Origin of the sequence: Erwinia sp. PPS120 (genome assembly GCF_047918655.1) — a bacterium.
Classification (GTDB): domain Bacteria; phylum Pseudomonadota; class Gammaproteobacteria; order Enterobacterales; family Enterobacteriaceae; genus Erwinia; species Erwinia tasmaniensis_A.
This window is the reverse complement of sequence record NZ_JBLREF010000005.1, coordinates 1-48,693: the sequence shown is the minus strand read 5'-3', so window position 1 is coordinate 48,693 and position 48,693 is coordinate 1. Positions and strand designations below refer to the sequence as shown.

The following is a 48,693-nucleotide window of genomic DNA, read 5'->3' as shown; positions in this document are numbered from 1 at the left end:
GGTCAATCCCTTTACTTAGCTGGATAGTCCCGTCAGAGAAACAGCAGAACTCGCAAATACAGAAAGACTTTCTTGATGCTCTTGCTGACGCTGTTAATCCTGGAGCCAGGGTCATCATCGTCACTGATGCAGGCTTCCAGAATGCCTGGTTCCGGCATATCAAATCACTGGGCTGGGATTTTATAGGTCGTATCAGAGGCAATATCCAGATGCGGCTGGACGGCAAGGGGGAATACTGGTTCAGGCGTCAGGAGTTACAGGCCAGCAGCAGACCGGAATATCTGGGGCCAGGAACACTTGCCCGCTCAGAATATGCCCGGTGTGATGGTCATTTTTATCTGCATAAAAAAGAGCCGAAAGGCAGGAAACATCGACACTCGCGGTGCCGCATAAAGCGCAAATCTCAGGTGAAGGACGGGCGTTCATCAGCAAAAGACCCATGGCTTATCTTTAGCAGTACTGATGATTTTAAACCACGTGAAATCATGAAATTGTACAGTCGCAGAATGCAGATAGAGCAGAACTTCAGGGATGAAAAAAGTGAGCGCTTCGGGTTCGGTCTGCGTGCCAGTTACAGCCGTTCGGCTGGAAGAATGCTGGTACTGAGTCTGCTGGCGACGCTGAGTACAATCGTACTGTGGCTTATTGGCTATCACGCTGAAAATAAAGGGTTACATCTTAGATACCAGGCCAACAGCATTAAAACGCGGCGGGTGATCTCGTATCTGACGTTAGCGGAGAATGTCTTACGGCACTCCCCGCTAATTTTAAAACGAACGGTGCTCAGCACCGTTCTTAATCACCTCGCCAGAACCTACCAGAATATGGTGTTGGTTTATTAGCGCTGATTTATGGGGATCCCTCAGCGCTCTCGCGGGCATTATTCATTCAGGTTTCACAGGCCATGTGATATCTGGTGCTTTACTGGTATCCACTCGGCTGAGTAGTACCCTGTATTTTTTCCACGCGACAAGGCGCGCCGCCTCCTCATCAGTTGCCATCCCCACATCGACAGCATCCTGCAAGGGCGCTATAACTTGTCCCGCTTCAGCCATAAGTCCTGCCAGTTTCGAGACTGCCAAAAATACTGGACTCTCTACCTCAACAACCTGAGCAGTAAAAACGCCATCTTTGTAGTCATCATTCTGAGCGGGTTTATTTCCCAGCGCAGTAATGTCGACCCATTTTAATGAAGGGTGGTAAAGCTTCTCAGGTGCAATATCGAGAGAAACAACCTCGGCAACCTTATTATTTTCAATTCGTGCATACGTTTTCATTAACTGTATTCCTCAATATAAATTACACCATGACTTCCGAAGCTGCCGATATAAGGGTCGGTTCGTGTATTACCCCCGCCGCCTGCGCCGTATATTGTCTTACGCCAGCTGGTAGATCCTTCCCCGCTTCGACTGCCTCCCCCCCAGTAACTCGCTCCGCCATCACCAGAACCACCCGAGTAAGGGTTGGCGGCTCCTACTATTCCAGGCGCATCGCTACCATCGCCTCCCTGAATATTTAAATCCCCCCCCACGGCCAGGCCACCTCCACCTCCCGCATCGCCACCCTGATTATCTGCTCCATTCGCAGCCGTCAGTAAACCATTGAACGTACTGCTGGTCGCGCCCAGGGTATCGTCAGCCCCTCGTCCAACAATGCCTGCATAGGTTTTTGAGTCATCCACATCAAGCCATGCAATAGCAGTGGCACCTGCCCCGCCCCCGGCTCCTCGTGAACGATAGTTTTCGCCCCAACCAAGAAAGCCATAGCCGTGCCCCCCTCCACCGGTAAGAATAATCTTTATCTTTCTGGTACCGGATGACGGCTGATAAGTAATATTACCCGGTGCGGTGAAAATCCGACGGCCCATAAAACGACCTGAAAATTTATCGCTTAAACCAAGGTTTGCAAGAGCCGCAGCCACCGCCGCTGGGCCTGCGTTTTTGATCTCCAAAAAGCTATTTGCGGTTTGGAGAAACCCTTCGGCGTTATTGGCTTTTAGCGCCGCCAGCAGATTGGTGACGAGGGTTGCGACGGTGCCATCATCCAGCACGTCCTTACCGCTTTTATCGGCAATAAACTGTGCCAGAACGGCGGCCATCGTGGTGCTCTGCCGCAGCGCTTTATTGATCTGCGCCGAAGAGGCTTTTCCGGACTGGAACCCGGTAGCCAGCGATTGCAGCTGCTCGTAGTCGCTCTGGCTGACGACGTTGGCGCCGGAAGCCGTTGCAAAAGGTTTAAAGTTATTTGTAGCCATTAAAGATTTACTCCCCATGCGCCTTCATCAAATCCGGCGATATAGTGGTTGTCGAGGTCAAAACCGAAAAACTGATTGCCTGCGGACGGTGTCAGGATTTCACCGGCGTAAACCCCTGCCGCCTTAACCGTCAGGTAGCCCTGGCGGATGGCAGCCAGTAGTTCAAGTGATACCTCAGAGATTGTCGTGTCAGGAAAAACCCCGATAGAAACGGTCATATCCTGATTGTCGACGATTTGCATTGATAAACCGGTACCCACCAAAGCCGCATCCAGAATGGACGGCAGCGAATCGTTGGTACCGTCCCAGCTGTTGATGGCGATTTTTGCTTTCAGAATGGAGCGGTACACGTCATCACTCAGCCGGGTAAAGCCGGCATCCGGATCGTACGGGCCCTGCCATACGCCCTGGTCATAGCCCACCACCTCGGTATCCCAGGAGAAATAGATCCCCGCAATAGGTTTGGCCACGATTCGGGTACGGCCAATCCATTCCCCCAGAATATCCAGCTGGCTGCCGATCGCGTCATCAATGTCAAAAGCGGTAATTAAACGTTGTGTGGTGCCCAGCGTATCAATGAAGGGCTGGGTTGAGAGATCGATATGCCCGGTAAACAGGGGCTTATCACGATGATAATTAGTAATCAGATCGGTATATTGACTCATACCGTTACCTCAATCGTAATATTCTCCCTGCTGACCGAGGCGGATTCGTTATAAGCAACCGCAATGTTAGCGACCGCCACGCTGGCAGCCGATCTGCCAATCTGAAGCTGGGTGATGTCGTAATAGCCGTGCGCCCCACCGCTGGTGTCTGCCAGGTTTGCAGGTGAATAGAGGCGGCTCAGCAACACATCCTCACCGATCGCAAGGCCGTTGATGTAAGCGGCAATCGCGGTTTTCATATCCTCACCGATTTGCGTGGTATAGCCGGTGAAAGCTCTGATAACGATGGCCACGTGCACCGGGACGTCAGAGGGGCGGGAAAAGCTGATGCTGTGGGGGTTGCCATACTTATCGCTAACCACCAGCGTTGACGAGCCCCAGGTCGCCGTTCCCTGCCCTTTCTTCCCGCGTAGCACCTGCGCAATAGCGGTCACATCGCCGCCGTCAACAATCGCGGCAATGGCATGTGCCGGAATACCGTGAGCGTCAACCGTCCCGGTGTCGTTTTCATAGAGCCGGTGGTTGGTCACCCCCGGTACGCTGGCGATAGCGGCATCCAGTGCATCAAAAGGTGTGAGCGAGGCCAGCGCTACGCTCTGCGTCTGCCGAAGGCGCAGCTCGCTGTCCGTTTCCGCCGCCGTACCGGGCGTCGCCGCCGGAATATTGGTTACGGATGTCCAGCCCCGGGTCGGCGTATTGATGCCGTTGACCGTTCCCGGCAGCGCTACCACGGCGCCCGCACTGGCGCAGGTCGCCGTTACGGTTGTCATTGACGCGGTGCCTATGGTGACGCTGTCGGGCAGGTTCCAGATAACGCCGTTGCTGTCCCTGACCGAGCCATTACTGATGGTGGTGCCGGGAATACCGGTCAGGGTGACATCCACCACGGAAGAGGTGGCCCCCTGGCGGGTGATGCCATTGATTTTTACGTTTCGACTCAGTGCATCGCCCATCGCGGTAGAGGGCGAGAAAGCGTTGTAGCAGTGGATAACCGCATTATTGGTATCATGAATAGCCAGCGCGACTATCGCCAGCATCTGCCCATCCTTGCTGTCCGGCTCAAGGTACGCATCGCTGCCGTAAATCTGCTGAAAATAACCGGTCAGGGTGCTGAGGATCGCCTGATAGCCGGGCGCAGCGATCCCCTGGGCCGTTATCGTTGCCGATAACCCCAGCGTTGAAAGATTAAGTGCCATTATTCCTCGCTTGTGACTGTCGTGGTGCCGTACCGGGTGCTGACCGTCGCCGTAACGACCGCCCGCCGCGTTGTGGCGGTAAAGCTCATTTCAAATGAGAGGATTTCCAGCACCCCCTCGGTTTCCAGGATGCGCTGGCGCAGCGCCAGCTCGACCGCAACGTCGTTTGGCCTGTTGGAGAGCAGATTCATCCACGGCGTTCCCTCGGTGGTATCAAGGAACCACTGCCCGTACCACAGCATCAGCCGGGTTTTGATCGCCTGGGCGACGGCCTCCGGGCTGTCCGTCAGAAAAGTGTTGTCCCCTTTGCCGAAGGTGTAGTCACCGTCCTTGTCTTCACGCCGATATTTCATTGCGGCACCTTAGTGACGCTGTTGCCACCCTGAATACCGCCGTGAACGTGTGTCGCCTGGCTAATGCCCTGCGCAATCTGATCTCCGGTGGAGGTGATCCCGCCGTCGACGCTGACGTTGCCTTTGGTGGTGACCTCACCATTAACGCTGACGTTGCCGTTAATCGTTAACAGCGACGTGTTAATGGTCACCGCCCCGCTCTGCGCCAGGGCGATAAAGGCGCTGCCTTCGTCGGTGCGAATTTGCAGGGAATCGGTACTGATATCAGCGATTTTTTGCGCCTGCGACTGCGGGCCGACCAGCGCGAACGCGTCGGAAAGATCGTGCTGGCGCGGGTCGACCGGCTCCTGAACGCCGCCGCTTTGCCACCAGAAGTCGATGCAGCGGTCGCTGAAGAGAAGCAGGCACTCATCGCCCGCCTTGACCGGAAAGGTAATGGTACAGCCGCCGCCGCGTGGAAAAATGACCGGTACATCCACCAGCATGGGCAGCTCTACCGATTTGCTGCCGCCTTTGCCGTCGCGCACCGTCCCTTTAATCGCGGGCTGCACCTCGCAGGTCACCGCAACAGGGTCGAATGAGTGAATGATGCCGGGCAGAGAGACGCGCAGTGCGGAGGATACCGAGCTGGATAAGGCTTTATACGCCTGATATTCCCCGCCAATCACTGACTGAATTGGAACTGGCATAAAAACTCCATTAAAAAACCCGCACGCGGCGGGCTGATATAAAAACGGGCGCCGCAGAGGCTGGCGCGAGTGTTAGGTTGCTTTTTGCGGGGTGAGGTTAATCAGCGTCTGGTTTTCCCGGGCAATACACAGCAGGGTCATATACCAGTTGGTACCGCGGGTGTCGCCGTCATAAGTAATGGATTTGACGATATAAACCCCTTCTGATGAGAGATCGCCCGCATGGCTTTTACTGTCCGCCCCCTTCCGGGTGTCATTTGCTCCGGCTGCCGCCGTGCCCTGTGACGAAGATGCGGCATCATCCTGAGTTAACATGCTTCGCTTAATCTCAACGGTACCGTGAAGACGGATATTGGGGTTGATCAGACATTTCACCGTTATCCCGTTATCAATGTTTACCGAAGGCACGCCAATCAGGCCGGACTGATAGTTAAGTACCACCGAGGACGAAAGGTAGCTCTCCTCCGGTACCATTTGCAGCTTTCCATCAACAAACTGCCAGCTTGAGCGGCACTGCGCAGCCACGTTATCCATCGTCTGCGCGGCCGTCTGATAAAACACCCGTCCGCGCGGGAAGCGCGTGTCAGGCAGGGTGCCGGTTGCGCCTGACGTTACGCCTGCCGGGTCGAAGTTGCGCAGGGTAAGGGAATAAACATCCCCAGGCCGATAACCTGCCGCCAGCGTACTTTTCAGGGTGGTGGTTAAGGCCGCCCGGTGTCCGTCGACGGCATGCACGATCATCGCGTAATCGGGTGTCGATTCCTGCTGAGTGGTGGCATAGCGGATCTCGCCGCTAAAGATCTCACCATAGTTCAGTCCCCGACTCTGGCCCGTCTCCTCCTGCGAAACTGGCACAGCAACGCCTACCTCGCTGCTTTGAACCGCCGGCGCGATCCCCTGATAACCCGCCACCACTTTAATTCGGGTAAACTCTCCTTTCAGAATTTTATTGCGGGTCCCCTCCGCCAGATTGTAAAGGGCGATGGTCGCCTCACTACCGGGTTTACTGACGTCGGTGGTGATGGTAAAGGTGATTTTCAAATCGCCTAAGACGTAATTTTGCTGGTCCTTATCCGTCAGGACCAGCTCAAGATAGCGGTTCCAGTTGACGCTCATAGTGACTCCGTCAGGACGCAAAGATGACTCTTAGTACCGAGATCAAACTGCCCGGGCGATCCCGCCGTGGGATCGTCACAGAAAACCGCCAGCCCGAAATCCAGGTTGAGATAGCCGTGCTGCTCCAGCAGGTTAACATCAGCCACCAGCGGCAGACCGGTGATAATATCGCTGCCGTTAATATCCTGAAGATCCAGAATCCAGCAGGGATCGCGCCACAGCAGGCCGATGCGATAACTGATATTGTTGATGGAGATATCGAATCGCTGATTATCCGCAGATAACGGAATTTCATTGATATTCACGCTGCCCCCCTTATAGCCGACGTGCCGCTCCATGGCCGGGTGACTTTCTTACCGCTGTTATGCACCTCGGCGGTGGCCACGCCCTGCTGCATATTGTCTTTCCCTGCGCTGTAGCTCAGCTGCGTTTCGCTGACCAGCACTTCAGTCAGCTTTAAAGTGGCAATCAATGCATTTTCATTGTCCCTGCTGCCCGACACGGTTATCGAGGTGATCAGCATATTGCGATATAAGCGCTTGCCGGTCACCACGTCCAGCAGCTCCCGATTTTGCTGCGCGTCGCGTAATTTTTGATACACCTCTTTCGGGCTCTGCCCCAGACTCAGGCCGGACGCGAGCGAACGGGTATCCCATAAGTCCAGCAGCGAGCCGCCGCCCGCGCACCCAATCGTCATATCCAGCTGGGCGGGATTTTGCCAGGCATGGTCGTAGATTTTTGCTCCCCGCTCAACCGGGTGGCTGGCGGTCGTTAACGTATCGGTATGGGTTTCAGCGGTGACCACATCCGGGATCAGCACGCCAATCTGCCGACGCTGTAGGGTAAAAAGTGTTGAGAAAAGATCCATTATGTTGGCCTCGCAGAAGCTTGCTCAACGAAATAAGCGTTAACATCGTGCTGATGCTGCTTAATCTGCCAGGCGGTGGCAACGGGATCGGCCGAACCGCTGACGTTGATATGCGTCTCCTGCTGGAGATTCACCACCTTATCCTGGCTAACGCTGTTCACCTCACTGACTGAGGCCTGTCGTCCGTCCGTGGCCTGAATACTGGCCGCATGCAGCGTCAGTAACTGAGCATTCAGGGCCTTCGCCGGCCCGGATAAGGCACTTTGCACTCCGCTCTTTGGGCTCTTTTCGTCAGTTCCATCCGGTGAAAAGAGCCCGGTAAAGGAATGCTTCATATCCTCAATGTCCTTATCAGAGAAAAAATGCACCTTATGCAGAAAAGATACAAATGGCCCTTCGGCCAGCTCTTTGCCCATCTCCGTAAAGAAGCGGTTAAGAAAGGCCTTTACCTTTTCCACGGCCGCGATCATATCGGGCGACCAGTTCCCCGTCAGGAAGTCCGACAGGGTTTGCAGCCCCTCTTTCCAGTCAAGCGTGCCCTGATTCAGCTTATTGAACTTATCTACCAGCCAGCCGATTGCCGTTTTCGCGGCGGCAATACCGGGCGCCCACGTATCCCAGTCAATAAGGGACTTGCCCCCCTCCTGCCAGGTTTTGTAGTCATCGTATAACGCGAGGATCGCCACGCCCAGCCCGGCGATGATGCCGATCGGTGAGAGCAGAAATGCGCTGTTTAACAGCATCCAGGCAACCGTCACTTCACCCAAAATGGTTATCAGCTGCTTTGTGCCGTTATCCAGTCCGTCCCACCAGCCCGTCAGATCGTTTGCGCCCTGAACCAGCCGCACGACAACGCGCTCCCCCACTTCCGCCACGCTGAGCAGGATATCCACCACCTTACCCAGCGTGCGCTCAATATCAGGCGCATTCTCCAGCAGCCTGCCGCTTAAGCGGTCAAAGGAGTCTGCCAGGCCGTCCATCAGCCGACTGCCGCTTTTAGCCTGAACCAGGTCGCCGACCTGACTGATGCGCCGCTGGGCCGTCATCATATGATGACCGCTGGCGGTCACCTGGCTCATATTGACGCCGAGAGTGTCCACGATGCGGGCATATTCCGCGCTAAACTCCCCCAGCCCCTGGCGCATGGCCGTAGCGATCTGCGGATTGATATTCAGCCTGCTGGCAAAGTCCGCCGCCTGCGCCTGTGGAAGGGCCGCCAGCTTACTGCTGGCGCCGTTAAAAATCTGGCCTGCCGAACTGAGCTGGCCCTTATCATCCCGCGTGGTAACGCCGAGCCGGTTAAGCAGCGCCTCCGACTCGGGCGAACTTTTCACCCGATCGGCAAGCGCCGTAACGGCCTTAAGCAAGGCATCGCCCCCCACGCCGGTTTGCGCACCGGCGTAGTCAAGCCCCTGGGTATCGGCGGCGCTCATACCGGCCTGTTGCGCACGCCAGCCCAGTTGCTCAAAACGCCCGGAAACCTGAATGACATAGTTTACGGCCGTGGCGATATGTCCGGTGGTGCGGGCCACCACGTCGCTAATCGTCCCCAATGCCGCGCCGAAATGCGGTAATATCGCTGTCGCATGGTCCATAAAGGACACGACCTGATTTAACGCCTTGCTCTCCTCAAGCTTGTTAAGCCCGGCCAGTAGTTGATCAAGTGCCTTCGTCGCGAAGGCCCCCGCCCCGCTGCTTTCTTTCCGCTGATATTCTTCCAGCACAGCCGGTAAGCCCGCTACGCCTTCATCACTCATTAGCCTGTTTCCATCGAATAATGCGGTTTTCGTTATCCGCCTTCAGATCCAGCCAGTCGTTCATGCGGGCAATGTCCGCCAGGTCGACCGTGCCATCCTTGAGGGCGGCGTAGCTGATATACCCGGCTTCCACCGGGCGCATCAGAAAATCTTCATCGTCTGGAAGGGTTTCCAGCGTTAAGCCACTGACGACGGCGCAGTCTCGCTGGCGGGGCGTTCTGGCAAAAAACTTCCCAGCGACTCCTCCACCACGCGCGCAACCAGTTTCAGCATCGTCATAAGATCCAGGTCGTCGAACATCAGCGTGCCCTGGGTAAACACCGGCACCCATCCCTTACCCTGCTGGCGGGAAACGACCGCCAGGCAGGGATGCAGAATGGCGTTAACGTCGTCGTCGCTCATATCAGAGAGCGCATTAGCGATCTTAGGCAGCGCCGTTTCCAGCGCCTGGCTAAGATTACCCCTGGCCGCAACGCTTTTGATGCCGTCAATATCCGAGGCTATCCCGGCCAGAACCGGGAGTAATTTACGGGAGACTTTCAGCTGTTCAAATACGCCCAGCCGGGCTGTACGGTACGGAATATCTTTAATATCGAATTCCATAAATCAATACACTCCCATCACCTGATCAATCTTGATGCAGTCAAATACCCAGCTCAGCGTGCCGCCCTCTTTAGTAAATTTCATATCGGGAAGTTTGTTGAACGCCACGCCGCGCGCGGTAATCACGTCGCCTGAGGCGTTATTGCGGATGACAATAACGTTGTTCCCCCAGGTGGCCGAGGACTCACTCTGCGCATTGTAGGCAAGAGACAGTTTTTTATTGACCGGTGACGTCTGGAGCAGATTGATGGTGATGGTGCCGCTTTTACCGGGCAGCAGGGAGTTCATCCCTTCGCCATCAATCCCCAGGGTCATGGTATTTTTATTACCCGCCATGGCGACGGTAATACCCTCGTCTGAGTGGGCAGAACCGCTGCCCACGTCGAAGACTACGCCCGGACCGACAAAAGACGCTGTTACATCCATAAAAGAATATGCTGCCATTGTGATATCTCCTTAGCGAACTACATTAATTTGAACGTCGGCGTAGTGCACAGCACCCGCCAGTTTGCATGCCACCTGAATCAGCGGCGCTTTACGGGCTTCCCGATCGGCCTGCGCCTGGGATGCCAGAGGCTGGGCATAAACGTAATACCCTTTGGTCAGCGTATCGCCCGAGCTGAGCTGGCCGATGTCGCCACCGCTCCAGACACCCGGCGCGACCAGACCGTTAGTTGCCGCCTGTGCCATGGAGGCTTCGACGTTAGTCATCAGTCGGGTGATCCCCGCTTCGGTCTGTGGGATCTTGCTGGTCGAGGTGTAAAGCAGGTTGAAAAGGTTGGTTTGCACCGAGTTCTGCAACCAGTCCAGCCCGTGGCGCTCATCGAAAAAGTCGCCGTTCGCCATGACGCCCTGCTGCAAAATGGCGGTGTCATTGGCATAGAGAACGTAGACGTTGGCATGTTTCGCCGTCAGCGCCGCCGCCTGATTGCTGGTCAGTTTTTCGTAGCCCACGCCCGGCTCGGTTTTGAACTTAAGGGTCAGCGTGGTGTTGCTGCCGCTAAAGTTGACGGTGAATGCCCGGGCAAACGCCGAGATAGCGGCATACTGGCTGCTGGTGGAGTACTGAACGAAGGTGCGGCCATAGCCCGCCACTTTCAGCTTCGCCGCCAGATCGCTCTGTGAGGTCGCATCAAGCGTTTCTGCATTATCAGTGGTAATGGCAAAGACCCGGCTCTGGCTGGATGACTCAATGGCGGCGGCAACGGCCAGCAGGTCGCTATCGGTTACCGCATCATCGCCGGAGGCGGCAATCGCCAGACCGTACCATTCGGTATATTGCAGCAGTGCGTTCACCGCCTGAGGCAGGGTTTCAGCCTCGCCCGCTTCACCGGTCGCCAGCGTTTTCGCCCAGCGGCCAATATAGAGCTGCTGAGGTTTCGGTGACTGAGCGAAATAGACTGAGGCTGCCTGATACTCTGCAGAAACCATACCAAAGTCCGTGCCGATATCTTCCGCAGAGGAATAGAGGCGCAGGCGTTCGGAAACGGGGATAACCGTTGAACTGCCCAGAATCAGCATTGAGCCAAAGTTGCGGCCCGTTGCCGCGCCAGGGGACATAATAACGTCAACGTTTACAATGCTGGATAAAGGTAATCCTTGTGACATACTTTATTCTCCAATCAGATTAAAAGGTGTTTCCACCAGTGATTTAATGCCGTATAAACGGACAGTTTTACGATTCAGACGCACCCGTAGCTGATTAATCCGCCGCGAGATATTGTCCGTAGTTTCAAAAGACGACGTTATATCGCCACCGTTCTCTGCGCAGATATCAAAGCGATTAAGCTCATCGATATTTTGCGATATTGTTAAGCCATCCCGTAATCGGGTGGCATAACGCTGCCCTTCAGGACCATAAAAGGTGATATCGCACTCAATAAGCTCATAGCGCCATAATTCAGCACTCCCCTCCTGTTGATTTTGTATTACCGGCGCACCCGTGGAAGAAAGAGTGCTAACCGCGATGGCGCAGCCATTTTCTTCAGCCGTAAATGCAGAGGATGTCTTTACTGGCCCGGCAGCGATAACACTGGCCGCTGGCAAGCCGGTAATACCGCTTACCCATTGCTGCAGCTGTGCAACCAATGCATCATCGTAAACAGCCTCACTATTCAGGGGTGTCAGCCACCCTGATTCAGTCGTTGAGTTATTACTCAATTTACCTCCATCATGAGTTATCAGTTCTTAATTGGGCGCGGAAAGGCTCGCCATTTTAGTTAAAAAAGGGTCGCTTTTACGCGTCAGTTAACGCCATCGCGCTACCTGAAGGTAGCGACAGGCGAAGCAGTATTACGCGCAGCTATTTAATGTTCATTCAGGCACTGCGAACGGATATAGGCCTGGAGCCCGCTTATTTGCGCTCTGGCGATTTCGATTCTTCGCCGGAGAGTGAAATAATCCCGTTCAGCGGTGTTATCAGGTCTGGCGCGGGTTGCATCATCCACGCCGGAGGTGGAATGAGTGCGGTTGCAGGTGGCGGCGAACTGCAACCTGCCGCCAGCAGAGAGAGAATGCTCAAGCTGACTGACATTTTCCAGAGCCTGCTGCAGCCTGTTAGAATACTCCTTATCGATCTGACTAACTTTCTTTTCACGCTGCTGCATATCCTTAATAAGCGTTTGCTTTTCATCTACACGATTAAGCGCATGATGATATTCGCTACGATAAAATATTGCGGTTTTTGCCAGAATAAAGAAAACCAGTATTACAGCCATCATTATTCCTGACTTAACGCCCAGCCAGTTCATTTCCATCTTCCAGTAAACATACAGAGCGCTCGGTTTCACGACGATTGATCAATCCTCGCCATTTTTCCCCGCCAGCATAAACCCAGCGCCGCATTTGATCGCAGGCGGTTTGATAGTGACCTGCATTAAGTTCTCTGAGCAGCGTCGATTGCCGGAAGGCCGTGATACCTACATTAAAGGTAAAGCTATAAAGTGCTGCGCGCTGGTATTCGTTAAGCGGCACCTTTACCAGACCGTCCACCGCCTGCTCAACGGGCTTAAGATCGTCCCTGAGCAGGCTATCGCACTGCTGGTCTGTATAAATTTTACCTGGAACGATGCCACTGCCAGTGTGACCATCGCATACCGTCCAGATCCCGGCGACATCGCGGTAGGGGCGATATACCCGCCCTTCAAGACCCTCCTCGCCCTGCAAAAGATGCGTGGCGATAATAAAGGCCCCGCTGCCAGCCGCGGCGATAAGCCTTTTTTTCAGTTTAGGTGATAACGCCATAAATTTACTCGTCGATCTCCGTTAAGACATGACTGCATCTTTGCAGCGCTTTTATTTGAGCTATCGTCATTTTTCGCCGGTAATACCAGTTAATCACGAAGGTAAAAAGGGCTACTAATATCCCTGCCAGCACGCCGATTGCGCTCCATTCATCCGGGCTGAAGCAATTAAGAAATCCATTCGCCATTGTCCCTATCGCTGCACCATAGGCGGCGCCAGACGTTAAATTGTTCATCGTATTGTCGCTCATCCTCATCGGCGGAATTATTCGCCATGATGAATTATTGAGGCAATCTGACCCTGTGTATTCCTTTCCTTTGGAGGGATATTGACACCTGACTTAACGAGTCAGATTGCTGAGTAGTGTTATCAAACCAGTTACCCTCCTGTTATTAAAAACAATATTGATAAAAGGAGTCGTTATCCAAGAGTGAAGAGACATGCCTTACAACAATGTTTCTCGCACCGGGAAACACGCCAGTGGTAGCTATTCTTATTCAATCTGTATGCTTTCACACTACAGTGTAGAATTCGTTACGAAAAGCTTTACTGGGCTTTTTTTTACTTTAATTAAACTCACATCACAAACATTATTTATACAGAGCACATACTATCCCGCACGAAACTCACTTAACAAACCAGCTAATCAGCACCGGCTTATTTATTTCATGATGCTATAGTAGAGGGTTAATTTCGTTACGAAAAGCCTTTATTTTTCTCAACCAAAAAAAATACGCCATTGATTACATAACAAATAAAATAAAATTTTGTTTTACCCATAAAAAAACCTGCCATGAAGGCAGGCTTTTTACAGCGATAGCATCTTCACTTGCATGCTAATACAGTACCTCGTTAATTTCGTTACGAAAAGCACTTAGTATGACTTTTTCAAAAATTAATAAATCACCGCCCGTAAAACACGCCCACAACCCGCGGGATAAAAGAACAGGATTTCATTACAAACTAAACCCCTTAAGGGCTAAAGGAAATAACTGTGACTCATCCAGTAAATTGCTCAGATTTAATCAGTTGATTTCAATTTTTATCAGATTATCAGGGATAATTCGTTACGAAAAGACTTATTATGGAAAATTTTAAACCCATGCGTCCATTTCAAGTTTCGCATCCGTCATAATAATGCAGGCATCAATAAACGTCTCAGCTATCATTAGCTGGTTACGGATTTTCCCTTCAGAACATTTCAGCTTACGGGCGATACCCGATTTCGACACATTATACATATAGTGCAGAACAACCAGATCAACCTCTTCATCGCGTCCCACCCTTTTTAATGTGGCAATGGCGGAGTCAATAATCATCCCGTCATTATCACAGCAGGACAGACGGGACTTACTCTCTGTCGGTAACAGGCTTTTAAAACCTGCCGCTACAGGTGACCAGTCCAGCTGTGTGCCCTCTGCCGCAGCCCATCCACCCCATCTTTCCAGTACCTTTTGTATATCTCGCATATAACCCCCCTCTTACGTAATCCTGTCCCGGGTGATATTTCCCCTGCCTTCTGCCCTCCATCTTCCTGACATCTGTTCTGTTACGACGCGTTGCCCCTAAGGGTCCGAACGTACGCCCGAACTGACCGCAGGCTCGCCAGACATGCTTTAATCCGGCTTATCGATGGTGACAATGCTGGCAATCTATACTAAAATGCATTATTCATCAACCCACAAACGATTAGAAAAGCAATTTTAATGCAAAAATGCATTACCCAGCAGGAAAATTTAACGAGAGATAACACGATGATTTTTGATCTCGATATTCTTAACCGAAATATCAAACACTTAATGGATGAAAGCGGGATTATAAGCGTAACTGAGCTGTCAAAAAGAGTAAATTTACAGCAGTCAACGCTGCATCGGTTGCTGACCGGTGAGGTCAAGGATCCCAAGTATACGACGCTGAAATACCTGGCAGATTACTTTCAGGTATCCCCCGTTGATCTTATCGAACGTGACCTGAGATCGGTACAAAGCAGTAACCTGATTCAGATTGAAGGCGACCTTCACTCATTTGCGCTGCAAAAAGTGCCGGTACTGGGGAATACTCAGCTGGGACATGGCGGCTACTGGAGCGATATGCAGTATCCGGTCGGGAACGGAGATGGTTTTCTGCGCTGGCCCTCCAGCGATCATGACGTTTACGCGCTTAAGTGCGTGGGTGATTCAATGATGCCGCGTATTAAGGAGGGTGAGTTTGTTATCGTCGAACCTAACCAGAATTTTCATCCTGGTGACGAGGTGCTGGTAGTGACGAATAATGGCGAAGTGATGGTCAAAACGTTTCTGTTCAAACGAGATGGTTTTTTCCACCTTTTACCGGTGAATGAAGATCATGCCCCCATTCGTATTGCCGTGCAGGATGTGACAAAAATGCAGTACGTGGCGGGTATTGCAAAATCATCGCTCTGGTATCCCTGATTACCTGACCTTAGTCAGGGTCGGGTCAGTCAGCACTCGCCTGCCGAGCCGGCAATATGGTAAATTATTGCCGTCAGTCAAACGATTGCCCGTGAAACGGGTTATGGAAATGAACGTTATATGGCTTTGCTAATTACCCGGCACTGTATTAACTGCGACATGTGCGAGCCTGAATGCCCTAATCAGGCCATCTCCATGGGCGATGCGATTTACCAGATTGATGCCGAACGCTGTACCGAGTGCGTAGGGCATTACGATACCCCAACCTGCCAGCAGGTCTGCCCGATCGACAACACCGTTGTAACCGACCCGGACCGTATTGAAAGCCGCGACCGGCTGTGGGAAAAATTTGTGGTTCTGCATCACGCCAGCTGACCGGGGAGGTTGTGCAGACAGGATCCTGCCTGCTTAATTCTCAATAATTACCGTGGCGCAGGCGTAATGACGCTCGTCAGCCAGCGTGACATGAACATGAACCACGCCCAGCCTCTTCGCCACGTCAGCCGCCTGCTGAAAAAAGCGCAGGCCCGGCTTTCCCAGCGCATCGTTGTAAACTTCAAACTGATTAAACGCCAGGCCGCCGCGAATGCCGGTGCCAAAGGCTTTGGCTGCCGCCTCTTTCACCGCGAAGCGTTTAGCAAGAAACCGCACCGGCTGCTGATGAGCCAGATACTGTTGCCATTCATTTTCACTCAGCACCCGCTTCGCCAGCCGGTCGCCGGAACGGGAAATGACCCCTTCAATACGGGCAATTTCAACAATATCGCTGCCAAGGCCAAGGATCGCCATTACCGACGTGCTTCCCGCAGCAGGTTTTTCATCTCTTTAACCGCCTCCGCCAGCCCGCTCATCACCGCCCGACCAATGATGGCGTGACCGATATTAAGCTCGTGCATCTGTGGCAGCGCGGCTATCGGCTGTACGTTGTGGTAGGTCAGCCCGTGCCCGGCGTTCACTTTCAGCCCTTTGCCGTCAGCATAGACCGCCGCATCTTTGATGCGCTTGAATTCCGCATCACGCAGCCGTCCCTCACTGGCTTCAGCATAGGCACCGGTATGAATCTCAATAAAAGGTGCCCCGGTGGCCATGGCGGCATCAATTTGCTGATGATCGGGATCGATAAACAGCGATACCAGGATCCCCGTTTCTTTCAGGCGCGAGACGGCAACGGTGATTTTTTCCAGCTGTCCGGCTACGTCCAGACCGCCTTCGGTGGTCACTTCTTCACGCTTTTCTGGCACCAGGCAGCAGAAGTGCGGCTTGATTTCACAGGCGATATCGATCATCTCGTCGGTAACGGCCATCTCAAGATTCATGCGCGTCTGAATAGTCTGCCGCAGGATCCGCACATCGCGGTCGGTAATATGGCGACGATCTTCCCGCAGGTGTACGGTGATGCCATCCGCCCCCGCCTGTTCAGAAACAAAGGCCGCCTGCACCGGATCCGGGTAGTGAGTACCGCGCGCATTACGCACGGTCGCAACGTGATCGATATTAACGCCTAACAACAATTCAGCCATAGCGGACCTCAATTTTTCACATTATTAGCAGAGTACATTGTTCATTGCGCCTGCCGGTAGAAGCACGGGCTTATTCAGCATCGGGAAGCGGATCGGCGCGCTTTTTGGGAACAAACTGGCGGAAAAGCTCCTGACTTTTTAGCGGCTTTCCCCCAAGATAAGGCTTTAGCGCAATGCGCGTAAAGCGCTTGGCGGCGCGCAGCGTATCCGCATCGGGAAAGGTTCGCTCGTAAAGCGCCCGCAGCTGTCGCCCGGTAAAGGTATTATTGTTTATCACCAGGCTGGCAATAAAGCCTTTCTCTTCACGGTAGCTGTAGGTCATACCTTCGGCCACCTCTTCGCCGCTCCCCGCGCAGTGCAGAAAATCGACGCCGTAGCCCAGGTGGCCCAGCATCGCCAGTTCGAAACGGCGTAGCGCAGGTTCAGGCGAACCGCTGGCTGCTGCCAGCGCCTGCAGGCAGTAGAGATAGTCGAAAAATAGCTCGGTGAAGGCGGTTTCCTGCTCCAGCACGCGGGAGAGCAGTTCGTTAACGTAGAGGCCGCAGTAAAGGGTAATGCCAGACAGGGGTAAAGCCAGAGAGATAGGTTCAGCCCCACGCAGCGTTTTTACTTCTCCGCGTCCCCCCCACCGCACCAGCAGTGGTGTGAAGGGTTGCAGCGCGCCTTTCAGGCTGGAGCGCTTTCCGCGCGCGCCTTTGGCAACAACGCGGATGCGTCCGTAATTTTCAGAAAAGAGGTCGAGCATCAGGCTGGTTTCGCTCCAAGGGCGTCCATGCAGAACAAACGCGCGCTGCCAGCCTTCCATCAGGATCAGAGATCGTCAGTGTAGCCCAGGCTACGCAGAGCACGCTCGTCATCCGCCCAGCCCGACTTCACTTTAACCCACAGTTCAAGGTGAACCTTCACCTCAAACATCTCCTCCATGTCCTTACGGGCTTCAATACCAATGGTTTTAATTTTGGCGCCTTTATTGCCTATAACCATTTTCTTCTGGCCTTCACGCTCAACCAGAATCAGACCGTGGATATCGTAACCGCCCCGCTCGTTGGTCACGAACTGCTCAATTTCAACCGTCACCGAATAGGGCAGCTCCGCGCCCAGGAAGCGCATCAGTTTTTCACGGATTATTTCGGAGGCCATAAAGCGCTGCGAACGGTCGGTGATGTAGTCTTCCGGGAAGTGGTGGATAGCTTCCGGCAGGCGCTTGCGCACGATGCTGGCAATGGTATCGACGTTTTTGCCGCTTTCAGCAGAGATCGGCACTACGTCCATAAAAGTCATCTGCTGGCTGAGAAACTGCATGTGCGGCAGCAGGATGCTTTTGTCGGTAATGTTGTCAACTTTGTTGATAGCAAGCAGAACCGGCACTTTGCCATCTTTCAGCTTGTTGACCACCATTTCATCATCGGCCGTCCAGCGCGTACCTTCCACGACAAAGATAACCAGTTCGACGTCGCCGATTGAGCTGCTTGCCGCACGGTTCATCAGGCGGTTGATCGCCCGCTTCTCTTCCATATGCAGGCCGGGTGTGTCCACATAGATGGCCTGATAACCATCTTCAGTGTGGATCCCCATAATGCGATGACGCGTAGTTTGCGGCTTGCGTGAGGTGATAGAAATCTTCTGCCCCAGAAGCTGGTTCAGTAAAGTGGATTTCCCGACGTTTGGGCGGCCTACGATAGCAATAAAGCCGCAATGGGTGGTTTGTTCGCTCATTCAAGTCCTAGCTTAATCAGGGCCTGTTCGGCCGCTGCCTGCTCAGCTTTGCGACGGCTGGATCCGGTTCCCACAACCGGTTCCGCCATGCCGCTTACCTGGCAGTGAATAGTAAATTCCTGGTCATGCGCTTCGCCACGCACCTGCACCACCAGATAGGAGGGCAGCGGCAGATGGCGACCCTGCAGATACTCCTGCAGACGCGTTTTGGGATCTTTCTGTTTGTCACCCGGGCTGATCTCATCCAGACGGCTGGCATACCAGCTGAGGATCAGTTTCTCAACGGACTGGATATCGCTGTCCAGAAAAACACCGCCGATTAGTGCCTCTACGGTATCGGCCAGAATTGATTCACGGCGGTAGCCACCGCTTTTCAATTCGCCGGGACCAAGACGGAGGCATTCACCGAGATCAAACTCACGGGCCATTTCAGCCAGCGTGTTGCCGCGCACCAGCGTGGCGCGCATGCGGCTCATGTCCCCTTCATCAACGCGTGGAAAACGCTGATAGAGCGCATTAGCAATCACATAGCTGAGGATTGAGTCGCCCAGAAACTCCAGTCTTTCGTTATGTTTACTGCTGGCGCTACGGTGTGTAAGTGCCTGCTGTAACAGTTCCTGATGGGTAAAAGTGTAGCCCAACTTACGCTGGAGCCTGTTAATTACGATGGGATTCATGTGTTACCAGTATCTGAATGCGTCAATTATTCTGCACACGGAACAGGGCTGGACGCGCCAACACGGGACTGTTTCGTGTGCAGGGTGAATGCCAACAGGCACTCACCCGCCCAAGTAATGCTACCCGAGGGTCAGCATCAGTGAATACCGCCAATGCGGCTCAGGCGAACGCCAGTTGGCCATTCACCTTCCTGCTTCTTAAAGCTCATCCAGATGGTGGTCGCTTTACCAACCAGATTACGCTCGGGAACAAAGCCCCAGTAGCGGCTGTCTGCGCTGTTGTCGCGGTTGTCGCCCATCATGAAATACATACCCTGCGGTACCACCCACGTCGACTGCGGCTGACCCGGCTGCTGATAGTACGAGCTTGCCTGACCTGGCGCCTGGGTGACCAGCAAAATCGCGTGCGTGACGTCGCCCAGCGTTTCATTGCGGGTAGCCAGACGCAGTCCGCCGCGCATGGATTCGCCCTGCGGCACCTGATAGAAACCATTGCCCACTTCGTTGCCGTCAAAACCGCTGAAGGTCTGAATAAAATCGCTCGGCTTCACGTTGGAGTAGGTTACCGGCAGCGCTTTTTCACAGGACTGGCCTGCACAGGCCGGATTAATGCTCACCGTTTTGCTCTGCGGATCGTAACTGACCCGATCCCCAGGTAGCCCCACTACGCGTTTGATATAGTCCAGGCTCGGATCCTTAGGGTATTTAAACACCGCGATATCGCCACGTTTCGGATGCCCGGTCGGGATCAGCGTAGTTTGCGTAATCGGGTCTTTGATACCGTAGGCGAATTTTTCAACCAGGATAAAGTCCCCGATCAAAAGCGTTGGCATCATCGAACCTGAAGGGATCTGGAAGGGTTCGTAGATAAATGAACGCACCACGAACACCAGCAGCAGCACCGGGAATACCGATGCAGTGGTTTCCACCCAGCCGGGCTGCTTCGCCGCTTTAATCTGCTCCGGCGTGCCCGTTGCAGCGTCTGACTGTGCCAGCTTTGCCCTGCGGGCCGGTGCCCACTTAAACTTATCAATACACCAGACAATGCCGGTGAGTAAGGTTGCAATCGCCAGAATCAGGGCGAACATATTTGCCATTCCACTTCCCTCAAAGCCCGCAGGCTCTATTTGCTGTCTTTACCGACATGGAGAATGGCAAGGAACGCTTCCTGAGGCAGTTCAACGTTACCGACCTGCTTCATGCGTTTCTTACCGTCTTTCTGTTTCTGCAGCAGCTTTTTCTTACGGCTCACATCCCCGCCGTAGCATTTAGCCAGGACGTTTTTACGCAGCTGCTTCACGGTAGAGCGGGCAATGATGTGGTTACCAATCGCCGCCTGAATTGCAATATCAAACTGCTGACGCGGAATAAGCTCCTTCATTTTCTCCACCAGGTCACGTCCACGATAGGGTGCATTATCACGGTGGGTGATCAGCGCCAGCGCATCGACGCGTTCGCTGTTAATCAGCACGTCTACGCGTACCATGTCAGAGGCCTGGAAACGCTTGAAGTTATAATCCAGTGAGGCGTAACCGCGTGACGTCGACTTGAGACGATCGAAGAAGTCGAGTACCACTTCCGCCATGGGGATGTCATAGGTCAGCGCGACCTGGTTACCGTGATAGACCATATTGGTCTGTACGCCGCGTTTCTCAATACACAGGGTAATCACGTTGCCCAGGTATTCCTGTGGCATCAGCATATGACATTCCGCAATAGGCTCGCGCAGCTCTTCAATATTATTCAGCGGCGGCAGCTTGGATGGGCTGTCTACATAAACCGTCTCACCCGACGTGGTGATCACTTCGTACACGACGGTCGGTGCGGTGGTAATCAGATCGAGATCGTATTCACGCTCCAGACGCTCCTGAATAATCTCCATATGCAGCAGGCCAAGGAAACCACAGCGGAATCCGAAACCCAGTGCCGTCGAACTTTCTGGCTCGTAGAACAACGAGGCGTCATTGAGGCTCAGCTTGCCCAGCGCATCGCGGAAGGCTTCGTAGTCGTCTGAGCTAATGGGAAACAGCCCGGCGTAGACCTGCGGCTTCACTTTCTTAAAGCCCGGTAGCGACTTATCGGCGGGATTACGTGCCAGCGTCAGCGTATCGCCCACCGGAGCGCCCAGGATGTCCTTAATGGCGCAGACCAGCCAGCCTACTTCACCACACTTCAGCACGTCGCGATCGACGCGTTTTGGCGTGAAAATACCCAGGCGGTCAGCGTTGTAGCTCTGCCCGGTACTCATTACTTTAACTTTCTCGCCCTTGCGCAGGGTGCCGTTTTTAACGCGGATCAGCGATACCACGCCCAGATAGTTATCGAACCATGAGTCGATAATCAGGGCTTGCAGCGGTCCATCCGGGTCGCCTTCCGGTGGCGGAATGTCTCGCACCAGGCGCTCCAGCACGTCGGGTACGCCCACGCCGGTTTTCGCAGAGCAGCGAACGGCATCGGTGGCATCAATCCCCACGATGTCTTCGATTTCCTGGGATACGCGATCGGGATCGGCCGCAGGCAGATCGATCTTATTCAGCACCGGTACAACTTCCAGATCCATTTCCATCGCCGTGTAGCAGTTGGCCAGAGTCTGTGCTTCCACACCCTGCCCGGCGTCAACCACCAGCAGAGCGCCTTCACAGGCTGCCAGCGAGCGGGAAACTTCATAAGAGAAGTCCACGTGGCCCGGCGTGTCGATAAAATTGAGCTGGTAAGTTTCACCGTCCGGCGCGTGATAGTCGAGCGTAACGCTCTGCGCCTTGATGGTAATGCCGCGTTCGCGCTCTAAATCCATAGAATCCAGAACCTGCGCCGCCATTTCACGTTCGGTCAGGCCGCCACAAATCTGAATTAAACGATCGGATAGCGTGGATTTGCCATGGTCGATATGAGCGATGATAGAAAAGTTTCTTATATGCTTCATTTATATGAATATTTTCGCTTAAACGTTCGGTTTAGTTCTTGCGGTGAACATAACACTGGACACTTCACGCAATGCACCCGCCATCAATGAGCACGCATCTTACACTGTTCGCCCCTGCCACGAAAGAATTCACATACATAGCGCTTCATCAAATTATTTACTCTGCCTGATATTATGCGGCAGGCGCTGGCTGGCACAGTCAGGGCTGGAGCGCATATCACGACGCCACAGATTGTGCACAGGATCAGCGAAAGTCGCAGAGAACTGAAAATGGGGAGTAGGCAGATACTGGCTTCCTGTGAAGGGTGCCAGCTGACGGTGGACCGAAGCAGGATTAGGATTAGGTTTCAACACGCAGGGCATCGGGAGGTAATGCGATGCTCAAAATGACGGGCTGGAAGGAGGCCGATTTACCCAAATAAACCGAGACGCCTTTGGCGATAATAAAACCGCCTGTTCCGCCCAGCAGTGCGCCCGCCGCTGCGGCCAAATCGCTGTGAAACAGCATTTGAAACAGGCCGGCCACCAGAAACAAACCCACCAGCGGCGTCATATAGACCAGCAGGGCTGAGCTAAGCAGGCTTTTTTCAGCAATACCCAGCTCAATGCGCTGACCCGCAATAAGCGGCTCGCTGCTTGCAATCGTCATCACATGCGCATTTTTTGGCCCCAGCTTATTCAGCACCTGGCTTCCGCAGCCCTTACGGGCTGAACAGCTGCTACAGGAGGTTTTCATTTCCGAATGAAGCGTGGCTATGCCGTCCTTCCACGAAACGACCGTGGCCCATTCTCTCATCATCGTGCAGCTCCTAATATAACGCCGTCAGTAATACGCTTAGCCGTTGAGGGGGGAATTTCGCCCACAAGGGTAATTTCAGTATTATCGCGTATTTCAGTCTGCACCGTACGGCGACCTGTGCGCAATAGCTGCGGAACGCTATTTTTATCGGCCGCGCTCACGTTGATGGAAAAGGTGAACAGGCCGTCTGAATAGAGCCGTGAATCCACCAGCTTGTTCAGCGCCGGAATGCGTCGACGGCTTTCCGTCAGCTCTTTCATTCCGGCAGGTATCCAGCCGGGCTTCCAGTTAAACGTCACTTTTTCAGCCACCGGCATCGAGAATGAAGGGGGCATGTTGGCTTTTTCCAACCCCTGCATCATTCTGCGCACCCCATCGTCCACTGCAAAGCTGACAACACGATATTGTTCAAGGGTTTCACCATCATGGTCGAGAAGATCGATACGCAGGGGCAGCTTTGTTTCGCTGTCCAGCCAGACGATATAGCTGTAGCGGGTTCCGTCTCGCGCCACGATGCGCACGACTTCGCACAGCTGATCGGCAATGCGTGCACGCCCAACTGGCACAAAATCGTAGTTCTCCGCAACCTGCTGAAAATCGGCAAACACCAGCGAGGGAAGTGAATCAACAATATGATCGCTGGTTAGGGTGAAGGGTTCCAGACCCGGCTCGAAGTAGCTGACTTCTTTGCCGCGCTGGATAACTTCGCGCCGGGGGCCATCCATCTGTAATAGCTGAGCGTAGACTTTATCGTTCAGCACAGCATGACGGTAGCGCAGAGATTCAATCCCGAGCCTGGAAACGTTGATGTAGGCGAGTTCGTAATTAAGAGACTGGCTGGCCTGCTCCATTTGTTGCAGAAGCGCCCCGGAGGTGGTTTCCGCCGGGGCGACTGAGGAGTACATCAGGCTGCCAGCCATAAGGCTGACGGCACACCAAAGTTGCTTCATTACTGCTGCTGAATTCCTAACGACTGGTTACCAGGAACCTGAACGGCCGCCTGCTGCGCAGGGTTTTGTTCAAATTGAGCCTGGCCGGAATGCAGACGGCGCTGCAGTTCGTAATCCTGGAGCATCGCATTAACGCGGCGACGCTGTTCCTGTACGCGCTGTGGTGCGCTGCTCATCGCATCGCTCTCAGAGGGTACACCCAGGCTTACCGGCGAGGCCTGACCCATCATCGGCAGGGTGTTAAACGCCGGTGCATCCGATTCCGTCTGACCATTTTGTGGCTGGTTGTAATGCTGCACACCCACAATCACCGCCAGTGAAACACAGGCAGCCACACCAACCTGAGTAATCTGTGCCGCCCAGGGGCGCACTTTATGCCAGAATGGCATATTCTCGTAGCGCTCCGGTTTGGGCTGCGCTTCAGGAATAAGCGGCGTCGTTTTGTTACGCGGCTCAAGCTCGAGGGCCGCTGCGACACGGTCGGCGATATCAAAATGCATCACCGGCGCAAGATCGCCACGCAGGGTATCGCGAATCAGGTGATAGCTTTCCCAGTTTTTCTGGAGCGTGGCGTCGTTAGACAAGGCTGACAAAACTTCGTTATCCAAAGTTTCCCCGTCCATTAAAGCGGAAAGTTGTTCTTTCTGCATGCCTTATACCTTCCTGTATCCGCTATTGCTAGCGTTGGATAAGCGGTTGAATTTTATTGTCGATAGCTTCGCGGGCGCGGAAAATCCGGGACCGCACCGTACCGACCGGACACTCCATGATGCTGGCTATCTCTTCATAGCTCAGGCCATCCAGTTCCCTTAGCGTAATAGCCATACGTAAGTCTTCGGGAAGTGTCTCAATGGTACGAAAAACTACCTGCTTCAATTCATCCGACAACATTAAGTTCTCAGGGTTCGAAATTTCTTTCAGTGCGCCGGCACTTTCAAAGTTTTCCGCATCAATTGCGTCCACATCACTAGCGGGTGGACGACGCCCCTGAGCAACCAGGTAATTTTTAGCCGTGTTAACGGCAATCCGATAGAGCCAGGTATAAAATGCGCTGTCGCCCCGGAATGAATCCAGCGCTCGATACGCTTTTATAAACGATTCCTGAACAACGTCAGGCACGTCTCCCGAGGGGACATAGCGGGAAACCAGGCTGGCCACTTTATGCTGGTAGCGAACCACCAGGAGATTAAATGACTTCTGATCGCCTTTCTGTACGCGCTCGACGAGAACTTGATCTGCTAACTGCTCGCTCATCTGAGGTAATGTCTCCCCCAATCTTTTCCAACGCATTGACGAACTACCCGCAACAACTCATATTTTTTGAGCAAGCCTGCGCTTAGAGTGATGATCATGAGTTAAGTTCCATACGCTGTTATTTTTGTGATCACGCTGGGCGAAGAAGAGTGTCCGGTACGCATTTTTATGATTTCTGTCTGGTTTAAGCAGCCACTGTTTTCTCAGCTTCTACGCCTGGTGACGCAAACTCTTGTTAACGCCGCAGAGTACCCCAACAGGCTGGCTTTTTCACCTTATAATCTCGGCAATCCGCTGCTGTTCGCAATATTCATGCCCTACTATGGGATACCCGGCTGAATAACTCCGCTATTCAACGGCCTACCCCCTCCCGTTCTTTCGCTGCTCCTTTAGGGTGTCAAAAGTTTTTTTTGCGGAGCACGCTGTGCCCCAATGGTGTGGGCTTTATGCGGATTTTGATTTACATGCGGAGCTCGCTCCGCATGATCTCGTGGCGCGCGCTTTCGACCCCGAAATGAAGCGGCCGGGGGCAGACGGTATGACACTATCAGCTGGATTATCCTCACCCGCGGGCGGTGGCCGCCCCTGCCATTCTGACGCCCGATCAGCGGTAAAGGTAAAAATCCCGGGTCAGGCTACAGTGCGCGTCCGAATAGCGCTGGTCCGGCCCGCGAATGGTCATCCTGTCAATAAACTGCTCACCCTCGCGGGGGGACAGCGCCAGCATAACGCGATTGGGCGGGCGATTATCGTTATCGGAGATATCGGTACGAAAGCGCAGATGCCAGCCGCGCTGCTGCGCCAAATCGGCCAGCGCCTGGCCTGCGGCCGCGGGCAGGATCACGCAGAAGAAGCCCTCTTCCGCTATCAGGTTTTCCGCACAAGCCAGCAACACATCGTGAGTGAGCCCCGTGGTATAGCGGGCGGCGGCCCGTTCAGGCGTGGCACAGTCAACGCCCGGCACAAAATAGGGGGGATTGCTGACAATCAGACTGTAGCGGTGCTCACACTGCTGCGCCCACAGCCGGATATCATCCTGCCAGATATAAATGCGCTCGCCCCAGGGGGAGGCCTGCGCATTTTCCTGCGCCTGCCCGGCTGCCTGCTCGTCCAGTTCAACCGCATCAATAATCGTCTCCTGCCCGGTTCGCTGTGCCAGCATCAGCGCGATGAGGCCGCTGCCGGTGCCGATATCCAGCACCCTGCGGGCGCCTGCAACCGGGGCCCAGGCGCCCAGAAGCACGCCATCCGTGCCGACTTTCATCGCGCAGCGATCGTGAGCGACGAAAAATTGCTTAAAGGTAAATCCATTGGCGCGCAAAACCGCCTTATGCTGAGACATTTGACTGACCTGAAGTGGAAACGGCGCTAGCATAGGACAAAGCAGATGTAAGGAAAAGTCATAAAGGCCACACAAACAGATGAAGATCGCGGCCAATCTGTCTATAATCAGCGCCCCAAACTGAGGTAGAACATGACTGTAACCACTTTTTCCGAACTCGAACTTGATGAAAGCCTGCTGAGAGCCTTGCAGGACAAGGGCTTTACACGCCCTACGGCTATCCAGGCCGCTGCGATCCCGCCTGCACTGGAGGGTCGCGACGTTCTGGGTTCGGCACCAACAGGTACAGGCAAAACAGCGGCATATTTGCTGCCTGCTCTACAGCATTTGCTCGATTTTCCCCGTAAGCAATCCGGCCCGCCGCGTATTCTGGTGGTGACGCCAACGCGTGAGCTGGCGATGCAGGTGGCCGATCAGGCCCGCGAGCTGGCTAAATATACCCATCTTGATATTGCCACCATTACCGGCGGCGTGGCCTATATGAACCATGCCGAAGTGTTCAGCGAGAACCAGGACGTGGTGGTTGCTACCACTGGCCGCCTGCTGCAATACATCAAAGAAGAAAACTTCGACTGCCGCGCGGTGGAAACCCTGATACTCGACGAAGCCGACCGTATGCTGGATATGGGCTTCGCGCAGGATATCGAAACCATTTCTGCCGAAACCCGCTGGCGCAAGCATACCCTGCTTTTTTCTGCCACGCTGGAAGGCGATGCGATCAAGGACTTCTCCGACCGCCTGCTTAACGAGCCGGTTGAGATTGAGGCCGATCCCGCCCGCCGTGAACGTAAGAAAATTCTGCAGTGGTACTACCGTGCCGATGATATCAAGCATAAAACGGCGCTGCTAATCCACCTGCTTAAGCAGACCGACGTTACCCGCTCCGTGGTCTTTGTGCGCAAGCGCGAGCGCGTTCACGAGCTGTGTGGCTGGCTGCGCGAAGCCGGTATCAATACCAGCTACCTTGAGGGCGAGCTTGAGCAGTACAAACGTAACGAAGCGATCAAACGCGTCGTGGACGGGCGCGTTAATGTCATGGTGGCGACGGACATCGCTGCCCGCGGCATTGATATTGACGATGTCAGCCACGTATTTAATTTCGATATGCCGCGTACCGCTGATATCTATCTGCACCGTATTGGCCGCACGGGCCGTGCAGGTAAGAAAGGCACGGCGATCTCGCTGGTTGAGGCACACGACAATCTCCTGCTCGGAAAGGTCAGCCGTTATATTAATGAGCCGCTGAAAGCGCGCACCATTGATGAACTCCGCCCAACGACCCGACCGCCGAGCGAGAAACTCGGCGGTAAGCCGTCTAAGAAAGTGCTGGCGAAACGCAAAGAGAAAAAAGAGAGCGAAGAGACGAAGCCGCGCGTGAAAAAACGCCATCGCGATGCGAAAAATATTGGTAAACGTCGTAAGCCAAGCGGTACGGTGAATGGCGACAGCGCTGAATAAAGCGTTAAAAAAACCGTCTCAATGAGGCGGTTTTTTATTACCCGTTACGAAGACGTTAGAGACTTTCAGTAAAGGTACGGGTAATCACATCACGCTGCTGCTCAGGGGTCAGCGAGTTAAAGCGAACGGCATATCCTGATACGCGGATCGTAAGCTGTGGATACTTTTCGGGATGCTTCACCGCATCTTCCAGGGTTTCACGGCGAAGAACATTAACGTTCAGATGCTGACCGCCCTCTACGCGGACTTCAGGCTTAACTTCAAGCGGAATTTCACGGTACTCAATTTTACCCAGGTCGGTGACCGGAACAATCTGGTCTTCACGGTAGCCTGCTTTCGCGCAGACGCAGCGCGCTTCATCTTTGTCGCTATCCAGCAGCCAGAATGAGTTAATTAACGTAGCGTTGCTTGCTTTAGTGATCTGAATTCCAGTAATCATGATTTGCCTCCCAGGCAGTGCGGCGCTGACAGACAACAGCGCAGAGTTAAAGGATAAATTTCAGCTTCAGTCATTCTGTATATCAGTCTCCGGTCGGTGTAATGTTGACCAATATCAATAAATCCTGTGCCCTGGCGGTCCGCCTTCTCTCAACTTAATGATTTACCGCAACTTTGCCTCCGACGGGATTTAATATTTTTTTGTAAATTTTCAAAATTATTTTAATTTTGCCACAGTACCGATACGCGTTAAGCTAGACGACAGAGACACTAAAGGAGGCGAGAAATGGTCAATGAACTGACCTGGCACGACGTACTGTCGCAGGAAAAAGAGCAGCCCTATTTCATTGAAACGCTGCGTAAGGTCGCCAGTGAACGTGCAGCGGGGAAAGTGGTTTATCCTCCGCAAAAAGACGTATTCAACGCTTTTCGCCTGACGGAGCTGGGCGATGTGAAGGTGGTTATCCTTGGGCAGGATCCTTATCACGGCCCTCATCAGGCTCATGGCCTGGCCTTTTCCGTGCTGCCCGGCGTGGCGGTCCCCCCTTCGCTGGTGAATATGTATAAAGAGCTGGTCGCGGACATTCCCGGCTTTGAGCGCCCCAGTCACGGTTTTCTCGAAAGCTGGGCGCGTCAGGGGGTGCTGCTGCTCAATACGGTGTTAACCGTTGAGGCAGGTCAGGCGCACTCTCACGCCCGCTTTGGCTGGGAAACCTTTACCGATAAGGTGATAGCCCTGATTAATGCGCATCGCCAGGACGTAGTGTTTTTACTTTGGGGATCGCACGCGCAGAAGAAAGGCAGCATTATTGACCGGCAGCGGCACTATGTGCTGCAGGCGCCCCACCCTTCCCCTCTCTCCGCGCACCGGGGTTTCTTCGGCAGCGGGCATTTTTCTAAAGCCAACCAGTGGCTGGAACAGCACGGAGAAAGTCCCATCGACTGGACGCCGCATCTGCCGGAATAGGCAGATAAAAAAAGCCCTCTGAAGAAAGCGCGAACGGATAAGACCGACACGCTCAATCAGAGGGCTTTTTCGCCGGGGTTACGCTTTGGCTTTTGCCACTGCAACCATGGCCGGACGCAGCAGACGACCATTCAGCGTGTAGCCACGCTGCATCACCATCAGCACGTGATTAGGCGCCACCTCTTCCGATTCAATCATCGACATGGCCTGATGGATTTCAGGATTGAACGGCACGTTCACCTCGCCTACCACTTCCACACCGAACTTACGTACGGCACCCAGCAGAGACTTCAGCGTCAGGTCGATCCCTTCAACCATGGCCGCCAGTTCAGGATTCTCTTTGTCAGAGACTTCAAGTGCGCGTTCCAGGCTGTCGATAACCGGAAGCAGCTCGTTAGCAAATTTCTCAAGCGCGAATTTGTGCGCTTTTTCAACATCCAGCTCTACGCGGCGACGGATGTTTTCGATCTCTGCCTGCGCACGAACCTGCGCATCGCGCACGCCGCCCTGCGCCTGCGCCAGCTGGGCTTCCAGCTCAGCAATGCGTTCATCGCGCGGATCCACGCCTTCTGCCGTCCCGTCTTCCTGCTGTGGTGCCTGCTCCATCTCAATTTCGTCTGAGACTTGCTCGTTTGGTGTGTTCTGTTCTTTACTACTCATGAATTTCTCCGCGTTTATGCACATTCTTCTCGCTGGTTCGCTTATTATGGGGATCAGAATTGCGGTTTCAAGGGAACCCGTCACATTGTCTGAGGTAGTTTACCTCATGAGGAACGCCAGCATCATGAACACCCCTTTCCACTGCATTGGTATTGTCGGCCATCCGCGCCATCCTACCGCGCTGACCACGCATGAAATGCTCTGTCGCTGGCTGACGGCAAAAGGCTATGCGGTGATTATCGAGGAACAAATAGCCCGCGAGCTGAACCTGACGAATGTGCAAACGGGGACCATGGCGGAGATCGGTCAGAATGCTGACCTGGCGGTCGTGGTGGGCGGCGATGGAAATATGCTGGGTGCCGCGCGCGTCCTTGCCCGCTACGATATCAAAGTGATTGGCATTAACCGCGGTAACCTGGGTTTTTTGACCGATCTGGACCCGGACAACGCCCAGCAACAGCTGGCCGACGTGCTGGAGGGGAATTACATCACCGAAAGCCGCTTCCTGCTGGAGGCGCAGGTATGTCGTCAGGGGCGCGAGCCGCGCATTGGTACGGCCATCAACGAAGTGGTGCTGCACCCTGGCAAGGTCGCCCATATGATTGAATTTGAAGTCTACATTGACGAAACCTTTGCGTTTTCGCAGCGCTCCGACGGCCTGATCATCTCTACGCCTACGGGATCTACCGCATATTCTCTCTCCGCCGGTGGGCCGATTTTAACGCCGTCGCTGGATGCCATCGCGATTGTACCAATGTTCCCGCATACGCTCTCTGCGCGCCCGCTGGTGATTAACAGCAGCAGCACCATCCGCCTGCGCTTTTCGGATCGACGAAGCGACCTTGAAGTCAGCTGTGACAGCCAGATCGCGCTGCCCATTCAGGAGGGCGAAGACGTGCTGATCCGTAGAAATGAGGACCACCTTAATCTGATTCACCCACAAAATTATAACTATTTCAATACGCTAAGTTCCAAACTGGCCTGGTCAAAAAAATTGTTTTAAAAACTGGCGTCAGCTCTTTACTGGTTAAAAAACCAGTATATACTGTATGAAAAACCATATCTGTGTTTTCATACAGGAACGCTAACTATGCTGGCACAACTGACCATCAGTAACTTTGCGATTGTTCGTGAACTGGAAATCGATTTTCAGCGCGGTATGACCGCTATCACCGGCGAGACCGGCGCAGGTAAATCCATCGCCATTGATGCGCTGGGTCTTTGCCTCGGTGGCCGGGCTGAAGCAGATATGGTGCGTCAGGGTGCCACGCGGGCCGACATCTGCGCCCGCTTTTCGCTGAAGGATACCCCCTCAGCCCTGCGCTGGCTGGCTGAAAACCAGCTGGACGAAGGAAACGAGTGCCTTCTGCGCCGCGTAATCAGCAGCGATGGCCGCTCGCGCGGTTTTATCAACGGCACCGCCGTTCCCCTCTCACAGCTACGCGATCTGGGTCAGCACCTGATTCAGATCCACGGACAGCATGCTCATCAGCTCCTGTTAAAAACCGATCATCAGAAGACCCTGCTCGACGCTTACAGCGGCGAAAATGGGCTGATGCAGGAGATGAGCAGCAGCTATCGCCAGTGGCATCAAAGCTGCCGTACGCTGGCGCATCATCAGCAGCTTTCGCAGGAGCGGGAGTCGCGCCGTGAACTGTTGCAATACCAGCTAAAAGAGCTGAATGAATTTGCCCCCGTTGCCGGTGAATATGAAAATATTGACGAAGAGTACAAACGCCTGGCGAACAGTGGGCAGCTGCTTTCCACCGGTCAGCAGGCGCTGATGCTGCTGGCGGATGGCGAAAGCACCACGCTGCAAAATCAGCTTTATACCGCCCAGCAGCTAATCGGTGAACTGATCGGCATGGACGACAGGCTGACCGGCGTAGCCAACCTGCTGGACGAGGCCGCCATCCAAATCAGCGAAGCCAGTGACGAACTCCGCCACTACTGCGAAAGGCTGGACCTGGATCCTAATCGCCTGCAGGAGCTTGAGCAACGCCTGTCGCGTCAGATCGCGCTGGCGCGTAAGCATCATATCGCGCCCGAAGAGCTGGCCGCGTTTCATCAGCAGCTGCTTGAGGAACAGACCCTGCTGGATCAGCAGGAGAGCGATCAGGCGGAGCTGGTGCGGGCGGTGACCGTCCGTCATCAGGCCGCGATGGCCTGCGCAGAGCGTCTGCATCTTCGCCGGACGCACTTCGCCCAGGAGCTTAGCGACCTTATCAGTGAGAGCATGCATGCTTTATCCATGCCCCACGGCCAGCTCAGCATCGACGTCCAGTTTACGGCGGAGCATCTGACGGCAGAAGGCGCGGATCGCGTGGACTTCCGTGTCACCACGAACCCGGGTCAGCCGCTACAGCCGCTGTCCAAAGTGGCCTCTGGCGGTGAGCTGTCTCGTATTGCACTGGCGATCCAGGTGATCACTGCCCGTAAGATGGATACACCGGCGCTCATTTTCGATGAGGTGGACGTGGGTATCAGTGGCCCAACCGCGGCTGTAGTCGGTAAAATGCTGCGTCAGCTGGGTGAATCAACGCAGGTTATGTGCGTGACCCACCTGCCGCAGGTCGCGGGCTGTGGCAACCAGCATTTCTACGTCAGCAAAGAGACCGATGGTGCAATGACAGAAACGCATATGCAGCCGCTGGATAAGCGTGCGCGTCTGCAGGAGCTGGCGCGTTTGCTGGGCGGAAGCGAAGTGACCCGGAACACACTGGCTAACGCAAAAGAACTTTTAGCAGCCTGATTTCCGCACTTTTTATCGCCAACGTGGTCATACCCCTGGTTCGCAGAGGTTTTAAACTGCGAAAAGGTTTATTATCATCGGCTTCTTACGCTGTAATCGTAGTGATAAACCGATACAGCCAGATGCTGGTGATTGATGCACGGGACATCTGGCGTTATTGTTACAGCCAGGCTGCATCCGGTCAGCCGCTCTTCATTTCAGGTGTGGAAGAAAGGGTCGGATGCGGACAGGCAAATAAAATAGCCAGATGCCCAAGGTGTTGGCCCGAAAAGGAATAAAGATACTTATGCGCTGTAAAACGCTGACTGCTGCGGCGGTGGTTCTTCTGATGATGACTGCTGGATGCTCCACTCTGGAACGCGTGGTTTACCGGCCAGATATCAACCAGGGTAACTACCTGGTTGCGAATGACGTTTCAAAAATTCACACTGGCATGACGCAACAGCAGGTAGCTTACACGCTGGGCACGCCGATGATGCACGATCCGTTTGGCAGCAACGTCTGGTACTACGTGTTCCGTCAGGAACCTGGCCATCAGCCGGTCACTCAGCAGACGCTGACGCTGACCTTTGATGCCAATGGTACGCTGACGAACATTGATAACAAACCGACGCTGTCCGGCAAAAAGGCCTGATGGTGATTTGCCGTTAAAATATCCTTCGCGGCATGACACTCCGGCAGAAAATAGTAAGGCGCTTATAGCGCCTTATTTTTTTGCTGCCCGCTCTGCGCGCTGACGGCGCAGCTCTTTCGGGTCGGCCAGAAGCGGGCGATAAATTTCAACGCGATCGCCTGCGTGAACTTCGTCACCCGGTTTGACCGGACGGCTGTAAATCCCCAGTTTATTGCTGGCGGGATCGATATCGCTTCGCACCTCAAGAATGCCAGAGGCCCTGATGGCCTGCTCCACAGTACTACCCTCCTCTACGCTTACCTGGTAGAGATATTGCTTATCTGGCAGCGCATAGACCACTTCAACCAGGATATCAGCCACTGTAGACCTCTTTCGCGCGTGTGGTAAACGCCTGTACCATGCTGCTGGCCAGCTCTTTGAATATCCGACCAAATGCCATCTCAACCAGCATATTGGAGAATTCAAACTCCAGATTCAGCTCCACTTTACAGGCATCTTCGCTGAGTGAAGTAAACTGCCAGCCGCCGGTAAGCTTACGAAACGGGCCGTCGACCAGCTGCATATGAATGCTCTGGTTCTCTGTAAGCGTGTTGCGCGTCACAAAGGTTTTACTGATCCCGGCCTTAGAAACGTCCACCGATGCCGTCATTTGCTGTTGACTGGCATCGAGTACGCGACTGCCGGTACAGCCTGGTAGAAATTCCGGATAGGCATCAACATCGTTTACCAGCCGGAACATTTGCTCAGCACTGAAAGGGACCAGCGCGGAACGACTAATCTGGGACATAATGTTTCCTGTTAATCTTCAACATTTGAATAATACCATTGCCGGGGATCAAACAAAAATTCTCAGCCGCCAGCGTTCTGCTAAAATAGCGCTTTTCTCCGCGCCTGTTGTTACAGGGGATGCCATCATTAACCGCTTCATGTACACTAAGTAGCACTATGACAAAGAAAAAAGCACATAAACCCGGTTCTGCTACCATTGCCATGAACAAGCGTGCCCGCCATGAATACTCCATCGAGGATGAGTTCGAAGCGGGGCTTTCGCTACAGGGATGGGAAGTTAAATCACTCCGTGCCGGTAAGGCCAATATCAGCGAAAGCTATATTATGCTGCGCGACGGGGAAGCCTATCTGTTCGGTGCCACTTTCCAGGCACTGATTGGTGCCTCTTCGCACGTGGTCTGCGATCCTACCCGCACCCGCAAGCTGCTGTTGAAAGAACGCGAACTGGCAACGCTATTCGAGAGAGCCAATCGCGATGGCTATACCATTGTGGCGCTGTCGCTCTACTGGAAAAATGCCTGGGCCAAACTGAAAATCGGCGTAGCCAAAGGTAAGCGAGAGCACGACAAGCGCGATGATATTAAAGATCGTGAATGGAAAACCGACAAAGCACGTATTATGAAACACGCTAACCGCTAAGCCTTTGCCTGGCAGACGTTTTCTGTTATACTGCTACACAGTACTTGGGGCTGATTCTGGATTCGACAGGATTTGCGAAGCCCTAGGAGCATGCCGAGGGGCGGTTTGCCTCGTTAAAAGCCGCAAAAAAATAGTTGCAAACGACGAAAACTACGCACTAGCAGCTTAATAACCTGCTCAGAGCCCTCTCTCCCTAGCCTCCGCTCTTAGGACGGGGATCAAGAGAGGTCAAACCCAAAAGAGATCGTGTGGATGTCCTGCCTGGGGCTGAAGCATTAAATCCAATCAGGCTAGTTTGTTAGTAGCGTGTCCGTTCGCAGCTAACCGGCGAATGTAAAGACTGGACTAAGCATGTAGTGCCGACGGTGTAGTAATTCTGGACGCGGGTTCAACTCCCGCCAGCTCCACCACATTATGTACCGGATACGTCCGGGTAAGTCCTGAAAGCCCGCCTGGAACCAGCCTCGCGGGCTTTTTTACGTCTGTAGTAGTCCGTAGTAATCCAGCCAAATCCGGTGATAATTGGTATACGTATTGGTATACGGTAAGATGTATGCCAATAACGTATACCAATTCACGCAGGAAAGCCCCGTATGGCAAGGACTACGCGCCCTCTCACCAACACAGAAGTTCTTCGTTCTAAAGCCATTGATAAAGATCTGACGCTGCATGATGGCGACGGACTTTTTATGGTGGTGAAAACCACAGGAAAGAAGCTTTGGCGTTTCCGCTATCAAAGACCAGCCACAAAGCAGCGCACCATGATTGGCCTCGGTGCCTTCCCTGCCCTTTCACTGGCTGATGCCAGACGCCTGCGCGCTGATTACCTCTCATTGCTGGCTAATGGCATTGATCCGCAAACGCAGGCCGAACAGGTCACAGAACAGCAGCAGATTGCGTTAGACAGCATTTTCTCAACCGTGGCCGCTAACTGGTTTGCTTTGAAGCAGGCCAGCGTCACGCCGGATTACGCTAAGGATATCTGGCGGTCTCTTGAGAAAGATGTTTTTCCTGCCATTGGCGAGATACCGGTGCAGGAAATCAAAGCACATAAGCTGGTTGAAGCATTGGAGCCGATTAAGGCCCGAGGTGCCCTTGAAACTGTTCGCCGTTTGGTACAGCGTATTAACGAGATTATGATATATGCAGTTAATACCGGGCTGATTGATGCTAACCCTGCATCTGGCATCGGAATGGCGTTTGAAAAACCCAAAAAGCAGAATATGCCAACGCTGCGACCGGAGGAGTTGCCAAAGCTTATGCGTTCTCTGGTAATGTCGAATCTTTCTGTTTCCACTCGCTGCCTGATTGAATGGCAGCTACTGACTCTTGTGCGTCCTTCAGAGGCATCAGGCGCTCGATGGAAAGAAATTGATTTGGATGCAAAGCTTTGGACGATTCCGGCTGAGAGGATGAAAGCTAAACGAGAACACATTGTTCCTCTATCACGTCAGGCGTTAGAAATTTTGGAGGCAATGAAGCCTATTAGTGCGCATCGTGAGCACGTATTTCCAAGTAGGAATGATCCAAAGCAACCAATGAATAGCCAAACTGCTAATGCTGCCCTGAAAAGGATTGGTTATGGAGGCAAGTTGGTCGCTCATGGACTGCGTTCAATTGCAAGTACCGCAATGAATGAAGCAGGTTTCAATGCGGATGTTATTGAAGCAGCTTTAGCACATAGTGATAAAAATGAAGTCCGTAAGGCCTATAATCGTTCAACTTATCTTCAACAGAGGATTGAGCTTATGAGTTGGTGGGGTTGCGAAATTCATGCATGAGCCAAATGGCCAGCCTGTATATCCCAGGCTGACCAATTATTACTCAATATCCTTCAAAAGCGAGTCAGGAAAATACACATCCTCTTGAACTCCAATTTTTCTTACCCAGCTCTCAGCTAATGCAGTTGTTAGTGATAACTCTGATATATTACAAAAATAATTTGCGCTTGCATCAGCCAATACAGGATCATCTTCCCTGCCGACGTAATTTAAACATGCTGAGAATAGTTTTTGTAAAAGTAAAATTCCAGTATGCCCTCTAACTACCTTGGAGCAAACTTTAATATCTGAAGCTATTACGCTAGGCAATACCGAATCGAAAGCATTAAAAAAACCGTCTACGCATGCTTGGTCAATATCACAAGCATCCCGTTTAATTAGACCGATATTCCCATCATTAATTACTATATCCTTCCAATCAATCAGCGCTGCCGGCAAGCCAGCTTTGTCAATATTTTTCGCCGCAAGGGAAATGGCGGCCAGAACAGAAAAAGAAGAGGATATTAACTCAGAAAAAACCCCAACCGCTCTATATTTATATTCAGAAGGTGAAAGAAACTGAAATGCATCTATTATTATTGATTCGTTGAAAAAATAGTTTTCGAGTGAGTGCCCCAAAGTCCAGTACAAAGAATCATTACAATAGTGTGAATTCAAAAGATCTTCAATCTTATCATTAAAAGTAAACTCTCTAAACTCGCGGTCACATAAGAAAGATATATTGTCTTTTCTTGTGACACGCGAGTGGATGACTTCTATTTTTAGCCTATTATTTTTAGACATAGCTCTGTCAGATGCTTTTATGTCTTGAGCTGTGTCAATTTTAATTTTAGATGTAGGATTGAATTTATATATCAATTGATATAAATGTGACCGGTCATGCCTTCCTTCAACCAATAGTCTCTTTTTGGAACTCATGGTCAATGATGTGATATAGCTATCAATCGTGTAAGCACATGAACTCATAAAGACTCATCCTCTTCCATTTCTTCTGAATCTTTATGGTTATCGTTATTATGCGACGAAATAAATTCAGGTGAAATATTTATCATGAAATCTTCGTAGCCTGTTGCAATGGAAGGCGAATGTGTACACACAATAATTTGTCGCCCGCTAAGTTGGGAGAGCATTCTTTTTAAAAGATCTTCTTGCCAATCGATATGTAACGAAATTTCAGGCTCATCAATAAGTACAATTGCATCATCCCCCATCTTTGACGCCGCATAAAGCATAGTCAAAAGCTGCCTTTCTCCCGAAGACAAAACACGAATAGGACTCCATGAACCATCTGGAAATTTAAGTCCTACCTTGGGGTATTTCCTTCTAAGGTCGAAATCATAAGCCATCACTTTATCTTCTAAAAATGAATTCACAGATGACATATAGCTATCAATCTCAGCAAATGCTTTCTCTTGATAATTCTGTCTATCTCTTAAAGCATCTCGATACACAACCAACGCTCCAGAGACAGAGTTTTCAACTTTTCCTTTAAGATTTCGGTTAATTAAAGACCTAATCTCTTCATATACCTTTGAGTATTCAGCATAATAATCATTCTTTACCGAGCTATCTTGCGATATTGCTAACCCTTCAATTTCCTTTAACAACTCACCAGTAATTTCCCCTTCTACAGAGGAATTATCAAATAATGCCGAAAAAACCTTCACAAATGATTCAGAGAAAGTCCGACTCTCATAGGCTGCGATGCCGAGTTGAGCTCGTCTAATTTCTTCCCTTAGACGCTCCTCGATCTCCATCGGAGATGGATAATTTATGCCAGGCAAAAAATGGCCGAAAAGCTCACGAGCAAACGTACTGGCTTTGCGATTAAAAAATGAAGGTCGCAGAACTCTTCGCTCATACCCCGCGTCTGGTGATGAGCTCCATGCTTCTAACATCGTTCGAAAAGCAGGGAAGTAAGATGCGCTTATCTTTTGCAGTTCATTATCCTTAACAAACATATTAATTTCAATTGCCAGCTTTGATTTAACATCTCTCTCCCTCAAATGACGGTCGTTTTCTACCTCTCTCACCCCAGCAATGGCTTCATCAACAGAGAAGCTTATGTGCTTACCATTTGAAAGTAATACCGATATGAAATACTTCTCATCAATCTTATCTCTTCGAATTGAGACCTCTAAGCCATCATCATAAGTAGCCTTTATTTCCTCAAAAGTTAGGAATGCGAACCTAATGAAATCACCGTTCACTATATTAGCTATAACATGTATTAATGTAGACTTTCCTGCACCATTCTTACCGTGAATAACATTCAACTGATTAAAAAAATCCACGCTTAAATTATATCTATTATGTATCTTAAAAAGCTCAATTTTACTTATTGTTCTATTCGCCACTTTCTATCTCCTTACTTAGTATTTTTTAGCACTAACACAAATTCAAGTGAAGGCTATCGCTGACAGCCTGTCTTTACGTTAATAATATATTGATAAACAGCGCTTACGTATACATTTTATCAGTTGAAAATTATCATCTTCTTATCCAGTCATTCTATACTCCGCGCGCAATGCTACCCCCGCCTCGCCTGCCCGCTTTATGCATCGTTTTTTATGCAGTTGCATGAACCGGGCAAAGCCGGGCCGGGCGTAGGCTGAAGGGGTATCTGTAGTTCTGCATTCTGCATGCAAATCCATGCACCTTATGCATGCATCGCTATTTACAAACCGGGCTGGCCAGAAAAAGGGCGTTGAAAGGACAAAACGCGAAAACAATAAAGCCGCTGTTTTCAGCGGCCGTTATGGTCAGTGGAGAGTGCGGAAGGACGAACCGTAGCGCCCGAGTGTCTGACGCTCTTTTACCGGCTCCGGGGTGACTGCGGGTGCCGGTTCGGGTTGCGGCGGCGCGGTAATCACCTTCGTGATGCTCTCGCTGGTCCTGAACGTGCAGGAGCAGTCGAGGTTGATGCACTGATGGTAGCGTTCCTTAACCTGTTCAGACATATAGCGGCTCGATTTGGCATGCGCCGGGCTTTTGCAGTACGGGCAGTGCATCATGCTTTGCTTTCCTTCTGCTGTTTTCCTTTAAGCTTCTCCTTACGCCCCTGTGCCAGCAGGTGCATAGCGCACGGGCTGTTATACAGGCGCATATCCACATCGGTCAGCGCGGGGCGATAAAGCCCCATCTCCGACAGCACAGGCTCGGCATCCATATCCAGCCGTGCGTCTTCCGCTTTGCCGGTCAGCAGTTTACCCACTTCACGGGCGAGTATGACCTCCGGCTCCTCGTGTTGCGGGTCGGTATGGCGGCCCTGGTCGTTGAGCTTCAGCAACAGCAGCTTCAGCCGGATGGCGCGTACCAGCGTCGGGCTGACGTTGCGCATGGCTGCGTCCCACTGGCCGTTCACGTACTGCGTAAAGGCCGTGCTGTGCGCGTCAACATAAGCGCGACCGGTGCGCACGGCATTTATCGTTTCTCCCTCATGCTCAAACTCCAGTTCTTCAATCAGGCCAGTGAACTCTTCAGCCAGCTCGCGGCTGGCGATGCGCTGGCTGTGCTCGGCGCGCAGCTCCGGCGTGATGGCCCCGCGCAGGTCGCGAAAACGGGTACGCCAGTTAGTTTCCGCCTCTTTCCCGTTTTCAATGGCTGCCTCACGCTCTTTTTTACTGCGGGCAATGGCGGTGGTGATGTCGTTAATTTTCATCATCTGCGCCGTGTGGGCGGTACGTGCATCTGCCAGGCGCTTCAGTGCAGGGCTTTTTTCCGGGGTGCTCATAGCGTTGTCTCTCCGTCTGTAAAGTGTGTCGCTATTCTGTCGTTCACCACCGGACAAATCATTTCATTGCTGTCTGCCTGTCGCTCACCAAACACGGCCGTATTTTCACCGGATACCCCCACTGCGATTTTAGTTTTATATAAAACTGTTCACTACTCTTCACCCTTAGAAAAAAGATAATAAATACAGTAAGTAAAGGGGTGAACACTTGAGAATGAACTGTTCACCAGGTGTTCACCACTGTTCACCCGCTTTTAAAACAGCCTTTTTCTGGCGAGCTTTTTTTGATTGTTATTACCTGTTAATTAATCTGAATTTCAGGTCGGTTTTTTATAAATGACAATCTCTGGCAATCGTTGACAAACAGGATGCAACAGAACGTGATTTTGCTCATTTACCACCGGACGGCGGCTTGTTTACACGGGCAAAAATATTCTCACAATAGGGGGTTACCAGCACACACGACCGGAACCGGCCAGCGCCGCCCGGATACAACACGAGGTAACACCATGCTTTCCACCGCTTCACCGTCCGCCACGGCCACGCCGTCCGTGTACGACCTGCAATACCCCCGTGACCGCTTTATGCGCCTGCCGGAAGTTATCAGCATCTGCGGCCTGTCACGCTCCACCATTTACGACCTGATTTGCCGGGAGCAGTTTCCCTCGCAGATTTCACTCGGCGGCAAGAACGTTGCCTGGCTGGCGTCAGAGATTGACGACTGGATGCAGGCCCGAATCGCGCAGCGTGCCGGAGGTGCGGCATGATTAAGCTTAACTTCGGCACCAGAAGCTACCCGCTCAGCCAGGAAGAGGCCGTTTACGTGGCCGAAAGCCTGCTTTCCGCCGCCGGTGGCAAAGCGCCCACGCAGCCCGCATTTAACAGCGGCCGTCACGGCCATATTTCCGTATTCGCCGACAAGCCGAAGCCTGCAAAGGGAAGTGAAGGCGCGCAAAGCGAGAACTTCCGATCAAATCCGCCGCAATCCGATCACGTCCTGACCGATTGCTGAGGAAAAAGGCCCGATGTGTGAAAAAAGGCTTTTTTCTGGCGAGCCGCCGGTATACAGTTTCCCCGCTGCAGCAAAATCGGCAGCCGGGCGTAGGAACCCGAGCTTAACCTTGGCGACACAGCACGCGCCACGCGTGTTTTTTTACGTCGTCGCCTCAGTGCGCCATTTTTTTGCGCAGCGGTTTTTGTACCGTTGTGCCTTTAAGACAATGGTGGCTCAGGCGGGGCAGCCTTCGGGCTGGCCGGTTTCCAAGGTTGCCGGTATTCCTACCCCCGTCTGGGCTACCACCCCTGAGTGTAGGAACTCTGGTGGTAGCTTTTATAAGCTAACCCTGGAGTCTGCCACTATGGCCGCAACCCTCATTTCTGCACGCATGCAGTTCACCTTTCTTTTTGCCGCCGTTCGCCGTGCCGATACCGCCGCCCGTCCCTGCATGCTGCGTACCACCGCCGAAACCGAAACGGCCGCCCGCCGCCTGCTGGCCCGCGATTACGTGCTTTCCTTTGCCGGTCGCCTGCCGCTGTGTGAGGTGGCCGCATGAATACCCTGTCAGCCCGACATAACCAACACGCCAGCTATCCCATTCCCCACGCCGATTTCCTGCGCCTTCAGCATGCCCACAGCGTCGGCGTGACCGTGCTCGATATGCTCGAAATTATCGAATGCTCCGGTAACCGCCACGGCGGCCCCGATGGCAATGCGCTGGCGTCCGTGGTGGCGCTGCTTACTGACCAGCTGGGTAAAGTGGTCAACACCTGTGAATCCGTCATGCTCACCGATATGGAGGTCTCCGCCCGTGACAACTAATCATTCCTGCCTGCCCGTTGAGGTGCGCACCGCCGTTTACCGCCGCGCCGTTGCCCAGGGCTACCTGAGCGCCTGTAAGCATTACGGCCTCAACGTTTCCGCCTCGCTTGACGAGGTGCAGATGACCATCGCGCTGGAGCTGGAAGGCTATTACGTGCGTAAGTACGGCCCGGAGAACGGTATGGACATGGCCTGCACCATGCTCAGCGAGATGGTCCAGCCCGACGTGCTGGTCGCCGCGCCGTGCCTGACGCGCATGGGTGAAACCATGATGGATGAACTGCTGTGTGGCCGCCTGGCCGCGTCCAAAGCCACGCTGCATTAAGGAGGCCGCATGAAACATATCGTCACCGACACCGCGCGCGCCGCCGCCGGGCACTGGCCCCAGCTGCTGCCCGCGCTGGGTATCAGCATCAACGCCGCCGGACAGCACTCACCGTGTCCGGTCTGCGGCGGCAAAGACCGCTTCCGCTTTGACAATCAGGCCGGGCGCGGGACGTGGGTCTGCAACCAGTGCGGCGCGGGCGACGGGCTGGCGCTGGTTGAAAAGGCGCAGGACGTGAACACCAGGGAAGCCGCATGCCGGGTGGCTGACCTGATTGGCACGCTGCCGGTTGAGCTGGTTCAGACATCCACAGAGAAAACCGGTGAAGAGAAGGCTCGTGCGCGCCTTAACGCCGCGAAGGAAGCCGCCCGGCTTGTTGCCGGTGCGAAAGCACTGGCCGGTAACGCCTACCTGACCGGCAAGGGACTGGCTGACGTCAGCGCCCTGACCCTGGCTACTTCAAAGCGCATCAGCGACACCACGTATCAGCCCGGCGACCTGCTGGTGCCGCTGACTGACTTTACCGGCGACACGGTCAACGCTCAGCTGATTAACGCCAACGGCACCAAACGCACCCTGGCGGGCGGCCAGGTGAAGGAGGCATTCCACCGCCTGGGCGAACCCGGCGACATGCTCTGGCTGACCGAAGGCTACGCCACCGGCCTGACCGTGCACCGTCTCACCGGGCAGGCGGTTTACGTCGCATTAAGCGCCAACAACCTGCCCGCGCTTGCTGAGCGCCTGCACACGGAATACCCGGACGCTATGATACAGATTGCCGCCGATAACGACGGGAACGGCACCGGCCAGCTGCGCGCCGAAGCCGCCGCGAAGCGCTGCAACGGCAGGCCCGCATTGCCGCCGGTGGCAGGCGACTGGAACGACGTGTTTCAGGCTGAAGGGGAGATGACCACGCAGGCTATGCTGACCGCCTTCACCCAGCCGAAAGCGCTCAGCCCGTTTGAGTCGGTGAGCGAGGCCGACCTGAAGGCCATGAGCGCCAGCCAGAAGGCGGAACTGCTGGCAGAACACTACCTCAACACACTGGCCGTGCCGGTGGTGGGTGAAGACCTGTGCCGCTACGAGGGCGGCGCGTGGCAGGTGCTGCCGTACCGGGTACTGAGCCGCGAAATCGCCGCGCTGTTCCAGAAGGTACGCGCGCCGTTCTCGGCAACCGGTATCGGCGGTATCGTGGACACGCTCAAGCTGATGGTGCCGCAGATGGCCGCACCGGCCCGCCGGCTGATAGGCTTTCGCAACGGGGTATTTGACACCGCGACCGGCAGCTTCGGCCCGCATAAAAAAGAGAACTGGCTCCGCACCATCAACAGCGTCGACTACACCACGCCCAAAGCAGGCGAGAATCTGGCGGACGATGCGCCGCACTTCTGGCAGTGGCTGACGCGGGCGGCCGGACGTAATGAAGTTAAGCAGGAGCGTATCCTCGCGGCGTTATTTATGGTGCTGGCCAACCGCTACGACTGGCAGCTGTTTCTTGAGGTCACCGGCCCCGGCGGCAGCGGGAAAAGAGTGATGGCATCCATTGCCCGCCTGCTGGCAGGGGAAGACAACACCACTGCCGCCACCATCGACACGCTGGAATCTTCACGGGAACGTGCCTCGGTCGTGGGCTACTCCTTAATTATCCTGCCTGACCAGGAAAAGTGGAGCGGCGACGGCGCGGGCATCAAGGCGATTACCGGCGGCGACGCCGTGGCGATTGACCCGAAGTACCGCGACGCCTACTCAACCCATATCCCGGCGGTAATACTGGCGGTAAATAACAACCCGATGCGCTTCAGCGACCGCAGCGGCGGCGTATCCCGTCGCCGGGTTATCCTGCCGTTCCCGGACGTGATACCGGCGAACGAACGCGACCCGCAGCTGCTGGAAAAGATTGCCGGGGAGCTGGCGGTTATCGTGCGCCACCTGATGCAGCGATTCCAGAAGCCAGACGACGCCCGCGAGCTGTTACAGGCGCAGCAATCGTCTGAAGAGGCGCTGGAAATCAAGCGCAGCGCCGACCCGCTGGTCGACTTCTGCGGTTACCTGACGCCGCTCAGTACCCCGACCGGACTGTTTATCGGCAACGCCAATATCCGGCCCATGAACCCGCGACGCTATCTCTATCACGCCTATCTGTCCTTTATGGAAGCAAGAGGTCATCAGCACCCGATGAGTTTAACTGCGTTCGGCCAGGCGGTACCGCAGACGCTGAAGGAGTACGAGATTGAGCTGCTGAAGCGCAAAACGAAGAACGGCATCCAGACCAGCCTGGAGCTGAACGAGGACTGCGAGGCAGACTGGCTGCCGCGCTGCGATGCATAAGCCAGACGATAAACACCAAACCGGCCCCGGCCGGTTTTTTTATGCCTGAAGGTGAACAGTGTTCACCTCAGGTGAAGAGTGGTGAAAAGTACCAGGTAAAGTGATCACCACTTAACCATATGAATATAAATGATAAAATTGAGAGGTGAACAGGGTGAACACTTTTTAATAAAATCTTTTTTTTCTGGCAGAATTCAGAGACACACTCTTTAACTGGTTAATTTATCTGCTATATTATCCCGTAATCGTGATTTAGGGATGCAGAAAATGGATACTTCATTGTTGAGTTCTTTGAATAAACCAGGACAGGAACAATTTGAATCAGTCATTAACTCGTTACAAGGTGAAGTGGCTCTTGCTGCCACAAGACTTTCTATTGATCCACGGTTAAGATTAGAGTACTCACGGCGTATTAAAGCAATGTCAGATGATTATCGGGCCAGAGCAAACATTGGTCTGATTTCGTGGGAACAGGCAGCAAAAGAGGCACATGAGACCCGAAATTTGATAATGGAAATTATCAGAACTCGCAGCACCCCTTTAGGCAAGGCGATGGCAGAAAAGCTCAAATTAAAGGGAAAAACGCTTAATGAATTGATTGCTAATAAAACGATTGAAAAGTTTGGTAGGCAGGCTAATTTTGATAATCTTTCAGCCATGCAAAAAAACCAGGTTTATGCTGGTATTGTCCAATCGGCAGGAAGATCGAGTGCTAAAGTCGATCTAAAAATGGAAAGACTTTCTTCCGCTGGGAAAGGGTTAATTTTTCTATCCATGGCAATTGCAATTTACGAGATCTATACGGCCCAAGACAAAGTATCAGAAGCTACTCGACAAGTCGCTATAGCCGGTTCCGGTATTGCTGGAGGCTGGGCAGCAGGTTCCGTCGCAGGTCTTGTATGCGGCCCAGGTGCACCAGTATGTGTTCTTATAGGTGGTTTCGTGGGCGGAGCATTAGCTGCATGGGAAATGGGCAGGTATTGGAGATGACTATGAAATTAACTGACAGCATATCGCTCTCTGTCGTTAAAGAAGCCCAAAGGCTTAGTGAAACACAATGCGAAATAATTCTGGAAGAAAAAAATACGGATATTATTGTTTCCGGAAAAAAACTTGAAGCTGCTGTCAGAGTGGCTGATACACGATTTTTACTCCTTACCACGGACGATATAGTTTACGAAGAAAGCCTTAATATATTTTATATAGATATTCAATCCGGAATTATTGAAAGCCTTTCTCTCGGTGGTGAATATGTTACTGGCACCGTTGAGAATTTGAGTGTGAATCAAAATTCAGTGAGCTTTAGTTTTATTGGAGATACGACATGGACTGTGCAAGTATTGCCAACTCCATCCCTAAGATTACCCTTTTCCGATCCTCGCGGTGTAAGCCGTCCAATGGGATTGAGAAAATACATTGATATCTCCGCTACCCCTGCGCCAGCCAGGGCTGACGGCAGCCGGTAAAACAACCTACAGCCTCCCTTCTTCATCGCCAGAACAGGCGGTCAATGCGGCAAGACGAAACGGCATTGGTATACGCTTAGGTATACCAATCAAAGTTGAATTCATAAAAATCATATAAAAACATATGATTGCCGAAAAAATTCAGATTCCGACAGCCTTTTGACAGGACAGTGCAAGGACAGCACCAGCAAAAACAGGAAGTTAGCAGTCCCGGCAGGACACCGACCAGACGGTAGTGGGACAAAAAAGGATACGTAAAGGAGCCGCGGCTCCAAAACAATCAAACCAGCCTCGCAAGGGCTGGTTTTTTTGTGCCATAAATCTGCAGTGTGATTTTCACCTGAACGACACGGCTTGCAACTTGACACTGTATGTATAACCAGCTAAACATGGCTGTATATCCAACCAGTAAAGGAGCTACCAAAATGCGTGTTGAAATCAGTATTGCTAAAGAAAAATACGGGAAACTACCGAAAACCGCACCTACCGCACTCCAGGAGGAAATGACAAAGCGCCTGAGTAAACAATACCAGGATATCGAAGTCATTGTTAAACCTGCGGGAAGCGATGGGCTATCGGTCTTCCGTGCAGCAGATAAAGACGAAACAAAGAAGAACGTTGAAAAAATGCTTCAAGAGGTCTGGGAGTCGGCAGACGACTGGTTCTTTTAACTTAGAGTCTGGAGGTCGTTTCCACTTCCTGACTCATACAGCGACTGAAAAGTAATTAATCAATTTTAGCAGTTATATTCCAGGCTGGATTTAATCCCAGCCTAGGGATTTCAACGTAATGCCCGCGTTGTTGCTGCAACAATGTCACCAACAGGGATCGATGAGAGTTTGCTAACTTTATTGACTACTGTATCACTGGCATAATCAGATGCATAAAGCACCTGATGCAAATCTGGATCCTGCTGCGGTACGCTTGCTTTCTGCTGCTTGATTACAAAAAGACTTACCGTTTTAGTTTGCAGTGCAGTAGCGATATGCAAGCATCCAGTATCTGGAGTTATAAGTACGGTGAAATTATTTATCAAACTGGCTAATTCTCTCAAAGAGGTTTTACCAATGTGATCAACGATTTTAGCCGATAACTCTGAGTTCAATGCACCATATAATCCGTCTGACAGTGATGATTCATTTTTGGCACCGATCAGATGAAATTTACATTCTGGAAACTCACGTGAAATAGCTTCAACAACCTGTGCGGCCATTTCTACAGGAAAATATCGATCCGCCCCAGAGGCTCCCAATTGTATGCCGATATTGACACCAACGCTCGATTTTCCTTCTACAGGTGAAGGGTAAAACATCGTTTTATTATCTGTATTTACACCTAATTGCCCGACAAGGGATAGATTATTTTGAACAGGAGGATATACACCACCTATAACAACTGCGTCGCAAGAGTCAATTAAAACCTTACGTTCGTTACCAAAGTAATGTTTTATAAGACAAGAAACGCCTGCAAAAGTCATCGCTACTATGTCATAAGGAGATTTTGAGTGGAAAATAATCCCTAACTCTGGATTTACTTTACGAAGCTCTCGGCCAACTCTGATTGAGTCGACAATACTTTCGTTCATATACTTAACATCATCAATATATGGACAGCCCATTATTAATTCTTTATTTCGAAGGCTTGTAAGCGCAATTAACCTCACATTTGGACTAGCATCCTTGAGAGCTTTAATTGCTGGTGTACAAAATAAAAAATCCCCAAGCCGCTTATTGTTAACAATTACTACAGTTTTAACTTTAAGAAAGTTAATTCTATCTGGGCTAACTCGATTTCGGTTTCTAAAAACATTTATAAAAAAACTTAAAACCTTCATCTTGACTTTATATGCAGACATTTCCTTGCCTTAACATTGGATTGATGAATCATTCTAACTCAGGGAGCCGATCAAGCCAATGCATTGCTGATACATCAACCGACTGGCACTGGTGGCCAGTTAATCTCCGGCGCTTCCGTAGGGTCTATACGAGTCAGAAGTACACGGTATTTTTTCCATTCCAGAAGTTTAGTTGCTTCTTCTTCAGATGACATTCCTAACTCTGCAGCGTCATTCAAGGTATTTATTAACAGTGTAGCCTCCCTAATCTGCTCGTTTTTTTGGTCTGTCGCCGCCCGAACTGCATCAGCCTTTACAGCATCCGGATCTTGAACCCACGTTTTACCATTCCACTTAACAAACTCACCGGTAGCCACTACTGATACAGTATTCACTGGTAGCGCACCGAGCTGTTCAATGAAAAGTGACGCCCCTGTAGTCACATCGTATACAGTTTTTCCACGATGATCTTCAATCAGAGACCAAACTTTACCATCAAACACGGCGGCCATATTTTCTGGAATATCAGGAGGCACGAGATCTGTACAGAGGGCAGGCAATCCAGTATGTGCTGGAATATAAGCATCACTTGCTCCAATAAATTCACTTGTATCAGCACGAAGATTATAAATGGTAATCACTCGATCTTTGTCAGACATTTCAAATGAATCGCCACGGATAATCTAGACACTTCTGAGCCGTTGATAATATAG

The 48,693-nt window shown here is 52.5% G+C and carries 60 protein-coding genes and 1 other RNA gene; 20 read left to right on the top strand and 41 right to left on the bottom strand.

Going from position 1 to position 48,693, the window contains the following annotated elements; genetic code table 11:
* On the top strand, positions 1-842 hold an 842-nt coding region (locus ACLRGG_RS02780; RefSeq protein ID WP_416248317.1), incomplete at its 5' end, for an IS4 family transposase.
* 42 nt (positions 843-884) lie between these two features.
* Here the strand turns inward: ACLRGG_RS02780 and ACLRGG_RS02775 are convergent.
* The 19 genes from ACLRGG_RS02775 to ACLRGG_RS02685 all read right to left on the bottom strand — a co-directional run bounded on the left by ACLRGG_RS02775 (position 885) and on the right by ACLRGG_RS02685 (position 14,213).
* Entirely contained in the window at positions 885-1,277 is a 393-nt protein-coding gene (locus ACLRGG_RS02775; RefSeq protein WP_416248316.1) for a tail fiber assembly protein, read from the bottom strand.
* Positions 1,277-2,254 (bottom strand): hypothetical protein, encoded by a 978-nt coding sequence (locus ACLRGG_RS02770; RefSeq protein ID WP_416248315.1) that lies wholly within the window; start codon positions 2,252-2,254, stop codon positions 1,277-1,279. The genes ACLRGG_RS02775 and ACLRGG_RS02770 overlap by 1 nt, the downstream gene beginning before the upstream one ends.
* Positions 2,254-2,919 carry a baseplate wedge 1 family protein gene (locus ACLRGG_RS02765; RefSeq protein ID WP_416248314.1) on the bottom strand — a complete coding sequence of 222 codons (666 nt, stop codon included), beginning with the start codon at positions 2,917-2,919 and terminating at the stop codon, positions 2,254-2,256. The genes ACLRGG_RS02770 and ACLRGG_RS02765 overlap by 1 nt, the downstream gene beginning before the upstream one ends.
* Positions 2,916-4,115, bottom strand: coding sequence for a baseplate J/gp47 family protein (locus ACLRGG_RS02760; RefSeq protein WP_416248313.1), 1,200 nt, complete (start codon positions 4,113-4,115; stop codon positions 2,916-2,918). Before ACLRGG_RS02760 ends, ACLRGG_RS02765 begins: the two co-directional genes overlap by 4 nt.
* The gene (locus ACLRGG_RS02755) at positions 4,115-4,468 is read right to left on the bottom strand and encodes a contractile injection system sheath initiator (RefSeq protein ID WP_345828587.1); all 354 of its coding nucleotides are present in this window, start codon (positions 4,466-4,468) and stop codon (positions 4,115-4,117) included. Before ACLRGG_RS02755 ends, ACLRGG_RS02760 begins: the two co-directional genes overlap by 1 nt.
* The gene (locus tag ACLRGG_RS02750) at positions 4,465-5,157 is read right to left on the bottom strand and encodes a Gp138 family membrane-puncturing spike protein (protein ID WP_416248312.1); all 693 of its coding nucleotides are present in this window, start codon (positions 5,155-5,157) and stop codon (positions 4,465-4,467) included. Before ACLRGG_RS02750 ends, ACLRGG_RS02755 begins: the two co-directional genes overlap by 4 nt.
* A gap of 72 nt (positions 5,158-5,229) precedes the next feature.
* Positions 5,230-6,273 carry a hypothetical protein gene (locus ACLRGG_RS02745; RefSeq protein WP_345828588.1) on the bottom strand — a complete coding sequence of 348 codons (1,044 nt, stop codon included), beginning with the start codon at positions 6,271-6,273 and terminating at the stop codon, positions 5,230-5,232.
* Entirely contained in the window at positions 6,270-6,578 is a 309-nt protein-coding gene (locus ACLRGG_RS02740) for a phage baseplate plug family protein (protein WP_067709485.1), read from the bottom strand. The genes ACLRGG_RS02745 and ACLRGG_RS02740 overlap by 4 nt, the downstream gene beginning before the upstream one ends.
* A complete protein-coding gene (locus tag ACLRGG_RS02735; protein WP_067709490.1) occupies positions 6,575-7,141 on the bottom strand; it encodes a phage baseplate protein in 567 nt (188 codons plus the stop codon). Before ACLRGG_RS02735 ends, ACLRGG_RS02740 begins: the two co-directional genes overlap by 4 nt.
* On the bottom strand, positions 7,141-8,898 hold the full coding sequence (locus ACLRGG_RS02730) for a phage tail tape measure protein (protein ID WP_416248311.1): 1,758 nt from the start codon (positions 8,896-8,898) through the stop codon (positions 7,141-7,143). Before ACLRGG_RS02730 ends, ACLRGG_RS02735 begins: the two co-directional genes overlap by 1 nt.
* Positions 8,891-9,040 (bottom strand): DUF6889 family protein, encoded by a 150-nt coding sequence (locus ACLRGG_RS02725; RefSeq protein WP_067709495.1) that lies wholly within the window; start codon positions 9,038-9,040, stop codon positions 8,891-8,893. The genes ACLRGG_RS02730 and ACLRGG_RS02725 overlap by 8 nt, the downstream gene beginning before the upstream one ends.
* A gap of 35 nt (positions 9,041-9,075) precedes the next feature.
* Positions 9,076-9,501 carry a phage tail assembly chaperone gene (locus tag ACLRGG_RS02720; protein WP_416248310.1) on the bottom strand — a complete coding sequence of 142 codons (426 nt, stop codon included), beginning with the start codon at positions 9,499-9,501 and terminating at the stop codon, positions 9,076-9,078.
* Positions 9,502-9,504: 3 nt separating this feature from the next.
* A complete protein-coding gene (locus ACLRGG_RS02715) occupies positions 9,505-9,945 on the bottom strand; it encodes a phage structural protein (RefSeq protein WP_067709499.1) in 441 nt (146 codons plus the stop codon).
* A 12-nt stretch (positions 9,946-9,957) separates the two neighbouring features.
* Positions 9,958-11,109 (bottom strand): DUF3383 family protein, encoded by a 1,152-nt coding sequence (locus ACLRGG_RS02710; protein ID WP_416248309.1) that lies wholly within the window; start codon positions 11,107-11,109, stop codon positions 9,958-9,960.
* A 3-nt stretch (positions 11,110-11,112) separates the two neighbouring features.
* On the bottom strand, positions 11,113-11,661 hold the full coding sequence (locus ACLRGG_RS02705) for a phage neck terminator protein (RefSeq protein WP_416248308.1): 549 nt from the start codon (positions 11,659-11,661) through the stop codon (positions 11,113-11,115).
* Between the two features lie 146 nt (positions 11,662-11,807).
* Positions 11,808-12,218, bottom strand: coding sequence for a lysis system i-spanin subunit Rz (locus tag ACLRGG_RS02700; RefSeq protein WP_416248307.1), 411 nt, complete (start codon positions 12,216-12,218; stop codon positions 11,808-11,810).
* A gap of 13 nt (positions 12,219-12,231) precedes the next feature.
* Positions 12,232-12,744: a lysozyme gene (locus ACLRGG_RS02695; RefSeq protein ID WP_416248306.1), complete on the bottom strand. Its 513-nt coding sequence runs from the start codon at positions 12,742-12,744 to the stop codon at positions 12,232-12,234.
* A gap of 4 nt (positions 12,745-12,748) precedes the next feature.
* A complete protein-coding gene (locus ACLRGG_RS02690; RefSeq protein ID WP_416248305.1) occupies positions 12,749-12,979 on the bottom strand; it encodes a class II holin family protein in 231 nt (76 codons plus the stop codon).
* Between the two features lie 859 nt (positions 12,980-13,838).
* Positions 13,839-14,213 (bottom strand): antiterminator Q family protein, encoded by a 375-nt coding sequence (locus tag ACLRGG_RS02685; RefSeq protein WP_067709507.1) that lies wholly within the window; start codon positions 14,211-14,213, stop codon positions 13,839-13,841.
* Between the two features lie 237 nt (positions 14,214-14,450).
* Between ACLRGG_RS02685 and ACLRGG_RS02680 the strand changes: the two genes are divergently transcribed.
* Positions 14,451-15,176 carry a S24 family peptidase gene (locus ACLRGG_RS02680; RefSeq protein ID WP_416248304.1) on the top strand — a complete coding sequence of 242 codons (726 nt, stop codon included), beginning with the start codon at positions 14,451-14,453 and terminating at the stop codon, positions 15,174-15,176.
* Positions 15,177-15,296: 120 nt separating this feature from the next.
* A complete protein-coding gene (locus tag ACLRGG_RS02675) occupies positions 15,297-15,551 on the top strand; it encodes a YfhL family 4Fe-4S dicluster ferredoxin (protein ID WP_416248303.1) in 255 nt (84 codons plus the stop codon).
* A gap of 33 nt (positions 15,552-15,584) precedes the next feature.
* Here the strand turns inward: ACLRGG_RS02675 and acpS are convergent, their stop codons facing one another.
* From acpS to trmN, 12 genes are all read right to left on the bottom strand, one after another.
* Complete coding sequence (gene acpS / locus ACLRGG_RS02670; protein ID WP_416248302.1) at positions 15,585-15,965, bottom strand: holo-ACP synthase; 381 nt, start codon at positions 15,963-15,965, stop codon at positions 15,585-15,587.
* A complete protein-coding gene (pdxJ, locus tag ACLRGG_RS02665) occupies positions 15,965-16,696 on the bottom strand; it encodes a pyridoxine 5'-phosphate synthase (protein WP_416248301.1) in 732 nt (243 codons plus the stop codon). Before pdxJ ends, acpS begins: the two co-directional genes overlap by 1 nt.
* 70 nt (positions 16,697-16,766) lie before the next feature.
* Positions 16,767-17,501 (bottom strand): DNA repair protein RecO, encoded by a 735-nt coding sequence (gene recO / locus ACLRGG_RS02660; protein WP_345828597.1) that lies wholly within the window; start codon positions 17,499-17,501, stop codon positions 16,767-16,769.
* Between the two features lie 5 nt (positions 17,502-17,506).
* Positions 17,507-18,412 (bottom strand): GTPase Era, encoded by a 906-nt coding sequence (gene era / locus ACLRGG_RS02655; RefSeq protein WP_416248300.1) that lies wholly within the window; start codon positions 18,410-18,412, stop codon positions 17,507-17,509.
* The gene (rnc, locus tag ACLRGG_RS02650) at positions 18,409-19,089 is read right to left on the bottom strand and encodes a ribonuclease III (RefSeq protein ID WP_067709524.1); all 681 of its coding nucleotides are present in this window, start codon (positions 19,087-19,089) and stop codon (positions 18,409-18,411) included. Before rnc ends, era begins: the two co-directional genes overlap by 4 nt.
* A 137-nt stretch (positions 19,090-19,226) precedes the next feature.
* Complete coding sequence (lepB, locus tag ACLRGG_RS02645; RefSeq protein ID WP_416248299.1) at positions 19,227-20,186, bottom strand: signal peptidase I; 960 nt, start codon at positions 20,184-20,186, stop codon at positions 19,227-19,229.
* 26 nt (positions 20,187-20,212) lie between these two features.
* Entirely contained in the window at positions 20,213-22,012 is a 1,800-nt protein-coding gene (gene lepA, locus ACLRGG_RS02640; RefSeq protein ID WP_416248298.1) for a translation elongation factor 4, read from the bottom strand.
* Between the two features lie 340 nt (positions 22,013-22,352).
* Positions 22,353-22,811: a SoxR-reducing system protein RseC gene (gene rseC, locus ACLRGG_RS02635; protein WP_416248297.1), complete on the bottom strand. Its 459-nt coding sequence runs from the start codon at positions 22,809-22,811 to the stop codon at positions 22,353-22,355.
* On the bottom strand, positions 22,808-23,761 hold the full coding sequence (gene rseB / locus ACLRGG_RS02630) for a sigma-E factor regulatory protein RseB (RefSeq protein WP_416248296.1): 954 nt from the start codon (positions 23,759-23,761) through the stop codon (positions 22,808-22,810). The genes rseC and rseB overlap by 4 nt, the downstream gene beginning before the upstream one ends.
* A complete protein-coding gene (gene rseA, locus ACLRGG_RS02625) occupies positions 23,761-24,411 on the bottom strand; it encodes an anti-sigma-E factor RseA (RefSeq protein WP_416248295.1) in 651 nt (216 codons plus the stop codon). The genes rseB and rseA overlap by 1 nt, the downstream gene beginning before the upstream one ends.
* A 28-nt stretch (positions 24,412-24,439) precedes the next feature.
* A complete protein-coding gene (gene rpoE, locus ACLRGG_RS02620; RefSeq protein WP_416248294.1) occupies positions 24,440-25,015 on the bottom strand; it encodes an RNA polymerase sigma factor RpoE in 576 nt (191 codons plus the stop codon).
* Between the two features lie 604 nt (positions 25,016-25,619).
* Positions 25,620-26,357: a tRNA(1)(Val) (adenine(37)-N(6))-methyltransferase TrmN gene (trmN, locus tag ACLRGG_RS02615; protein ID WP_416248293.1), complete on the bottom strand. Its 738-nt coding sequence runs from the start codon at positions 26,355-26,357 to the stop codon at positions 25,620-25,622.
* 132 nt (positions 26,358-26,489) lie between these two features.
* On the opposite strand from trmN, the gene srmB reads away from it, so the two are divergent.
* A complete protein-coding gene (gene srmB, locus ACLRGG_RS02610) occupies positions 26,490-27,815 on the top strand; it encodes an ATP-dependent RNA helicase SrmB (RefSeq protein WP_416248292.1) in 1,326 nt (441 codons plus the stop codon).
* A 55-nt stretch (positions 27,816-27,870) separates the two neighbouring features.
* On the opposite strand, the gene grcA is transcribed toward srmB, so the two are convergent.
* Complete coding sequence (gene grcA / locus ACLRGG_RS02605) at positions 27,871-28,254, bottom strand: autonomous glycyl radical cofactor GrcA (protein WP_416248291.1); 384 nt, start codon at positions 28,252-28,254, stop codon at positions 27,871-27,873.
* A gap of 285 nt (positions 28,255-28,539) precedes the next feature.
* On the opposite strand from grcA, the gene ung reads away from it, so the two are divergent.
* A complete protein-coding gene (gene ung / locus ACLRGG_RS02600; protein WP_416248290.1) occupies positions 28,540-29,220 on the top strand; it encodes a uracil-DNA glycosylase in 681 nt (226 codons plus the stop codon).
* 78 nt (positions 29,221-29,298) lie between these two features.
* Here ung and grpE read toward each other — a convergent pair whose 3' ends face one another.
* A complete protein-coding gene (gene grpE / locus ACLRGG_RS02595) occupies positions 29,299-29,880 on the bottom strand; it encodes a nucleotide exchange factor GrpE (RefSeq protein ID WP_416248289.1) in 582 nt (193 codons plus the stop codon).
* 124 nt (positions 29,881-30,004) lie between these two features.
* On the opposite strand from grpE, the gene nadK reads away from it, so the two are divergent.
* From nadK to bamE, 3 genes are all read left to right on the top strand, one after another.
* Positions 30,005-30,883 (top strand): NAD(+) kinase, encoded by an 879-nt coding sequence (gene nadK / locus ACLRGG_RS02590; protein ID WP_416248288.1) that lies wholly within the window; start codon positions 30,005-30,007, stop codon positions 30,881-30,883.
* Between the two features lie 87 nt (positions 30,884-30,970).
* Positions 30,971-32,632: a DNA repair protein RecN gene (gene recN / locus ACLRGG_RS02585; protein ID WP_416248287.1), complete on the top strand. Its 1,662-nt coding sequence runs from the start codon at positions 30,971-30,973 to the stop codon at positions 32,630-32,632.
* A gap of 286 nt (positions 32,633-32,918) precedes the next feature.
* Entirely contained in the window at positions 32,919-33,266 is a 348-nt protein-coding gene (bamE, locus tag ACLRGG_RS02580; protein WP_067709555.1) for an outer membrane protein assembly factor BamE, read from the top strand.
* 72 nt (positions 33,267-33,338) lie between these two features.
* Here bamE and ACLRGG_RS02575 read toward each other — a convergent pair whose 3' ends face one another.
* Both ACLRGG_RS02575 and ACLRGG_RS02570 read right to left on the bottom strand, forming a co-directional pair.
* Positions 33,339-33,626 carry an RnfH family protein gene (locus tag ACLRGG_RS02575; protein ID WP_416248286.1) on the bottom strand — a complete coding sequence of 96 codons (288 nt, stop codon included), beginning with the start codon at positions 33,624-33,626 and terminating at the stop codon, positions 33,339-33,341.
* Positions 33,619-34,053 carry a type II toxin-antitoxin system RatA family toxin gene (locus ACLRGG_RS02570; protein WP_416248285.1) on the bottom strand — a complete coding sequence of 145 codons (435 nt, stop codon included), beginning with the start codon at positions 34,051-34,053 and terminating at the stop codon, positions 33,619-33,621. The genes ACLRGG_RS02575 and ACLRGG_RS02570 overlap by 8 nt, the downstream gene beginning before the upstream one ends.
* A gap of 158 nt (positions 34,054-34,211) precedes the next feature.
* On the opposite strand from ACLRGG_RS02570, the gene smpB reads away from it, so the two are divergent.
* The 3 genes from smpB (at position 34,212) to ACLRGG_RS02555 (ending at position 36,475) form a co-directional block, all read left to right on the top strand.
* A complete protein-coding gene (gene smpB / locus ACLRGG_RS02565; RefSeq protein ID WP_067709562.1) occupies positions 34,212-34,694 on the top strand; it encodes an SsrA-binding protein SmpB in 483 nt (160 codons plus the stop codon).
* 46 nt (positions 34,695-34,740) lie between these two features.
* Positions 34,741-35,104: a transfer-messenger RNA gene (ssrA, locus tag ACLRGG_RS02560) on the top strand.
* Positions 35,105-35,287: 183 nt separating this feature from the next.
* Positions 35,288-36,475: an integrase domain-containing protein gene (locus ACLRGG_RS02555; RefSeq protein WP_416248284.1), complete on the top strand. Its 1,188-nt coding sequence runs from the start codon at positions 35,288-35,290 to the stop codon at positions 36,473-36,475.
* A gap of 39 nt (positions 36,476-36,514) precedes the next feature.
* On the opposite strand, the gene ACLRGG_RS02550 is transcribed toward ACLRGG_RS02555, so the two are convergent.
* The 4 genes from ACLRGG_RS02550 to sid form a co-directional block, all read right to left on the bottom strand.
* Positions 36,515-37,441, bottom strand: coding sequence for a hypothetical protein (locus ACLRGG_RS02550; protein WP_416248283.1), 927 nt, complete (start codon positions 37,439-37,441; stop codon positions 36,515-36,517).
* On the bottom strand, positions 37,438-38,832 hold the full coding sequence (locus ACLRGG_RS02545) for an AAA family ATPase (RefSeq protein ID WP_416248282.1): 1,395 nt from the start codon (positions 38,830-38,832) through the stop codon (positions 37,438-37,440). Before ACLRGG_RS02545 ends, ACLRGG_RS02550 begins: the two co-directional genes overlap by 4 nt.
* A gap of 405 nt (positions 38,833-39,237) precedes the next feature.
* Positions 39,238-39,489, bottom strand: a complete 252-nt coding sequence (locus ACLRGG_RS02540) for an ogr/Delta-like zinc finger family protein (RefSeq protein ID WP_416248281.1) — start codon at positions 39,487-39,489, stop codon at positions 39,238-39,240.
* Complete coding sequence (gene sid / locus ACLRGG_RS02535) at positions 39,486-40,208, bottom strand: capsid size-determining scaffold Sid (RefSeq protein ID WP_416248280.1); 723 nt, start codon at positions 40,206-40,208, stop codon at positions 39,486-39,488. Before sid ends, ACLRGG_RS02540 begins: the two co-directional genes overlap by 4 nt.
* Positions 40,209-40,717: 509 nt before the next feature.
* Between sid and ACLRGG_RS02530 the strand changes: the two genes are divergently transcribed.
* From ACLRGG_RS02530 to ACLRGG_RS02490, 9 genes are all read left to right on the top strand, one after another.
* Positions 40,718-40,975: a helix-turn-helix transcriptional regulator gene (locus tag ACLRGG_RS02530; protein ID WP_416248279.1), complete on the top strand. Its 258-nt coding sequence runs from the start codon at positions 40,718-40,720 to the stop codon at positions 40,973-40,975.
* Complete coding sequence (locus ACLRGG_RS02525) at positions 40,972-41,220, top strand: hypothetical protein (protein WP_416248278.1); 249 nt, start codon at positions 40,972-40,974, stop codon at positions 41,218-41,220. The genes ACLRGG_RS02530 and ACLRGG_RS02525 overlap by 4 nt, the downstream gene beginning before the upstream one ends.
* Before the next feature lie 13 nt (positions 41,221-41,233).
* The gene (locus tag ACLRGG_RS02520; protein ID WP_416248277.1) at positions 41,234-41,761 is read left to right on the top strand and encodes a host cell division inhibitor Icd-like protein; all 528 of its coding nucleotides are present in this window, start codon (positions 41,234-41,236) and stop codon (positions 41,759-41,761) included.
* Positions 41,758-42,027 carry a hypothetical protein gene (locus ACLRGG_RS02515; protein WP_067709579.1) on the top strand — a complete coding sequence of 90 codons (270 nt, stop codon included), beginning with the start codon at positions 41,758-41,760 and terminating at the stop codon, positions 42,025-42,027. The genes ACLRGG_RS02520 and ACLRGG_RS02515 overlap by 4 nt, the downstream gene beginning before the upstream one ends.
* Complete coding sequence (locus ACLRGG_RS02510; protein WP_416248276.1) at positions 42,017-42,352, top strand: DUF5375 family protein; 336 nt, start codon at positions 42,017-42,019, stop codon at positions 42,350-42,352. Before ACLRGG_RS02515 ends, ACLRGG_RS02510 begins: the two co-directional genes overlap by 11 nt.
* A gap of 9 nt (positions 42,353-42,361) precedes the next feature.
* Positions 42,362-44,680 (top strand): primase-helicase zinc-binding domain-containing protein, encoded by a 2,319-nt coding sequence (locus ACLRGG_RS02505; protein ID WP_416248275.1) that lies wholly within the window; start codon positions 42,362-42,364, stop codon positions 44,678-44,680.
* Between the two features lie 267 nt (positions 44,681-44,947).
* Complete coding sequence (locus ACLRGG_RS02500) at positions 44,948-45,670, top strand: hypothetical protein (protein ID WP_416248274.1); 723 nt, start codon at positions 44,948-44,950, stop codon at positions 45,668-45,670.
* Positions 45,667-46,146 carry a hypothetical protein gene (locus tag ACLRGG_RS02495; RefSeq protein WP_416248273.1) on the top strand — a complete coding sequence of 160 codons (480 nt, stop codon included), beginning with the start codon at positions 45,667-45,669 and terminating at the stop codon, positions 46,144-46,146. Before ACLRGG_RS02500 ends, ACLRGG_RS02495 begins: the two co-directional genes overlap by 4 nt.
* 425 nt (positions 46,147-46,571) lie before the next feature.
* Complete coding sequence (locus ACLRGG_RS02490; protein WP_416248272.1) at positions 46,572-46,817, top strand: DinI-like family protein; 246 nt, start codon at positions 46,572-46,574, stop codon at positions 46,815-46,817.
* A 110-nt stretch (positions 46,818-46,927) separates the two neighbouring features.
* On the opposite strand, the gene ACLRGG_RS02485 is transcribed toward ACLRGG_RS02490, so the two are convergent.
* On the bottom strand, positions 46,928-48,001 hold the full coding sequence (locus tag ACLRGG_RS02485) for a glycosyltransferase family 9 protein (RefSeq protein WP_416248271.1): 1,074 nt from the start codon (positions 47,999-48,001) through the stop codon (positions 46,928-46,930).
* A 74-nt stretch (positions 48,002-48,075) separates the two neighbouring features.
* Positions 48,076-48,639 carry a tail fiber assembly protein gene (locus tag ACLRGG_RS02480; protein ID WP_416248270.1) on the bottom strand — a complete coding sequence of 188 codons (564 nt, stop codon included), beginning with the start codon at positions 48,637-48,639 and terminating at the stop codon, positions 48,076-48,078.
* Between the last annotated feature and the right edge of the window lie 54 nt (positions 48,640-48,693).

Bases quoted from the DNA above. Each gene is read 5' to 3' on its own strand.
- ACLRGG_RS02775 (WP_416248316.1), bottom strand. From the start codon at position 1,277: ATGAAAACGTATGCACGAATTGAAAATAATAAGGTTGCCGAGGTTGTT.
- ACLRGG_RS02770 (WP_416248315.1), bottom strand. From the start codon at position 2,254: ATGGCTACAAATAACTTTAAACCTTTTGCAACGGCTTCCGGCGCCAAC.
- ACLRGG_RS02765 (WP_416248314.1), bottom strand. From the start codon at position 2,919: ATGAGTCAATATACCGATCTGATTACTAATTATCATCGTGATAAGCCC.
- ACLRGG_RS02760 (WP_416248313.1), bottom strand. From the start codon at position 4,115: ATGGCACTTAATCTTTCAACGCTGGGGTTATCGGCAACGATAACGGCC.
- ACLRGG_RS02755 (WP_345828587.1), bottom strand. From the start codon at position 4,468: ATGAAATATCGGCGTGAAGACAAGGACGGTGACTACACCTTCGGCAAA.
- ACLRGG_RS02750 (WP_416248312.1), bottom strand. From the start codon at position 5,157: ATGCCAGTTCCAATTCAGTCAGTGATTGGCGGGGAATATCAGGCGTAT.
- ACLRGG_RS02745 (WP_345828588.1), bottom strand. From the start codon at position 6,273: ATGAGCGTCAACTGGAACCGCTATCTTGAGCTGGTCCTGACGGATAAG.
- ACLRGG_RS02735 (WP_067709490.1), bottom strand. From the start codon at position 7,141: ATGGATCTTTTCTCAACACTTTTTACCCTACAGCGTCGGCAGATTGGC.
- ACLRGG_RS02730 (WP_416248311.1), bottom strand. From the start codon at position 8,898: ATGAGTGATGAAGGCGTAGCGGGCTTACCGGCTGTGCTGGAAGAATAT.
- ACLRGG_RS02725 (WP_067709495.1), bottom strand. From the start codon at position 9,040: ATGCGCCCGGTGGAAGCCGGGTATATCAGCTACGCCGCCCTCAAGGAT.
- ACLRGG_RS02720 (WP_416248310.1), bottom strand. From the start codon at position 9,501: ATGGAATTCGATATTAAAGATATTCCGTACCGTACAGCCCGGCTGGGC.
- ACLRGG_RS02715 (WP_067709499.1), bottom strand. From the start codon at position 9,945: ATGGCAGCATATTCTTTTATGGATGTAACAGCGTCTTTTGTCGGTCCG.
- ACLRGG_RS02710 (WP_416248309.1), bottom strand. From the start codon at position 11,109: ATGTCACAAGGATTACCTTTATCCAGCATTGTAAACGTTGACGTTATT.
- ACLRGG_RS02700 (WP_416248307.1), bottom strand. From the start codon at position 12,218: ATGGCTGTAATACTGGTTTTCTTTATTCTGGCAAAAACCGCAATATTT.
- ACLRGG_RS02695 (WP_416248306.1), bottom strand. From the start codon at position 12,744: ATGGCGTTATCACCTAAACTGAAAAAAAGGCTTATCGCCGCGGCTGGC.
- ACLRGG_RS02690 (WP_416248305.1), bottom strand. From the start codon at position 12,979: ATGAACAATTTAACGTCTGGCGCCGCCTATGGTGCAGCGATAGGGACA.
- ACLRGG_RS02685 (WP_067709507.1), bottom strand. From the start codon at position 14,213: ATGCGAGATATACAAAAGGTACTGGAAAGATGGGGTGGATGGGCTGCG.
- ACLRGG_RS02680 (WP_416248304.1), top strand. From the start codon at position 14,451: ATGCAAAAATGCATTACCCAGCAGGAAAATTTAACGAGAGATAACACG.
- ACLRGG_RS02675 (WP_416248303.1), top strand. From the start codon at position 15,297: ATGGCTTTGCTAATTACCCGGCACTGTATTAACTGCGACATGTGCGAG.
- acpS (WP_416248302.1), bottom strand. From the start codon at position 15,965: ATGGCGATCCTTGGCCTTGGCAGCGATATTGTTGAAATTGCCCGTATT.
- pdxJ (WP_416248301.1), bottom strand. From the start codon at position 16,696: ATGGCTGAATTGTTGTTAGGCGTTAATATCGATCACGTTGCGACCGTG.
- recO (WP_345828597.1), bottom strand. From the start codon at position 17,501: ATGGAAGGCTGGCAGCGCGCGTTTGTTCTGCATGGACGCCCTTGGAGC.
- era (WP_416248300.1), bottom strand. From the start codon at position 18,412: ATGAGCGAACAAACCACCCATTGCGGCTTTATTGCTATCGTAGGCCGC.
- rnc (WP_067709524.1), bottom strand. From the start codon at position 19,089: ATGAATCCCATCGTAATTAACAGGCTCCAGCGTAAGTTGGGCTACACT.
- lepB (WP_416248299.1), bottom strand. From the start codon at position 20,186: ATGGCAAATATGTTCGCCCTGATTCTGGCGATTGCAACCTTACTCACC.
- lepA (WP_416248298.1), bottom strand. From the start codon at position 22,012: ATGAAGCATATAAGAAACTTTTCTATCATCGCTCATATCGACCATGGC.
- rseC (WP_416248297.1), bottom strand. From the start codon at position 22,811: ATGATGAGAGAATGGGCCACGGTCGTTTCGTGGAAGGACGGCATAGCC.
- rseB (WP_416248296.1), bottom strand. From the start codon at position 23,761: ATGAAGCAACTTTGGTGTGCCGTCAGCCTTATGGCTGGCAGCCTGATG.
- rseA (WP_416248295.1), bottom strand. From the start codon at position 24,411: ATGCAGAAAGAACAACTTTCCGCTTTAATGGACGGGGAAACTTTGGAT.
- rpoE (WP_416248294.1), bottom strand. From the start codon at position 25,015: ATGAGCGAGCAGTTAGCAGATCAAGTTCTCGTCGAGCGCGTACAGAAA.
- trmN (WP_416248293.1), bottom strand. From the start codon at position 26,357: ATGTCTCAGCATAAGGCGGTTTTGCGCGCCAATGGATTTACCTTTAAG.
- srmB (WP_416248292.1), top strand. From the start codon at position 26,490: ATGACTGTAACCACTTTTTCCGAACTCGAACTTGATGAAAGCCTGCTG.
- grcA (WP_416248291.1), bottom strand. From the start codon at position 28,254: ATGATTACTGGAATTCAGATCACTAAAGCAAGCAACGCTACGTTAATT.
- ung (WP_416248290.1), top strand. From the start codon at position 28,540: ATGGTCAATGAACTGACCTGGCACGACGTACTGTCGCAGGAAAAAGAG.
- grpE (WP_416248289.1), bottom strand. From the start codon at position 29,880: ATGAGTAGTAAAGAACAGAACACACCAAACGAGCAAGTCTCAGACGAA.
- nadK (WP_416248288.1), top strand. From the start codon at position 30,005: ATGAACACCCCTTTCCACTGCATTGGTATTGTCGGCCATCCGCGCCAT.
- recN (WP_416248287.1), top strand. From the start codon at position 30,971: ATGCTGGCACAACTGACCATCAGTAACTTTGCGATTGTTCGTGAACTG.
- bamE (WP_067709555.1), top strand. From the start codon at position 32,919: ATGCGCTGTAAAACGCTGACTGCTGCGGCGGTGGTTCTTCTGATGATG.
- ACLRGG_RS02570 (WP_416248285.1), bottom strand. From the start codon at position 34,053: ATGTCCCAGATTAGTCGTTCCGCGCTGGTCCCTTTCAGTGCTGAGCAA.
- smpB (WP_067709562.1), top strand. From the start codon at position 34,212: ATGACAAAGAAAAAAGCACATAAACCCGGTTCTGCTACCATTGCCATG.
- ACLRGG_RS02555 (WP_416248284.1), top strand. From the start codon at position 35,288: ATGGCAAGGACTACGCGCCCTCTCACCAACACAGAAGTTCTTCGTTCT.
- ACLRGG_RS02550 (WP_416248283.1), bottom strand. From the start codon at position 37,441: ATGAGTTCATGTGCTTACACGATTGATAGCTATATCACATCATTGACC.
- ACLRGG_RS02540 (WP_416248281.1), bottom strand. From the start codon at position 39,489: ATGATGCACTGCCCGTACTGCAAAAGCCCGGCGCATGCCAAATCGAGC.
- sid (WP_416248280.1), bottom strand. From the start codon at position 40,208: ATGAGCACCCCGGAAAAAAGCCCTGCACTGAAGCGCCTGGCAGATGCA.
- ACLRGG_RS02530 (WP_416248279.1), top strand. From the start codon at position 40,718: ATGCTTTCCACCGCTTCACCGTCCGCCACGGCCACGCCGTCCGTGTAC.
- ACLRGG_RS02525 (WP_416248278.1), top strand. From the start codon at position 40,972: ATGATTAAGCTTAACTTCGGCACCAGAAGCTACCCGCTCAGCCAGGAA.
- ACLRGG_RS02520 (WP_416248277.1), top strand. From the start codon at position 41,234: ATGTGTGAAAAAAGGCTTTTTTCTGGCGAGCCGCCGGTATACAGTTTC.
- ACLRGG_RS02515 (WP_067709579.1), top strand. From the start codon at position 41,758: ATGAATACCCTGTCAGCCCGACATAACCAACACGCCAGCTATCCCATT.
- ACLRGG_RS02505 (WP_416248275.1), top strand. From the start codon at position 42,362: ATGAAACATATCGTCACCGACACCGCGCGCGCCGCCGCCGGGCACTGG.
- ACLRGG_RS02500 (WP_416248274.1), top strand. From the start codon at position 44,948: ATGGATACTTCATTGTTGAGTTCTTTGAATAAACCAGGACAGGAACAA.
- ACLRGG_RS02495 (WP_416248273.1), top strand. From the start codon at position 45,667: ATGACTATGAAATTAACTGACAGCATATCGCTCTCTGTCGTTAAAGAA.
- ACLRGG_RS02490 (WP_416248272.1), top strand. From the start codon at position 46,572: ATGCGTGTTGAAATCAGTATTGCTAAAGAAAAATACGGGAAACTACCG.
- ACLRGG_RS02485 (WP_416248271.1), bottom strand. From the start codon at position 48,001: ATGTCTGCATATAAAGTCAAGATGAAGGTTTTAAGTTTTTTTATAAAT.
- ACLRGG_RS02480 (WP_416248270.1), bottom strand. From the start codon at position 48,639: ATGTCTGACAAAGATCGAGTGATTACCATTTATAATCTTCGTGCTGAT.